Raw genomic sequence first — 53,872 nt, 5'->3', positions numbered from 1 at the left:
TGCTGTGCGCCGATCCTCGACGGTGCCCCCGCCCCGAGCGCGGAGCGGCTCATGCGCTCGCGCTACTCCGCCTTCGCGCTCGGCGACGAGGCGCACCTCGCCCGGTCGTGGCATCCCCGTACCCGTCCGGATCACATCGACGTCGACGACGGCACGGTGTGGACCGGACTGATCATCGAGGACGCGGCGGAGGACGGGGATGCCGCGGTGGTGGCCTTCCGCGCGCGCTGGCGGCAGGCCGGCCGGGACGGAGAGCTGGTCGAACGGAGCCGCTTCGTGCGGCGGGGCGGGCGGTGGGTGTACGTCGACGGCGATGTGGCGTGACGGCGTCACGCGGGGCGTCAACCCCGCGTGGGCGTGTCGGTGCTGCTGAATAGGGTCGATTCCGGATCCTCGGCGAAAGGACACGCATGATCCCCGACGCGCAACGCGACCTGCTCGAGAACCCGAACTACGGCAGTCTCGGCACCGTCCGTCCGGACGGGACGGTGCAGGTGAACCCGATGTGGTTCGCCTACGACGGTGAACACCTGCTGTTCACGCACACCGTGACGCGCCAGAAGTACCGCAACCTGCAGCGCAATCCGTCGATGAGCCTCATGGTCTTCGACCCCGAGCGCCCGTACCGCTACATCGAGGTGCGCGGTCGCCTCATCGAGGTGGAGCCCGACCCCGAGGGCGCGTTCTACGTCTTCCTCGGCATGCGCTACGGCAACGCGCAGCAGGAGGCGCCGCCCGATCGCGCCGACCGCGTGATCTTGAAAATGTCGATCGACAACGTAGGAGGACAGTGACATGGAACGCATCGTGATCATCGGAGGGCACGGGAAGGTGGCCTTGCACCTGGCACGGCTGCTCGCCGACCGCGGCGACGAGGCCACCTCCGTCATCCGCAATCCCGACCAGGCCGGCGACATCGAACAGGCGGGCGGGACGCCCCTCGTGCTCGACGTGGAGAATGCCGACACCGACGAGATGGCCGCAGCCTTCGAGGGCGCCGACGCGATCGTGTGGTCCGCCGGGGCCGGCGGCGGCAGCGCCGAGCGCACCTACGCCGTCGATCGCGACGCCGCGCAGCGCGCGGTCGACGCCGCGGCGAAGGTGGGCGTGCGACGCTTCGTGATGGTGTCGTGGATCGGTTCGACGCCCGATCACGGGATCGACCCCGACGACTCGTTCTACGCCTACGCCGACGCGAAGCTCGCGGCCGACGACCACCTGCGGGCGAGCGAGCTGGACTGGACCATCCTCGGCCCGGGCACGCTCACCCTCGACCCGCCGACGGGACGCATCACCACCGCACCGCAGGGCAAGGGCGAGGTCTCGCGCGCCGACGTCGCGGCCGTGGCCGCCGCCGTGCTCGTGCAGCCGGCGACCATCGGGCGCTTCATCCGCTTCGGCGCCGGGGACACGCTCATCGCCGAGGCCATCGTCGCCGAGCACGCGGGGAGCGACGCATGACCGCCGTCGCCGACCGCGCGCAGACCCTCGTCGGGCTGCACGCCGCCCCCGAGATCCTCCGCGTCGTCAACGTCTGGGACGTCGTGTCGGCGCGGGCCGTCGCGGCGCTTCCCGAGACGAAGGCGCTCGCGACAGCGGGTCATTCGATCGCCGCGACCTTCGGCTACGAGGACGGCGAGAACATCCCCGTCGAGCTCATGCTCGACATGGTCGGACGCATCGTCGCCGCCGTCGACGTGCCTGTCAGCGCGGACCTCGACGCCGGCTTCGGCGATCCGGGCGAGACGACGCGCCGAGCGATCGGCGTCGGCGTCGTGGGCGCCAACGTCGAGGACCGGGTGAAGCCGCTCGCCGAGGCCGTCGCCGCCGTCGAAGCGGTGATCGCCGCCGGTGAGGCGGAGGGCGTCCCCTTCGCGCTCAACGCCCGCACCGACGTGTTCCTGAAGGGTGCGGATCGGTCGCTCGACGACAAGATCGCGGATGCCGTCGAGCGCGGCCGCGCGTTCCTCGCGGCGGGTGCCACCTCGGTGTTCGTGCCCGGGAAGCTCGATGCCGACACGACCCGGCGCCTGGTCGAGGGTCTCGGGGAGCGGAAGCTGAGCGTCATCGGCGTCCCGGGCAACCTCACGGCCGCCGAGTACGAGGCGCTGGGGGTCTCCCGCATCTCGTACGGCCCGCAGACCCAACGCGTCGCGCTGACGGCGCTCCAGGATCTCGCGATCGACCTCTACGCCGACGGCGTCATTCCGTCGACGGTCCGCGAACTGAACTGACCGCCGCACCGGAGTCCGGGATGCCGCGTCGGCGGTGTTCCGGACTCCGTCGCGTCGTGGTCGGCATCCGCGGGGCGACCGCCGATGTCAGACCTCGTCGTCGTCCTCGTCGACGACGATGACCCCGTCGGGCACCGGGTCGTTCAGCAGCGGCTCGGCCGCGAGGGTGAGGTCGATGGTCGCCCGGAGCAGCCCGCCCAGGGTCTCGGAGCGCAGGAGCTCCATCTGGTCGAGTTCACCCAGCGGCGCGATCGCGGCGACCTGCCAGGCGCGGGGGAGCGGCTCCTCCGACAGCTCGACCTCGGGATCCCAGCGCGTGCCACCGTACTGCTGGGCGCGGCCGAGCACGCGCCGCACGATGCGCTCGGCCTCCTCGAGCAGCGGCATCAGTGCGTCGTTCCACTCGAGGTCGGGGAGGGCGCGGACGTCGGCGCGCGGATAGGGCGCGTCGTCGAGCCACTCGACGATCTCGAAGCGCTCGGTCCCGCGCGCCACGATCTGCATCTGCCCCGCCTGCGGGACGACGTGACTGAGCTGCGCCATGGTGCCGAGGGCGAAACGCTGGTCGCCGCCGCCGGTCTCGGAGCCGCGCTCGATGAGCACCACGCCGAAGGCGGGGTCGGTCTCGTCGAGCAGGCGCCCCAGCATGACGAGATAGCGCTCCTCGAAGATCCGCAGCGCGAGGGGCGTGTGCGGGAAGAGGACGGCTCCGAGGGGGAACATCGCGGTACCCATGGCCCCAGTCAACCAGCGCCGGGGGACGACGGGGTCGCGACGGCGCCGATCCTCAGGGGGCTTGCGGAGAGGACAGGGATGCCGTCCGGCTCAGTCCTCGGTCTCACGGAGCGTCTCGTGGACGCGGTGCAGATCCATCAGGAGCGATCCCGTGAGCACCCAGTGCAGGGTCGAGGGCGTCTGGATCTGCAGGGGGCGGGTGAGCGCGGGCTCGGTGTCGACCGCCCGCTCGGGCCCCGCGTCGAGGGCGAACGCCAACCGCACGTCGTGCGCGGCCCGGTGCAACTGCTCCGCGATCGCGCGCACCGCCGGCTCGTCGACGATGGAGCTCTCGTAACCGTCGTAGACGGCACGCGTCATGCCGACGGTCTGCGTCACCACCGGGGTGAAGCGATCCAGCAGCGCACCCATCTGCGCGAGCTCAGCGCGGTGCCGGTTGCTGCGGGGGTTCAAGGCCAGCGAGTCGGCTCCCTCGCGGATCGCATCGGCGGCGGCATCCCGGACGGGGCGCAGCAACCGCGCCTCGAGCAGGAGCCCCTCGAGGGATGCCGGGGTCTGCGGCCTCTCGAGGGCGTCGGCGAGGCGCTCGAGGGCCGCGGCCAGCTCGCGTCCGAGGACGTCGACCTTCTCGCGGGCCGCGGGCACGAGCACGGGCGGGACGAGGACGGTGTTGACGACGATGCCGATGGCAGCGCCGATGAGGGTCTCGAGGACGCGGTCGAGGGCGTAGTTCGGGGTCGCGGTGCCGAGGGCGAGCACGAGGAGGGCGCTGATCGCGATCTGGTTCGTCGCGCCCGGCGAGATCCGGGCGGCCCAGGCGACGGCCAGCGCCACCCCCGCCGAGAGGAGCGCCACCCACGGCTGCGACCCGAAGGCGAGGCCGAGGAGGGCGGCGATGAGGACGCCGACGATGACGCCGACGCTGCGTTCGACGGCGCGGGTGAACGACTGGTTGATGCTCGGCTGGACGACGAGGAGCGCCGCGATCGCGGCGAAGATCGGGGGCGGACCCTGCACGAGCCAGCCCGCCAGGAGCCACGCCGCCACGATGGCGAGCGCGGACTTCGCCACCTGGAGCAGGGGGACACGACGCGGCGCGCGGACGGTGAGACTGCCGCGCACCGTGCGCAGGTCGGGGATGCGCACGGGTCAGTCCTTCCGCGCCACGATGTCGTCGGCGTTGTCGGCGACCCACTCCATGAGGGGGATCACGCGCGTCATGAGATCGCGTCCGCGCGGTGTGAGGGCGTACTCGACGCGGGGCGGGACCTCGGGGTAGGCCGTGCGTTGCACGAGTCCGTCGCCCTCGAGCGTCTTGAGGGTGCTGGCCAGCATCTTCTCGCTGATCCCGGAGATGTTGCGGCGGAGGACGCCCCAGCGCTGCGTGCCGTCGGACAGCGCCAGCAGCACGAGGATGCCCCACTTGCCCATCACGTGATCGAGCACGGTGCGGGTGGGGCAGCCGTCGGTGAAGATCTCGGGGTTGCGGCCGCGCAGATCGGCAAGACTGACGCTCATGTGAGTACCTAACCAGAAAGTGGGTACCTGCATTCCGGAATGCGGGCGGGCGGCCGCCGTTGCACGAGGCGTACCGATCGAAAGGACACTCCCATGACTCTCCTCGTCACCGCCGCCTCCGGACACCTCGGCCGTCTCGTCGTCGACGCTCTCCTCGAGCGCGGCGTCGCGGCATCCGACATCGTCGCCGGCGTCCGCACGCCCGCGAAGGTGGACGACCTCGCCGCGCGCGGGGTCGGCGTCGTCGAGCTCGACTACTCCCGCCCCGGGACCCTCGCCGCAGCCTTCGCGGGCGTCGACCGCGTGCTGCTGATCTCCGGGACCGACGCCGACCGCGTGACCGGGCACCGCAATGTCATCGACGCGGCGCGCGCGGCCGGCGTGGAGCGCCTCGTCTACACCAGCGCCCCGCGCGTCGACCAGGTCGACTACGCGCTCGGCGCCGATCACAAGGCCACCGAGGAGGCGATCGCCGCGTCGGGCCTGTCGGCGACCGTCCTGCGTCACAACTGGTACACCGAGAACTACCTGGATGCCGTGGCCCGCGGGGCCGACACCGGCGAGATCGTCGCGGCCGTCGGGGATGCGCGTGTCGCCAGCGCGAGCCGTCGCGACTATGCGGCGGCGGCGGCGATCGCCCTGACCACCGACGAGCTCGCCGGACGCACCCTCGAGGTCGGCGGAGATGTGGCGTGGACCTACGACGACCTCGCCGCGGCCGCGGGCGAGGTGCTCGGCCGTCCGGTGACGTACACGGCGGTGACGCTCGAGCAGCTGGAGGCCGGCCTGCAGGCGGCGGGCCTGGATGCCGGGACGGCGGCGTTCGTCGCGGGGATCGACGACGCCATCGCGCGCGGTGCGCTCTCGCAGACCGACGGCACGCTGTCGGAGCTGATCGGTCGCCCGACAACCCCGCTGGTCGACGGACTCCGCGAGGGCCTCGCCGCCCGCTGACCCCTCGTCCCTCGCATGAGTCGCCGGGATTCGTCGCTTCTGCGCCTGTGGAGGCGACGATCCTCGGCGACTCACGCGTTCTCGAGGGCGGTCAGGCGGCGCTGGCGCATGGCCAGGAAGAGCGGGAACGTGAAGGCGAACGCGGTCACGCCGGAGAGCACGATGTACAGCCACGCGAAGCGCATGCCGAGCCGCCGCGCCTCGACGATCACGAAAACGCTCCCGGTGATCGCCACGACGAGCAGGTCGATCGTGATCGACGACACCGCGGGTCCGCTCGTGACGAGATCCCCGATGAAGTCGCGCATCTGCACGATGGCGAAGGCGTTGAAGGTCCAGGTGCCGACCAGGCCGGCGACGGACAGGACGAGGAACGCGACCGCGGTCGGCGACCAGTGGCGTCGGATTTCGCTCATGCCGCGATCCTGCCCCAGCGCCGGTGTCGGCGGAGGGGGCTAGCGTCGAGGCATGGATGCCGACACCGCACGGCGCGTGCTGGAGGAACGGGAGCGGGAGATCGCTCACCGCCTCTCCCGCCTGCACGACGACGAGGAGAGTCTTCGTCACGACCGCGCCGACGCAACAGCCGACGACGAGCACGACCCCGAGGGATCGACGCTGTCGGGGGAGTGGGCCCAGGTCGACGCGCTGCGTCGCGGAGCCGAGGCCGAACGCGCCGAGATCCGCGCTGCGCGCGAGCGCGTGGCATCCGGGACCTTCGGGGTGTGCGAGCGGTGCGGCCGGCCCATCGCGGACGCCCGCCTGGAGGCGCGGCCGTTCGCGCGGCGGTGCATCGACTGCGCGCGGTAGTCGCGCGGCGCGACGGGCGGACGGGGGCGCCTAGGCTCGACGTGTGGAACCCCTGCTGATCGTGCTGCTGTTCGCCAACGCCGTCTTCAACGCCGTCGTCTGGCCGCGCTTCTACCCGCGCATCGCGAAGGACCCCCGGGCGCGGGATGCCGCGGGCAAGCCGACGGCGTTCCTCATCGTGCACACCGTGCTCATCGCGGTCGCCCTCGTGCTCGCCCTCGCGTCCGTGCTCGCCGCCATCGCCGCGATCGTGAGCTGACCGGGCCCCGGTCGAGGCCTTTCGGTAGACTGGTCGCGCGGGTTCGCCCGCCGCACCTCGTGCATCTACCTACCGGACCGGCAAGGCGGCACTGCCCCACGCCCCGGAGATCCTCATGCACCACCCCGCCCCCGTCGTCGACCGACCGTTGATCCACCACACCGGATTCTGGTACTTCCCGGTCGCGTTCGTCGCTCGTCTGCCGTTCGCGATGATGACCGTCGGCGTCCTCGCCATCGTCGTCGCCCTGCGCGGCTCCGTGGCGCTCGGCGGGCTCACCTCCGCCGCCGTCGGCCTCGGCGTCGTCGTCGCGGGCCCCGTGCTCGGCGACCTCGCCGACCGTCACGGCCAGCGGCGCGTGCTCGTCCCGGTGGGGGTGGCCAACGGCATCCTGCTCGCGCTCTTCCCGCTCGTGGTGGCATCGGCCCCCGGTGAGGCGCTGCTGCTCATCGTCGCGACGGCGATCGGTCTCACCGGCCCGCAGACCGCCGCGATGTCGCGGAGCCGCGTGATGGCCCTCATCGGCGACCGGGTGCGCCCCGAGCGCCGTGAGCGCACCTTCTCGCGTGCGATGGCGTACGAGTCGGCCGCAGACGAGACCGCCTTCGTCATCGGCCCCTTCGTCGTCGGCGTCCTCGCCGCGCTCGTCGCCCCCTGGGCGCCCATCATCGGCGCCGCGGTGCTGAGCTTCGTCTTCGTCACCGCGTTCGCGCTGCACCCGACCGGACGGGCCGTGCCCGAACGGTCGGAGCGCGAGGAGATGGCGCCCTTCCGTGACGTGCTGCACCCCCGCATGCTCGTGCTGATCGCGGCCGTCTTCGGCGTCGGACTGTTCTTCGGTTCGACGCTGACCTCGCTGACCGCGTTCATGGAGGCCCAGGGCGCACCCGAGGCGGGGGCGCTGCTCTACGGCGTGATGGGCGTCGGCTCGGCCGTCCTGGCCCTGGCCGTCGCGGCCCTGCCCGCGCGCTTTGCGCTGCGCTGGCGCCTGGTGCTGTTCGCGGCTATCCTCACCGCGTCCGCGGGGGCGTACACGGTCGGCGGATCCGTGGTCACCGTCACGATCGTGCTGTGCCTCATGGGCATCGGCGTCGGGCCCTCGCTCGTGACGCTGTTCAGCCTCGCCGGTCACCGCGCCCCGCGCGGACGAACCGCCTCGACCATGACCCTGCTCGCCTCCGCGCTGACCCTCGCCCAAGCGGTGTCGTCGGCGGTGACCGGCGCGATCGCCGAGGATGTCTCGGTGGCCACGGCGATGCTTCTTCCCGCGGGCGCGGCGCTGCTCGTGCTCGCCATGGCGGCGGTCAATGCGTCGTCTGCGCCGCGGTGGGACGCCGCCCCGCTCACCGTGTGAGCCCGCGTCCGCCCGGACCTCACGCCGGGAGCGGGTAGCGACGGCGCAGGATCAGCCTCTGCGCGAGCGTCCACACGGTGGTCACCGCGAGATAGAGGCCGGCGGCCAGAGGCACGAACACCGCCACGACGGCCGTGGTGAACTGCAGCGCGCCGACCATCGCGCCCGTCCAGGCTGGCGCGGAGGGGTCGACCGCAGGCCGGAGCAGGCGTCGGGTGAGCTCGGCGACCCCGGCGATCACGACGACGATCCCGCCGATCACGGCGGCGGTGGCGGCATCCACCGTTCCCGTCGAGAGGGCGGAGACCAGGCTGCGTCCGAGGGGGACACCCCAGAGGTCGTGCGCGAGGAGGAGGTTCGCGTGTCCGCCGACGACGGGATGCAGGAACACCGCGTACAGCAGCCCCACCACCGGAGCCTGCGCGAGCAGGGGCAGGCAGCCGCCGAAGGGGGAGGCGCCTTCGTCGCGGTAGAGCTGCATCGTCTCGCTCTGCAGACGTTCCGGGTTCTTCCGCCACCGCTCCTGCAGGGCGCGCAGCTGCGGGGCGAGGCGCGCGCGTGTCTGCTCGGCACGCGCCTGCGACACGCCCACGGGGATGAGGAGCATCCGCACGATCACGGTCACGGCGACGACCGCGAGGGCGGCGGCGGCGCCCGGCACGAGCGGGTCGAAGACGGCGGCGAGCGCGAGCAGAGCGCGGGTGGTCATGTCGAGGAGGAAAGCGAGGGGAGGAAGGGCGAAGAGGTCCACGGGGCGTCCAATCGGTGCGTCGATCACGGCGGGGATCGGTCGCGGGGCGCGGTCGACGGCAGGAGCCGGGCGGGCGCGGGCGACCGGCGTCGCAGTTCGCAGAGAACGCCGGAGAATGCCGCGGGACGCGGCAAGGCGGTCGGGATCAGGCGACGCGGATCGTGCGGCCCGGCGCGCGCGGGCGCGGGTGGCCGGCGGCATCGGGATCGCTCTGGGCGATCGGTGCCGAGGGATCGGCGGGCCGGGGACTCGGCGGCGCCGTGGCGGCCAGGAGCGCCGGGAGGACGACGAGCACGATCACGGCGGTGACGACGACCGCCGCGGCCAGGACGACCGCCAGCAGCGGTGTCCCCCCTCCGGGTGTCACGGCCAGCTCGGCGGAGGCGAGCACGAGGTTGAGCACGGCGATCATCGATGCGATCACACGCTCACCCCCGGGAGTCTCGTGGTCCCACGGTAGCAGTGGGCAGCTCGCTACGCTGTCGCCATGACCACCCTCGTCCTCACCATCGTCGGCGACGATCGCGCCGGGCTCGTGTCCTCCGTCGCCGACATCGTCGACGCCCACGGCGGCAACTGGGAGAACAGCGAGCTCGCCGAGCTGGCGGGAGCTTTCGCCGGCATCGTCGAGGTCTCGATCGCCGCCGACGGCGCCGCCGCCCTGCGCGCCGCACTCGAGGGGCTGGCCGGAACGCTCGCCGTCACGGTGCACGCCGGAGCTGCTGCCGCCGCCGCTGCCGCTGCCGCGCGCACGGTGACGTTCGACGTGGTCGGAAACGACCGCCCCGGTATCGTGCGCGAGCTGTCGACCGCACTCAGCGCGCAGGGCGCGAGTATCGAACGCATGTCGACGCAGACGACGGATGCCGCGATGGCCGGCGGACGACTGTTCGAGGCCTCGATCACGGCGACGCTCGCTGCGACCGTCGTCGTCGACGACCTGGTGGCGGAGTTGGAGAGGTTGGCGACGGAGATCCAGGTCGACGTCACCCTGTCCGACGAAGCCTGACCTCTCGGTCCGGCATCCCGGTGGCGCGTGCGTTCCGGACGTCGGGTGCCAGGACCGGGGCGCCGACGCGAAGCGACCGGGTGGGGCTCAGAGCGGTCGCGTCGCGGTCCGTCGTCCCCGTCCGATGAGGCGCGCGATCCCGCGCCACCCGAGCAGGAACAGCGCGAGCGTGACGGCCGCGACGATGACGAACGCCACCGCGACGCCCTGACCGCTGACGGCACGCAGCACCATGCCGAGGATCACCGTGACGGCCCAGACGGGCAGCCCCGTGCGGACGAGCGCGACCGGGCCGCGCCACGCCCGTGACACCAGCCAGCCGACGAGGAGGGCGACGAGGAAGGGCCAGGCCGTCGTCGCGAGCCCCGAACCGAACGGCCCGAGCACGTCGCCGTCATGGGTCGCCCGCCCGATGGCGGCGAAGACGGTCACGAGGACGGCGTCCACGAGGAGAGCGAGGGCGGCGGGGGAGCGGCGGGTCGATGGCACGCCTCCATTCTCGCCCTCTCGCGGGCCCGCCTATCGCCGACGTATCGACTCCCGCAGACGCCGGGGCAACACGCCGCGCGATGGGCTGGTGATTCGTCGACCCGGAGGTTCTCATGACAGATCGCCGCGCACCGCTGCTCACCCCCGCCCGCGTGCTGGGCGCCACGGGGGTCTTGGCCGTGACGGCCGCGCTCACGCTCGCGCCGCGCTCGATCGCGTGGCCGGCGCGCTCCCTCGCCCTCGATGTGCTCGATCGGCTCCCGCCGGTGTGGACCGAGGTGCTGTTCGGCTGGGGTGTCGATGTGGCCGTGAACATCGGATTCTTCATCCCCCTCGGTGCGGCGGTCGCGCTGCTGCTCCCGCTGCGGTGGGCGCCGGCATCCGTGGTCCTGGGGGCGGCGGTGTCGGCCACGATCGAGATCGCGCAGACCGTCATCCCCGGGCGTGTGCCGGACCCGAGCGATGTCGTGGCCAACACCGCCGGAGCACTGATCGGAACGGTCGTGGTCGTCGGGGGCAGGCTGCTCGCACGTCGATGACGCGCGCGCCGCTCGCGCCGCGATCAGCGCGGCAGACGAAGCCGCGCGTAAAGGCCCCCGCCCTCGCGCGGCCAGAGTTCGAGCACTCCGTCATGCGCGCGCGCGACCGAGGCGACGATCGCGAGGCCCAGCCCCGTCCCGTCCCCACGCCCGCGCGTCCGGCCGGCGCCGCGCACGAACGGCTCCGGGAGCGTGGCGACGAGGGCGTCCGTGAGCGGAGCCCCGGTGTTGGCGACGTCCACGAACACCTCGGCGGCATCGCTGTGCACGCCCACGCGCACCCAGCCGCCCGGGACGTTGTGCACGACGGCGTTGCGCACGAGGTTGGTCACCGCTTGGGCGAGGAGCGTCTCGTCGCCATGGGCCGTCACCTCCGAGGCGGTCTGCGCCGTCAGCGCGACACCGGCGTCGTGAGCGCTTGACTGCGCCTCGACGACGGCCGCCCGGACGACGGAGCCGACATCGACGGAGCCGCGCGGCAGAGGCGTCGTGCTGCCGGCGCGCGACAGCAGGAGCAGCGCTTCGGTGAGTCGGATCGCACGTTCGTTGGTGGTGTCGAGCCGGTCGAGGAGCGTGTCGATGTCGACCCCGGCCGGATCGGCACGCGCCACCTCCAGCATGGTGCGCATCGTCGCGTGCGGCGTGCGCAGCTCGTGCGACGCGTTCGCGGCGAACCGCTTCTGCTCGCGGAGGGTCTCGCCGACACGTTCGAGCATCGCGTCGAAGGTGTCGGCCAGATCGGTGAGCTCGTCGCGTCGGCCGGGCTGGGCGACGCGCCGTTCCAGATCGCCGCCCTGCACGGCGCGGGCGGTGTCGGTGATGCGGGTGAGAGGCCGCAGCATGATGCCCGACACGACCCACCCGCCGCCGAGGCCGACGACCGCGAGGCCCGCCACCGTGTACCAGGCGTATCGCACGAACGCCTCCGTCAAGTCTCCGCGCGCGGGGGTGAACGCGCCGCTGTCGGAGAAGAGGTTCCCCTCCGGCAGGAAGCGCAGCACGAGGAACCCGAGCGCGAAGACGGCGACACCGACGATCACGACGAACGCGGCGTAGCTCAACGTGAGCTTGACGCGCACCGACAGGCCGGGTGCGCGCTCATCCATCGAGCGGACCCATGCGGTAGCCGACGCCCGGAACCGTCTGGATGAGCCAGGGCTCGCCGAGGCGCTTGCGGAGCGTGGAGATGGTGATGCGCACGGCGTTCGTGAACGGGTCGGCGTTCTCGTCCCACGCGCGCTCCAGCAGCGCCTCGGCGCTGACGACCCCGCCCCTCGCGGTCATCAGCACCTCCAGCACCGCGAACTGCTTCCGCGTCAGCGAGACGTATCGACCGTCGCGGTAGACCTCGCGGCGGAACGGGTCGAGGCGGATGCCGTCCTGGTCGAGCACCGGTGGGGCGGAGGCCGCAGGGCGCCGGGCGAGAGCCCGGAGGCGCAGGACGAGCTCGCGCAGCACGAAGGGTTTGGTCAGGTAGTCGTCGGCGCCGCTCTCGAACCCCGACGCCTTGTCGTCGAGGCGGTCGGCCGCGGTCAGCATCAGGACGCGGGGCGCGGTTGCACGGGCAGCCAGGTCCCGCGCGATCTCGTCGCCGTTCGGGCCCGGGATGTCGCGGTCGAGCACCACGACGTCGTACGCGGTGTAGCCGAGCAGTTCGAGAGCGGTGTCGCCGTCGCCGGCGATATCGGCGGCGATCGCCTCGAGCCGGAGGCCGTCACGGATCGCCTCGGCGAGGAAGGGTTCGTCCTCGACGATCAGCACGCGCATCCCGTCATCGTAGGCGGGCGGGGATATCGCCGACGTATGCGTCGGTAGCGTGGACGCATGCCGACGCGACTTCTGCTCCTCGCCGACACGCACGTGCCGAAGAGGGCCCGAGCTCTCCCCACGGCGGTGCGGCGGATGGCATCCCGGGCCGATCTCATCGTGCACGCCGGCGACTGGGTCGAGGAGAGCGTGCTCGACGATCTGTCGGCGATCGGACCCGTGCTGGGGGTCTGGGGCAACAACGACGGGGACGGCCTGCGGACGCGTCTGCCCGAGGTGGCCCGTGCCGAGATCGACGGGGTGCGCCTCGCCGTGGTGCACGAGACGGGCGCCGCCGCGGGGCGGGAGAAGCGCATGGATGCCGCCTACCCCGACACGGACGTGCTCGTGTTCGGGCACAGCCATATCCCGTGGGACTCGCTGACCCCCGCGGGACTGCGGCTGCTCAACCCCGGCTCGCCCACCGATCGGCGCCGCCAACCGGCGTGCACGGTCATGACGGCGACGCTGTCGGACGGCGCCGTCCGCGACGTGCTCCTGCACGAGGTCTCGCGCGACTGATCGTGACCGGTCCGGACGGGACTATCGCCGTCGTATGCCCGGCGGCATACGCTCCGGCAACGGTCGTCGCGATCGACTCGTGGCATGCGTTCGTCCCGGTCTCCACGCCCCGTCCGTCGTCGCCTCCTCGTGCTGCTCGTCGGCGCCGGCGGGGCGATCGTCGTGCTCATCGCCGCCCTCGTCGTCCTGTCGACGGTGACCGCGTCGTCGTTCGTCGCGGGGATCAGCGCTGCGGTTCCGTTCCCGCCGACCGAGGCCGACGGCATGATCCCGGATGCCGAGCCGTTGACGCCGGCCGATGACGGGCATCCGGCACTGGGACGCCTCGACGCCGAGCTGCTCGAGGCGTTGCGGGCCGCGGCGGAGGTGGCCGACGACGACGGGATCTCGTTCGACATCACCAGCGGATGGCGAAGTGAGGCCTATCAGCGCTGGCTCCTGCAAGAGGCGATCCGCACCTACGGCAGCGAGGAGGTGGCTCGCGAATTCGTCGCGACTCCCGAGCAGTCCAGCCACGTGACCGGGCACGCCGTCGACATCGGATCGCTGGACGCCCAGCTGTGGATCATCGAGCACGGCCGCGAATGGGGCCTCTGCCAGACCTATGCGAACGAGAGGTGGCATTTCGAACGGGCGACGACGGACGGCGGCGAGTGTCCTCCGCCGCTCGCGGATGCGCGCGGGTGACGGCGCCCGCCCGAAGGTGCACCCGGGTGCGTCGAGGGGTGGCGTTCTCACCGCCCTCGCTCACCGGGCGCTCGAACAAGCTCGGCCGCGGATCACGACGGCGCCGCGCCCCGGAGGGCACGGCGCCGTCGTTCGACGGGGATTACTCCGCGTTGAGGTGGCGCGCCGCCGAGGTCATCGGGCACTCGAACGGGTCGCGGGCAGCGAGGCCCACCCGGTTGAGGTACCGGATGACGATCCCGTAGGACTGGAACAGCGTCGTCTCGACGTAGGGCACGTCCATCGTCGCGCAGTGCTCGCGCACGATGACGCGGGCGCGGCTGAGGTGCGGGCGCGGCATGTTCGGGAACAGGTGGTGCTCGATCTGGTAGTTGAGCCCGCCCATGAGCCACGTGGCCCACCAGCCGCCCGAGACATTGCGCGAGGTGCGCACCTGCTTGCTGAAGAAGTCGAGCTTCGCGCCGGGCTCGATGACCGGCATCCCCTTGTGGTTGGGCGCGAAGGACGCGCCCATGTAGATGCCGAAAACGGCGACCGAGACGCCGAAGAACGCGAATGCGAGGCCCACCGGCAGGAAGACGAAGATCGGGGCGATGAAGATCGTGTGGCGCAGGGCGAGCAGGCCGAGCTCCTTCCAACGGTCCTTGTTCTCGCCGCGCGAGAGCAGGTGACGGAGCGCCAGGACGTAGAGGTTGATGCCCTCGAAGGCCAGCAGCGGGAAGAAGAGATAGCCCTGGCGCTGCGTGATCCAGCGCTGCACGCCGCGCGCCTTGGCGGCGTCGACGTCGAGGAACGAGATCGTGTCGATCTCGATGTCGGGGTCTTTGCCGACGCGGTTCGGGTTGGCGTGATGCCGGGTGTGCTTCGATGCCCACCACGAGCGGCTCATGCCGACGATGCCGTTGCCGATGAAGAGGCCGAGGCGGTCGTTGGCGGGGCCGGAGGCGAAGATCTGCCGGTGGGCCGCCTCGTGCGCGAGGAAGGCGACCTGCGTGAACAGGATGCCGAGGACCGCGGCGATGATCAGTTGGAACCAGCTGTCGCCGAGGAGGATGAAGCCGGTGATGCACCCGGCGAACCCGAGCACGATCGCCACGGCGACACCCGCGTAGAACCGCGGGGTGCGTACGAGCAGCCCGCTCTCGCGGACCACCTGCGACAGCTCCGTGTAGGCCTTGGTGATCGGGGGGAATTCCTTGGTTCCGGAATAGGTCTGACGTACGGGGCCGAGGCGGGACTCGGCGACGGGGGTAGCGATCTGCTGCTCCTCGGGTGTGCGTTCTGCGGAGGTCGGGCCGACGGCTTCCCGACCCGAGGTTCACATTACGGGTCGCCGTATAAAGGCCCCGGAATACATCCACATGTGCAGGAGCCTCACGGGAAACGGAAACATCCGCGCGTGCGAGCGCCCCCGCGACGGCCGGGCCGCCGCCGCCCGGGAACGACGAAAGCCGGGGCGTCGCGTCGGCGACGCGCCCGGCTCTCGTGCAGAGGAGCGGAGCTCAGAGGGGGCGGATGTTCGCCGCCTGCATGCCCTTGGGGCCCTGCTCAGCGTCGAACTCGACCTTCTGGGCCTCGGCGAGCTCCTTGAAGCCGTTGCCCTGGATCGCGCTGAAGTGCGCGAACAGGTCGGCCGAGCCGTCATCGGGAGCGATGAAGCCGTAGCCCTTTTCGGAGTTGAACCATTTCACGGTGCCAGTGGCCATCGTGTTCTTCCTTTATTCATGTTGGGCCGCAGATGCGACCGTGGGTGCCGCTCCGACGCGTGCGGAGCGGACGGGGACGCCGCGGCACCGAATCGGTGACACGGACGCGGTGCCCGTCGACCGCGGCCTGAGCCGCGACGACGGACGCGTGGACGCCGAGGTTCTCGCCGAGCGGACCTTGGGCTTCGTAGCCCGAGGTGGCCGCGCCGACGAAACCGGCGTAGTCGGATCCGGCCGTCGCGACGTAGACGTCGAGATCGGCCTGGCGCCACGACAGTGGCGAAGGGTGAAGCAAAGACACAAGAACTTTCCGCGAGTGCGACGCGAGGACCGAGGCCGTCGAGCGAGGCACGCGATGGGTGAGGGAGGGAATGCTGTCGGAAACGGCTCGGCGCCGTGCGCCCGGCATCTCAGCGATGAGGCGGGCGTCGATGAAGCAAGTCCCAGAACGAATACCTCCACGCTAGCACGGATGCCCGAACGCCGCCCGGGAACTTTCGACGGCCGGCGCGGTGCGCTGGACTGGGCGCATGGCATCCACCGATCCGGCCGCGTCCGACGACGAGCGCTGGCTGGTCATCGACGGCAGGCGGTGGCGTCGGACGGACCCGTTGCTTCCGGAGGATCTCGCCACGGCCCTGCGCTCCCACCTGGGGAGGGCGCGTGCGGCGGTGCGCGTGGCGAAACGCGACGGGGATGATGACGCCACGGCCGACGCCCGGTCTCGCGTGGGGCTGGCCAAGGCCGGGTTGGGCGAACGAGGGCCGAAGTGGTGGGACGACGAGGTCGCGGCGCGGCTGTCGCGGGCGCGCGAGGCGCTGGCCGAGCTCGACCGCCTCGCCCCTCCGAGAGCAGACGGTGCGCCCGCCGTCAACACGTAGCGCGTCGAGGATCGAACCGCTGGGCTGGGACCTCCACGATCGAGGGAGAGTCATGTCATCCACTGTTTCCGAGCTGGACAAGCTCAACGAACTGCTGAAGAAGTTCCGCTTCGCCATGGTCACCACGCGGGCCGAGAACGGCGACCTGCACGCTCACCCCCTCACCGTGCAGGAGACCGAGTCCGACGGAGACCTCTGGTTCATCGTCGGGACGCACGCCTCCGCCGTCGAGCACGTGCGTCGGGACCCGAAGGTGGGGTTGTCGTTCAGCACCGACGGCACGTGGCTGTCGCTTGCGGGGGAGGCCGAGGTCGTCGACGACCTCGCCAAGCTCAAGGAGCTGTGGTCGACGAGCGTCGAGGCGTGGTTCCCGGACGGCCCCGAGGCGCCGGGCGTGACGCTGCTGAAGGTCTCGACCTTGACGGGGGAGTACTGGGGCAGCGCGGGTGGGCGCATCGCGACGGCGATCGCGCTCGTGACGTCGAAGGTGACGGGTGATCGCCCGCGAGGCGGCGAGAACGAGACGTTCGACCTGACCGACTGACGACCCGACCGGGGCGGTGCCGATCCACCGGCACCGCCCCGACCCGCGGGTGCGGGGAGAGGCGGCCTCAGCCGCCGGAGGGGTTGTCGACGGGGGTGTCGTCGTCGTCGGTCGTGGGAACCGACGGTGCGTCGGCGGTCTCGAGCTCGTCGGGCTCGTCGGCGGTGTCGGGGGTGCGTTCGGCGAAGGTGTCCATGACGGCACCCGACCACTCGTCCGATCCAGGCGCACGGGCCTTGCGCGCAACGGTTCGTCGTGAGAGCGCAAGCCCCCGAGTCGGGCCCCGGCGCTTTGCGACGATGACGGCATGTCACGACCCGAAGTGCGCTCCAAGCCCTGCGCGTATTGCGGCCGCCCGTTCAGCGACCGCAAGCGCTGGAGCGGACGCGATCAGTGGGACCAGGTGCTGTACTGCTCGCGCGGATGCCGGTCGAAGGCCGCAGCTCAGAGGCGCAGCGCATGAAGGCCGCGCTGATCCTGGCGACCCAGCAGTTCGCCGAGCACCCCGCGTACGTCGACGACGAGGTCGAGGAGTTCTTCTTCATCGAGTCGGCACCGCGGTTCGCGAAGCTGCCGTACCACCGGCACAAGATCGTGCTGCTGGTGTCGGCCATGCGGCACACGGCGGCGCGGCTGGAGGCCGAGGGCCGGACCGTGCGGCGCATCACCCTCGACGACGACCTGACGTTCAAGGCGGGCCTCGAACGCCTGCTGAAGAAGCACCACGTGTCGCGGTTGACCTGGATGAGCGACCCGAACCGTCCCGTCGACGAGCGCATCGCGCGGATCTGCGCCGACCACGACGTCGACACGGACGTGCTCTCGGACGGGCTCTTCCTCACGCCCGAGGAGGACGTGGACGGCTGGTTCGCGGAACACCCCACGCCGCTCATGGAGGACTTCTACCACTGGCAGCGCCGGCGCACCGGCATCCTGATGGACGGCGGCAAGCCCGCGGGGCGTCGCTGGAACTTCGATGCCGAGAACCGTAAGGCCCTGCCGAAGAAGGGCGTCGAGATCCCGCCCCTGCCGCAGCTCGCGCACGACGAGATCACGCGCGGGGTGATCGCGGAGGTCGATGAGCTGTTCCCCGGGCACCCGGGCGCGGCGGAGGAGTTCTGGCTCCCGGTGACCCCAGAGGACTCCCGCGACTGGCTCGACGTCTTCGTCGCGGAGCGCTTGCACGACTTCGGCCGCTACGAGGACGCGATGAAGGCCGACGAGCCGTTCCTCTTCCACGCGATCATCTCGCCGATGCTGAACATCGGGCTTCTGACCGTCGAGGAGGTGGTCGCCGCAGCCACCCGCACGGACGCCCCGCTGGCATCCGTCGAGGGGTTCGTCCGCCAGGTGATCGGATGGCGCGAGTACATGCGCGGCATGTACCGGGCACACCCGAAGCTCGAGCACGTGAACGCGCTGCAGCTCGAGCAGCGGATCCAGAAGTACTGGTATTCGGGGGAGCGGATGCCGAAGGACCTGCCGATCCCGGTGCGCACGGTGCTGGAGCGCGTGCACCGGTGGGGGTACGCGCACCACATCGAGCGGCTGATGGTGCTCGGCAACTGGTTCCTCCTGCAGGGCTACGCGCCGCGGCAGGTGAACGCGTGGTTCCTCGCGCTGTTCGTCGACGCGTACGACTGGGTGATGGTGCCCAACGTCATGGGCATGAGCCAGTTCGCCGACGGCGGGTTCGTCGCCACCAAGCCCTACGTCTCGGGCGGGGCGTATCTGCAGAAGATGGGCTCGTGGTGGCCGTCGGCGCAGGATGCCAAGGACTCGGCGTTCACCGAGGCGTACTGGGAGTTCCTCGAGCGGCACGAGGACGTGCTGGCCGGCAACCACCGGCTGGGGCTCGCGCTGGCGCAGATGAGGAAGCGGCGCGACGCGAAGGAGTAGCGATGGGTGCCGGTCCTCGACGGTCTCGCGGAGCCGAGGTGCCTGAGCCTGTCGACGTCACCGGGTGCCGTGTGGGCCCGGTCCCTTCGACAGGCTCAGGGGCCTCTGCGGCGGCCCGGGTCCTTCGGCGGGCTCAGGACCGGGGTGGTCGCTGAGCCCGCCGTCGCGACCGCGCGGTCAGCTCTTGAGCTTGTTCAGCGACGAGCCCTTGTGCGCCGCGGTCGAGCCCGACTTCTCCGACTTCACGATGTAGGCCGGGTCGTCCTCGGACGCCGTGAACTTCTGGCCGTCGTGCTGGAAGTCCTTCGTCTTCTTCTCCACGACCTCGCCCTGCGTCTTGCCCTGCGGGGTGTCCCAGCTGACGCGATCGCCCTTCGACAGATCCTTCGACATGTCATGTCCCTTCGGTTCGTGTGGGGCCATGGTTTCGAGGCCGCGGGGACGTCCGCGGGGGATTGACAGCCCCCGGACAGTAGGTGCTTCGCGCGCGAAGCGCAACACCCCCTCGATGTCGGAGGGGGTGCGTAGCGTCGGCGTGGGCCTTTCGTTTCGCGGCCCACGACGTGAGGAGAGCCATGACCGAGCCGACCACCACGAACGGCGGCGCACCCGTCGCCAGTGACGAGCATTCGCAGAGCGTCGGAGCCGACGGCTCGATCGCGCTGACCGACCACTACCTGATCGAGAAGCTCGCGCAGTTCAATCGCGAGCGCGTCCCCGAGCGCGTCGTGCACGCAAAGGGCGGCGGAGCGTTCGGCACCTTCCGCACGACCGGCGACGTCTCGGCCTACACCCGGGCCGCGTTGTTCCAGCCCGGCGTCGAGACCGAGATGCTGGCGCGCTTCTCGTCGGTCGCCGGCGAGCAGGGCAGCCCCGACACGTGGCGCGACCCCCGCGGGTTCTCGCTGAAGTTCTACACGACCGAGGGCAATTACGACCTCGTCGGCAACAACACCCCCGTCTTCTTCGTCAAGGACGGCATCAAGTTCCCCGACTTCATCCGGTCGCAGAAGCGCCTCCCCGGCAGCCACCTGCGCGACAACACCATGCAGTGGGATTTCTGGACGCTCTCACCCGAGAGCGCCCACCAGGTCACGTGGCTCATGGGCGACCGCGGCATCCCGGCGTCCTGGCGGCACATGAACGGCTACGGCTCGCACACCTACCAGTGGATCAATGCCGACGGCGAACGGTTCTGGGTCAAGTACCACTTCCACACCGACCTCGGCCACAAGACGCTCACGCAAGACGAGGCGGATCAGATCGCGGGCCAGGACGCCGACTTCCACATCCGCGACCTGTACGCGGCGATCGAGCGGGGCGAGTTCCCCACGTGGACGCTGAAGGTGCAGATCATGCCCTACGAGGATGCCAAGACCTACCGCTTCAACCCGTTCGACCTGACCAAGGTGTGGCCGCACAGCGACTACCCCGAGATCGAGGTCGGCACGATGGAGCTGAACCGCAACCCGGGCAACTACTTCGCCGAGATCGAGCAGGCGGCCTTCGAGCCGTCGAACTTCGTGCCCGGCATCGACGGCAGCCCCGACAAGATGCTGCAGGCGCGCATCTTCAGCTACGCCGACGCGCACCGCTACCGCGTCGGCACCAACTACCAGCAGCTGCCGGTGAACCGTCCGCACGCCGAGGTGCACTCGTACTCGAAGGAGGGCGCGATGCGCTACGAGTACAACCCGCCCGAGGTGCCCGTCTACGCGCCGAACTCGGTGGGCGGACCCGCGGCCGACCCGCGACGCGCCGGCGACGGCGGCTGGCACAGCGACGGCGAACTCGTGCGGTCGGCGGCGACGCTGCACCCCGAGGACGACGACTGGGGTCAGGCGGGTGCCCTCGTGCGCGAGGTCATGTCGGCCGAGGATCGCGACCGTCTCGTCGAGACGATCGTCGGGCACGTCGGGGGAGTGACCCGGAAGGACGTCCGCGATCGTGCCGTGCAGTACTGGAAGAACGTGGATGCCGAGACCGGATCGCGCGTCGAGGCGGGCCTCCCGCCGCTCAAGGACTCGACCGCTCCCGGCGAGCAGCTGAGCGAGCCGAACCCCGACGGCGACCTCGTGGGAACGGACGTCGCCGGCACCATCTGAGTCGGCCATCTGAGTCGGCACCATCTGAGTCCGCACGGACGCGAACGCGCCGGTCCCCGTGGGGGCCGGCGCGTTCGCGTCCGTGCGGTCCCGCCGGGGCGGGGCGTCAGAGAGCGGCGCGATCCGTGCGCGTGAGGCGCCAGCGGGAGGCCAGCACTCCGGCGATCAGCGCTCCCGCGCCCCCCGCGATCATGTCGCCGATGGTGTCGTCGTACGTGACGAAGATGGCGTCGGTGATGAAGCGGTAGCCGAACCACTCGACCATCTCCCACACGGCGCTGAGCGCGAGCCCCGCCGTCGTGGCGACGAGGATCGGCGTTCGGCGTCGGCCGGTCGGCTCGATCACCCGAGCGTCGTCGAGCAGCACGAGCGCGACGGCGGCCAACACTCCCGTGCACACGGTGTGGACGATCAGATCCCACCCCGTCCACGCGCGGTACAGGTCGATGACGTTGCTGCCGGCCGCGATGAACACGGTGATGCACGTGACGAGGTCGAGTCCGGAGCGCAGGCCGATCATGCGCGAGAGCATCATCGCCGGCAGTGACATCGACAGCACGGCGAAGTCCGTGAACGGCAGGGCGAACAGCGAGACGATCACGATCACGATCGCCGCCGCGCGCACCGCGTCGGCGAGCCAGTCGGTGACGCTGCGCGGCGGGCGCTTGAGGTTGGCGTACATCGCCGAGAGCAACGGCATCCGCTGCTCTTCGGACGGCGCGCGGTGAGCGGTCACCGTGGGCTCCCGACGGGGATGCGCACCACGGCCTGCACGGGGAGGTGGTCGCTCGGCCACTGCGTCCCGGTGGGGCGGGGGTCGATGCCCACGGCGCGCACCCCGACCTCGGGGGTGGCCAGCAGCGCGTCGATGCGCCGAGCGCCGACCCGCGGGGTCGCGTAGTTGTTGAACGTGCCCCACTCGGCCGATCGCCGCGCGGGGGCGTACGACCAGGTGTCGACGAGCAGTGCGTCGGCGAACATGCCGGCGAGCTCGCCCGAGCGCACGTGCGCGTTCACGTCGGCGGTGAACAGCAGCGGTCCCGCCTCGGCGGCGACCAGATCGTGCAGCCAGGTGGCCGACCGCCGCCGCGCGCGCCGCGAGAAGGCGTCGAAGTGCGTGTTGACGAAGGTGAAGCCCGCGCCGGTGGCGAGGTCGCGCAGGTGCGCGATCACGGCGATACGTGGGATCGTGTTGCCCCACCCGGTCGATCCGGGCACCTCGGGGGTGTCGGAGAGGGCGACCTGGCGCCAATCCTCCACCCCGATGCGGTCGCGGTCGTAGAACAGGGGAGTGCCCTCGCCGCCGCGGTCCTTGCCGCGCCCGAGACCGAGGCGCCCGTAGCTCGAGCCCAGGGAGTCCTGCACCCACTGCGCCTGGTCGGGCATCGCCTCCTGCGAGCCGAGGAGGTGCGGACGGTTCGCGCCGAGGAACGTGCGCAACCGTTGCTTGCGCATCGGCCAGCGGTCGGCGGGCGGCCAGGTGATGCGGTCGAAGCGTCGGCGGATGTTGAAGCTCATCACGTGCAGGTCGGGAGCCTCGACGTCGGGGAACAGGATGCCGGCCATCAGCGCGCCCCCTCGCTGAGGGGGCGCACGGCACGCCGGCGGGCCACACGCACCCACCGGGCGACCGGGAAGTCCCGCGGCCAGTGCGCGAACACCGTGCCCGCGCCGCGGCGGAAGCACCGCGCGAACCGCCCCGGCTCGACGGTCCGCGATGACACGCGCATGTGGTGCCCCGGGACGTGGCGGATGCGGTGCCGCTCGCCGAGGTGGTAGGCCAGGTCGAGGTCGTCGTGCAGCTCGGGGTCGAGGTGCACCTCGGCACGCACGTCCTCCCACGCCCGCCGCCGGAACGCCATGTTCGACCCCCAGAGGGGCGTGTGACCGAGGGCGGGGACGGCGAAGGCGGTGTAGGTGCCGAGGAAGGCCCGGGCCATCGCCACGCGCCCGGCCGCCGGGCCGTCATGGAACACGGCACCGCCGGTGACGGCATCCACGTCCGTGTCCTTCAGCGCCTCGACCATGCTCGCAACCCAGGTCGCCGCGGGGATGCTGTCGGCGTCGAGCCGGAGGATGAGGTCGCCCCGCGCGGCGTCGTAGCCCGCGGCCGCAGCGGCAGGGATGCCGCGCTCGCCGCAGAAGACCACGCGCGTCCCCGCGCCGCGCGCGACGGCGGCGCTGTCGTCGCGGGAGTCGTTGTCGACGACGACGATCTCGTCGGGGGCGAGGGTCTGCGCGGCGAGCGCTCCCAGGCACCGCCGAAGGTGCGCGGAATCGTCGCGGACGGGGATGACCACGGAGACGGTCACGGTCGACGGCACGGGGCCAAGGGGCACGCTTCCTCCCGGGGACGAGTCCTCCCACGCTAGGCGATCGACGAGGGGCGTTTCCCGGCTTGACGCCGGCGTCGTACGATGACACGCGCACGTGCGCGCTTTCGTAGGGTGGAGGTCATGGCATCCGCATCCACCCTGAACGTGTCGGCGTACCTGTTCACGCCGCTCGACGACCCGGCAGCCCTCCGGGACGCACTGCGCGAGCAGGCCGGGGCGCGGGGGCTGCGCGGGACGATCCTGCTGGCCGAGGAGGGGATCAACCTCTTCCTGGCGGGGTCCGCCGACGAGGTGCGCGGTTTCGTCGACGATCTCCGGACCGATGCGCGTTTCGCGGCCCTGCAGACGAAGGAGAGCTGGTCGGACGCCGTGCCCTTCGGCGCACTGCGGGTGAAGGTGAAGCGCGAGATCATCCGCATGGATCGCCCCGAGGTGCGTCCGCAGGACGGCCGGGCACCCGCCGTGAGCCCGGAGACCCTGCGCCGGTGGCTCGACCGTGGCAGCGACGACGACGGTCGCGAGGTGGTGCTCGTCGACACGCGCAACGCTTTCGAGGTCGACTACGGCACCTTCGCCGGGGCGCTGGACTGGCGCATCGACCGGTTCACCCAGTTCCCGGCTGCCGCGAGCGCGCACCGCGACGAGCTCGTCGGCAAGACGGTCGTGAGCTTCTGCACCGGCGGCATCCGCTGCGAGAAGGCGGCGCTGTACCTGCGGGACGAGGGCGTCGAGGCGTACCAGCTCGACGGCGGCATCCTCGGGTGGTTCGACGCGCAGGGCGCGGCGCACTGGAGCGGCGACTGCTTCGTGTTCGACGAGCGCGAGGCGCTCGACCCCGCGCTCGCCGCGCGGGTGGGGGCCTGACGTGATCTGGGACCAGCACGCGTGCGCCGAGCTCGTCGAGACCGCCGACCTGACCGAGCTGCACCGCTATCGCGGCGGCGGGGGCGGCCTGGTGTCGCTGAACGTCGGCTTCGCCCCGCACGGCCCCGAGGTCGCGGCAAGCGTCCTTCACTCCTTCCGTGCGCAGGTCGAGGCGATCGAGGGGCTCGCGCTGGCGGCGTCCGTCGAGGACGTCGACCGCATCGCCGCCGCCGGGGACACCGCGGTGGTGTTCGACCTCGAAGACGTCGCCCCCCTCGGCGGAGACCTCGGCGCGGTGGCCGCTCTCACGGCCCTGGGTGTGCGCACCCTCGGGCCGGTCTACAACCACGCCAACGCCGCTGGCGGCGGGTGCCTCGACGCGGTCGACGACGGCCTCACCGCGTGGGGTCGCGATCTCGTCGCCGAGATGAACGCTCGCGGCATGGTGCCCGACGGCTCGCACGTGGGGGCGCGCACCACCTTCGACATGTGCGCGGTGTCGACCCGACCGGTCGTCTTCAGCCACTCCAACCTGCGCGCCGTGTGGGATCACCCGCGCAACATCACCGACGATCAGGCCCGCGCCGTCGCCGACACCGGGGGAGTGGTGGGCGTGACCGGCGTCGGCATCTTCCTCGGGCCCAACACCCCGACGCTCGAGGCGATGGTGCGCCACATCGAGCACGCCGTCGGAGTCGTCGGCATCGCGCACGTGGGCGTGAGCACGGACTTCTCCTTCGACTGGGAGACCTTCCGCGACGTGCTGGCGACGAGCCCCGAGCTCTACGACGCCAGCTACACCGCGTGGGGACCGGTCGAATGGATGCCGCCGGAGACCTTCGTTCAGCTCGGCGGCGCCCTCGCGACGCGGGGCTGGGCCGACGCCGACATCGCCGCGGTGCTCGGCGGGAACTTCCGCCGCGTCGCCCTCGAGAGCTGGGAGGCTCACGCATGACCGCATTCCCCGACGACGCCGTGCTGCGCCGTGCCCGACCCGGTGACGAGGACGGCATCCTCGCCTGCATCCAGGCCCTCGCCGACTACGAGAAGGAGCCGGATGCCGTCGAGAACACCGCGGCGATGATCACCGCGACGCTGTTCGGCGACGAGCCGCGCGCGTTCGCGTTCGTGGTGGCCGGCCCCGACGACGATATTCGCGCGATCGCGATCTGGTTCCTCACCTACTCCACGTGGACGGGCACGCACGGCATCTGGCTCGAGGACCTCTACGTGCACGAGCAGTACCGCTCGCACGGCTACGGGGTCGCTCTGCTCTCGGCGCTCGCCGAGGAGTGCGTGCGGCGCGGGTATTCGCGCCTGGAATGGACGGTGCTGGACTGGAACGAGCCGGCCATCGGCTTCTACCGTGCCCTCGGAGCCGAGGCGCTGGAGGAGTGGACGACGCGCCGGGTGACCGGCGAAGCGCTGCAGGCGCTGGCTCAGCGGGGATGACGCAGCGCCCACGTCGAACCGCGCCCCGTCTGACCGGTGCCACGCCGGTTCACCGCCCGAGGTCGGCCCGTACCGCCTCCGCGGCCCGCTGACCCGACACGAGCGCCCCCTGGATCGACGCCGTGTCGCGGTGATCCCCGGCGACGTAACGGCCGTCGCCGAGCCGCACGGGACGCCGCCGTCGCAGCGGTGGATCCTGCACGGGGAGGGCTCGGGCGATGTCGTCGCGACGCAGCAGGCGCCAGGGGCGGGTGTCGGCATCCCAGATCTCGGCGAGCTGGCGACGGATGCCGCTCTCCGACGCGTCCGAGGGCAACACGCACGTCGCCTGGATGAGGTGCTGCCCCCGCGGCGCGTAGGTCGGGGCGGTGTTCGTCATCACCGCGGTGTTCACCACCGGGCCGCGACGACGGCCGTCGACCCGGAGCGCGCCGTCGTCCGTCGGTGCCTCGTCGGCGGCGAACCACCACGTCTGCAGGCCCCGCGGCGCGGCGAGCGACACGTCCAAGGCCGGGTCGAGACCGGTGGCGAGGATCACGGCGCGGGCGGTCACGGCATCCTGACCCTCGATGCCCACATGCCAGCCGTGCGCTCGCCGCCGGGTCGAGACCACGCGGTGCGACAGGCGGATGCCGGCTCCCGCTCGCCGGGCGGCGTCGGCGAGCTGCGCGGGGAGGGCGCCGATGCCCGCGGCGGGAACGCCCGGGCGCCCGAGCGCGAAGCTGCGGATGAGCAGGCGGACGAACGCGTCGGAGGTCTCCTGTCGGTCGTCGGCGAGCACGCCGGCCAGGAAGGGTTCGAGCACGGCCTCCCGCAGGGGTCCGCGCAGGCCCGCCCGGTCCCACGCCTCGGCGAGAGCGCGGTCGTCGCCGGTCTTCGCCGCCCGGGCGGTCAGGACGGTCGGACCCGCCCACCGAGCCAGGGCGAGGACATCCGTCGGCCGCACGAGTCCGCTCGCCAGCGTCTCGGCCAGCGACGACGGATGCCGCAGCGGGTGCGCGAGCCGCGCCACCCGGTCGTCGAGTCGCACGCCGACCGCCACGGGAAAGCGCCGCAGCGCCAGCGCGTCGACGTCGACCCAGCGTCGGATCGCGGGATAGGCCGGGTTCAGCACATGGAAGCCGAGATCGAGGCGGAATCCGTCGACGACGTCGGTGCGCTCCCGCCCTCCCACGGCGTCCCCGGCCTCGAGGACGACGACGTCGCGTCCGGCCTCCGCGAGGCGGGTCGCCGCGCGCAGCCCCGCGAGGCCCGCACCGACCACGATGACGTCGTACTCGCTCATGCCGAGAGCCTACGAAGCGCCGTCGTCCCGGCCGTCGGGCTTGCGCGCGTGGCGCCGGATCCTCGAGTGTCCGGAACACGCCGCATCGCGCGAGGGCGTCCGGCGTGTCCGGGACGCTCGACGGCCTGCAGGTCATCGCGGGGGACGCGAAAGGGCCCGGATGCCGTGGCAACCGGGCCCTCTCGATTCGTTACGCGGAGGCTTCCTCACGCTTGGGCAGCACCCAGCCGGGGCGCACGAAGTGGCACGTGTAGCCGTTCGGGATGCGGATCAGGTAGTCCTGGTGCTCGGGCTCGGCCTCCCAGAAGGGCGCCTCCGGCTCGATCGTGGTGACGACCTTCGCCGGCCAGATCCCCGATGCGTCGACATCGGCGATCGTGTCGCGCGCGACCTTCTCCTGCTCGGACGAGAGCGGGAAGATCGCCGAGCGGTAGCTCGTGCCGATGTCGTTGCCCTGGCGGTTCAGGGTCGACGGGTCGTGGATCTGGAAGAAGAACGCCAGGATGTCGCGGTACGTGGTCTTCGCGGGGTCGAAGACGATCTCGACCGCCTCGGCGTGGCCGGGGTGGTTGCGATAGGTCGCGTGGTCGTTCTGCCCGCCGGTGTAGCCGACGCGCGTGTCGAGAACGCCCGGCTGGCGACGGATGAGGTCTTCGACGCCCCAGAAGCAGCCGCCCGCGAGGACGGCGGTCTCGGTGCCGGGGCGGCGGGTGATCTCGCCGGTGTCGGAAGGTCCGCTGGTCATGCTGGTGCTCCTTTTGCGGTCACGGGTGAAGAGGGTGAAGAGGTTCATGAGGCCCGGCTCTCGCGGAACAAGGGGAGGTAGGCGCCGTAGCCCTGCGCCTCGAGCTCCGCGACGGGGACGAAGCGCAGAGCGGCCGAGTTCATGCAGTATCTCAGGCCGCCGGCCTGGCGCGGGCCGTCGTCGAAGACGTGTCCGAGGTGGCTGTCCGCCCCGGCCGAGCGCACCTCGGTGCGCGTCATCCACAGCGTCCGATCGGTCTTCTCCACGACGGCGACGTCGTCGATGGGCTTGGTGAAGCTCGGCCAGCCCGAGCCGCTCTCGAACTTGTCGGTCGAGGAGAACAGGGGCTGCCCCGACACGACGTCGACGTAGATGCCGTCCTCGTGGTTGTCCCAGTACTCGTTGCGGAACGGCGGTTCGGTCGCGTCGTCCTGCGTGACGGCGAACTGGCGGTCGGTGAGGCGGCTCAGCGCCTCCGACGTCTTCCGGTACTCCGTGCTCACGGTTCGTGTCCCTTCGTCATGGCGACCGGTGTCGGCCGTCACAGAAGAGAACGTCGACCGTGCCGGATTTGGTCCCGCCGGGCTGGGAGCGGCCTGTGAGTTCTGTGACGGACTCCGGATGCCGGGGGCAAGCCCCGCCGTCGACGTCGAGGCCGCCGTTAGCGTGGCTGCATCACGACCCAGGAGGCACCCATGACCCGCACCATCGTCATCACCGGCGCGAGCGACGGCATCGGCGCCGCCTCCGCGAAGCAGCTCGCGCAGCTCGGCGAGGAGGTCGTGGTGGTGGGGCGCAATCCCGACAAGACCGCGCGCGTCGCGCGGACGCTCGGCGTGGACTCGTTCGTCGCCGACTTCAGCGATCTGGCCCAGGTGCGCGAGCTCGCGGCATCCCTCCTCGAGCGGTACCCGCGCATCGACGTGCTCGCCAACAACGCCGGGGGCGTGTTCGGCGAGCGCACGCTCACCACGGACGGATACGAGACGACGTTCCAGGTGAACCACCTCGCGCCGTTCCTGCTGACGAACCTGCTGCTCGAGCGCCTCATCGACTCCGACGCCTCGGTGATCCAGACCTCCAGCGCCGCGGCGAAGCTCTTCCCGCGCTTCGACATCGACGACCTGCAGGGCGCTCGCCGCTACTCCTCCACGAACGCCTACGGCAATGCCAAGCTCGCGAACGTCCTGTTCACCAAGGAGCTGAACCGCCGGTTCGGCGACCAGGGCCTGTCGGCGGTGGCCTTCCACCCCGGGGTGATCGCGTCGAACTTCGGGGCCTCCAGCAATGGCCCGTGGAAGTTCCTGTACGGCGGCCCGTTGGCGCAGCGCCTGATGACCTCGACGTCGGTGGGCGGGGCGCGATTGACCTGGCTCGCACTCGGCAAGCCCGGCGTCGATTGGGAGCCGGGCGGCTTCTACGCGAACAACAAGCCCGCGAAGACCAACAAGCTCGCCGACGACCCCGCCGTCGCGAAGCAGCTGTGGGAGCGCAGCGCGGCGCTCGCGGACCTCGCCGGCTGACGCGAGAACCCGGGCCAGAGTGCCGGGGTGATCGGGAAGCGGAAGCCTGCGTGGGCACCCGCTTGCTACGGTGAGTCGGTCGAGGAGGCGGGAGATGGCCACGGAGAGGAAAGCGGTGGGTCCCTGCGCCATGTGGCCCGAGGACAGCGCCTTCATCAGGGAAGTACTGGATCGCATCGGCGACAAGTGGACCGTCCTGGTGCTCAGCACCCTCGGTGAACGGACGCTGCGCTACTCCGACCTGATGGCGAGCATCCCGGGCGTCTCGCAGCGCATGCTGACGGTCACCCTGAAGGCGCTCGAGCGCGACGGGCTCGTGGAGCGACGGGCGTACGCGGAAGTCCCGCCGAGGGTCGAGTATCGGGTGACCCCTCTGGGCAGGTCTTTGCAGCAAGCCGTCCTGCAACTCTCGCAGTGGGCGGTGGAGAACCACGCGACGGTGGCGGCGAACAGAGCCCTGCACGAGCGGATCGGTGTGGGCCGAGCCGGCTCTCGCGCCGAGACGTCAGCCTCCGTCGGCTGAGGCGGCGGCGGGGCCACGCCGGTTTCGCACGCGCACCTGCGCCTTCGTCGGGCACGCGGAAGTGCCTTTTGTGAACGATCTTCCACAGTCGGATGATGTTGCTACGCACTACAAGTGAGGTAAGCGACATGACTGATGACAACCCGTCTGAGACGTCCCGACCCGTCGTGATCGAGGTCTGGAGCGACCTGGGGTGCCCCTGGTGCTACGTCGGCAAGCACCGGCTCCAGGAGGCGATCGCCGGGCGCGCCGACGGAGACCGATTCGAGCTGCGTCTGCGCTCCTTCGAGCTGAACCCGGGTGCCCCGACGACCCCTGAGACGATCGAGAGCGCTTTCATCCGCTCGCACGGCGGCGACGCGCAGATCGTCGTCCAGGCGGAGCGGCGCATCCAGGCTCTCGCACAGAGCGAGGGACTGCCGTTCTCGGTCGACCGATTGAACGCGAACACCTCCGACTTCCACCGCGTCTTCCAGTTCGCGCAGGACCAGGGCGTCGGTCTCGAGTTCTTCTCACTCGTGCAAGACCGGTTCTTCGCGGGCGACCTCAACCCGTTCACCGCGGATTCTCTCTCGGCGGCCGGCGCCGAGGTGGGCCTCTCCGCAGACCGGGTCCGCGAGGTGCTCGCCGGAGACGAGTACGCCGATGCGGTCCGGGAAGACAACGAGGAGGGCCGGCGTCTGGGCGTGCAGGGTGTGCCGTTCACGGTCTTCGACCGTCGACTGGCCGCGTCCGGGGCCCAGTCCGTGAATGGCTACGCGCAGGCGCTCGCCCAGACCATCGCCTCCGCCCCTTCAGAACCGACGCCGCCGACGGAAACGGAACGCCCATGACCACCCTCCTCGTTCTCGGCGGCAGCGGACGCACCGGCGTCCATGTCCTGTCCCAGGCAGTCGAACGCGGTCATCGCGTTCGCGCGCTCGTTCGCAACCCCGACGTCCTCGTGGCACCCGATGGCGTCGAGCTCGTCGCCGGAACCCCCGCTCGCATCGACGACATCCGCCGCGCCGCGGAAGGCGTCGACGCGGTGGTCAGCGCGTTGAACAACTCGCGCGCCAGCGACAACCCCTGGGCCACACCCGTCAGCCCGCCCGCGTTCATGACCGACGCGACCCGCGACACCCTCACGGTCATGACGGAGAACGGCATCCGCCGGATCGCCGTCGCCTCCACGCAAGGCGCCGGCGACTCCTGGCCCGCGCTGAACCCCCTGATGAAGGGGCTCATCAAGACTTCCGGAATCCGCCACGGGTACACCGATCACCATGGCGTCGATGCGGTGGTCCGCGCGTCCGACGTGGAATGGGTGATGGCCCGCTCGGTCGCCCTCTCCGACGCGCCCTCCCGCGGAGCCGCGCGCGCCGCGCTCGTGGGCACGGAGAAGCCGGGGTTCAGCATCAGCCGCGCCGACGTCGCCCGCTTCCTCCTCGACTCCCTCGAAGACGACACCTGGCTCCGACAGGCGCCGCTGATCTGGAACGACCGCTGATCCCGCTCTCCTCGGCGCTGCTTCTCCGCCCGGCCGTCCCCGTCGCGCCTCGGGTGGGAGCCTCCCGCGCGCTTCTCTCACGACAGCGCCCGCCGCGCTTCGGCGCCGGGTACTGACGCTGAACCTACGTAATCCCTATGCATCCGCCCACCCGCCCGCTTTCTTGGAGCCGTCTGGGGAGCGCGCGGGCACGCTGAGCGCATGACCGCAGCACCCGTCCTCACCGCCCCGCCCGCAGCCATGCCCACGCGCCGCGCGGTGCGGCCGCGCACGAGCAACCGGGCCGCCTGGAACCTCGCAGCCGTCACGGTCGTGTGGGCGACGAGCCTGATCGTGGTGGCGGTGTGGGTCGCCGGCGGCGAGGTCCAGGCGCTGCTCGCGGGGGGAGGCGACACCCTCAACGCCCTCGGCCGGGCAGCGGGCCTGGCATCCGCCAACCTCCTCTTCTACCAGGTGCTGCTCATGGCGCGCGTGCCGCTGTTCGAGCGCGGCTTCGGTCGTGACGGGATTACCCGCATGCACCGGATCGTCGGCTTCTGGTCGTTCGCTCTTTTCGCCGCGCACATCGCCCTGCAGATCCTCGGGTACGCGGTCTCGGCGGGGCTCAACCCGCTGGTGCAGGCGTGGGAGTTCGTGTGGGACTACCCGGGCATGCTGTTGGCGACCGCGGGCACCGGCCTGCTGCTGCTCGTTGTGGTCACCTCGGTGCGCAGGGCCCGCCGTCGTCTGCGGTACGAGTCGTGGCATCTGCTGCATCTCTACGGCTACCTCGGGGTCGGCCTCGCGATCCCGCACATGCTGTGGACGGGCGCCGACTTCACCGCCAACCCCGCCGCGACCGTGTACTGGTGGACGATGTGGGCTCTCACGGCCGCCGCGGTGATCGTGTTCCGGCTCGGGATGCCGTTGACCCGGTCGCTCCGTCACGGCATCCGGGTGAGCGCCGTCGAACGCGACGGCGACCGCGGGGTGTCGGTGCGCCTGACGGGCCGCCGGCTCGGGGCGTTGAACGCCCGGGGTGGGCAGGTCTTCGTCTGGCGCTTCCTCGACGGATCCGGCTGGACGCGCGGGCACCCCTTCTCACTCGCCGCGGCCCCCGACGGCCGCGAGCTCGTGATCTCCGCCCGCCTGGTGGGCGACGGCACGCGCCGGCTCGCCGCCCTGCGTCCCGGCACGCGCGTGCTGATCGAGGGGCCCTACGGCACGCTCACGACCGACGAGCGGCGCGGGCGCGAGCTGCTGATGATCGGCGCCGGGGCGGGCGTCGCCCCGCTCGTCGCCCTGCTCCAGGAGGCCCGCTGGACCCCCGGCGAGGCGACGCTGCTCGTGCGCGACCACACCGCGGGCGACGCGCTCCGCGTCGACGCGATCCAGCGCCTCGAGCGGGAGCGGGGCCTGCGGCACGCGGCGCTGCCCGGCCCGCGCGCGGCCACCGCCTCGCCGTGGCTCCCGCAGTCGCACGCTGCGTGGGCGGGTGCCGATCTCGTGCGGTACGTGGCTCCTCGTCCCGCCGACACCGACGTCTATCTCTGCGGCCCCCGTCCCTGGATGGACGCCGTTCGCATCGACCTCCGCCGTGCCGGCGTCCCGTCGGCTCAGATCCATCTCGAAGCCTTCACCGTCTGAGGAGGACCCGATGAAACGAATCGTCTACGCCGTCATGGCCACGGTGACGGGCCTCGTGCTGCTCTTCAGCTACCGCACCTCGGTCGCCCCGGATTCCGCCGGCGCGCTGTCAGACGTCGCTCCCGTGTCCACGGGAACGACGGCGGCCGCCCCCGCCCCGACCCCGTCCGCGTCGTCGTCGTCGTCGAGCTCCTCGGCATCCGGGTCCTCGTCGTCCGGCGCGGCCGGCCAGACCACCTCCCGCGGACTCCGCGACGGCACGTACACCGGCTCGTCCGCGAACACCCGGTACGGACCGGTGCAGGTGCAGATCACGGTGTCGGGCGGCTCGATCACCGACGTGCAGGTGCCCGAGTACCCCTCGTCGAACGGACGCGACCAGCAGATCAACTCGCGCGCGCTGCCCACCTTGATGCAGGAGACGATCCAGGCGCAGAGCGCGCAGGTCGACATGGTCTCCGGTGCCACGTATACGAGCACCGGGTACCGCACCTCGCTGCAGTCCGCCCTCGACCAGGCCCGATCGTGACGGCGCCGGCGTTCACGGTGACCAAGCCCGTGATGGGGACCGTCGCCTCGCTGACGGTCAAGGGCGCCCGCACCGTCGCCGTCGAGACGGCGATCGCCGCGGCCCTCGCCCGCCTGCGCGACGACGAGCGCGTGTTCTCGACCTACCGCGTGGACTCCGACGTCTCGCGCCTGCGCGACGAGGGCCTCGAACTCGGCGAGCTCGATGCGCGGGTCGCCGAGGTCGCGGTGCGATGCCGCGATCTGCGCCTCGCGTCGGGCGGTCGTTTCGACGCGCACTGGCAGGGCTGGTTCGATCCGACCGGGTATGTGAAGGGGTGGTCGGTGGATGCCGCGGCCGCGGCGTTCGACGAACTGCTCGCGGACGGGGTCGTCGAAGCGGTCGGCCTCAACGTCGGGGGAGACATGCGTCTGCGCACGGCCCCGGGGAGCGACCACGCGTGGACGGTCGGAATCGCCCACCCCGTGCACGCGGGCGTCCTGCTCGCGACGGTCGAGATCGTCGACGGGGCCGTCGCGACCTCGGGCACCGCCGAGCGCGGCGCCCACCTCGTCGATCCGCGCACCGGCGATCGCCGCGCGGGCCCGGTCAGCGCGACGGTGCTGGCGGACGACCTCGCCACCGCCGACGCGTGGGCGACGGTCGCGGCGATCGCCGGCGTCGACGACTTCGCATGGATGCCGGCGGCACCCGTGGCATCCGGGGTGGTGTGGGAGCACGGTGACGTCAGACGCTTCGCGGGCGGCGTCGAGGTGACGGCGTTCCGCTCCGCCGTGGTGGGCTGACCGCGCTTCTCAGCGGGCGCGCGGCAGACGCAGCGCGAACACCGTGCCCGCCGGTGACGTGCTTTCCACCTCGATCCGTCCGCCGGCGCGCGTCGCGGCCTCGCGCACCAGCGAGAGCCCGAGACCGAAGCCGCGACGCCGGCCCGACTCGGCGCCGCGCGCGAAGCGTTCGAAGATGCGGGGGAGGTCGGCATCCGCGATCCCGTGCCCCTCGTCGGCCACCCGGATCACGACGTCGTCCCCCTCGTCGCGGGCCGTGACCGTCACCGTCCCGGCGGCGGGCGTGTGACCGACGGCGTTGTCGAGCAGCGCGGTGCACATGCGCACCACCGTGACCGCGGGGACGGCGACGAGGACATCGGCGAGGGCGCCGGTGCGCACATTCACCCCCGCGTCGTCGGCGAGCGCGTCGAGGCCGGCGACGGCCGCGCGCACGCTGTCCGCGGTCGAGGAGGTGCCGGTCTGGGCCGCCCCTTCGGCGGTGAGCAGCATGTCGGTGAGCACGTCGTCGAGCACCTGCGCGTCACGACGCAGCTGCGCGACCGGCTCGTCGGCGGGTTCGGCGCGCTGCAGGCGCCGCTGGACGATCTGGATACGACTGGTCAACGCCGTGAGCGGGGTGCGCAACTCGTGACTCGCGTCCGACACGAAGGCGCGCTGGCGGCGGAGCGCGTCGTCGAGCGGACCCACCGACCAGCGCGCGGCGGCCCAGCCCACGAGCCCGAGCACCACGACCCCCACCAGTCCGAGCCCGATGACCCACGGCAGCACGTCGTCGAGATCGACGACGAAGCGGTCGCCGCCGGGGGGCCCGAACCCCGGGCGGTGCCCACCCCCCTCCTCGCGCGCGCCCGACACGAGCACCCAGACCAGGATGCCGACGCCCCCCGCGATGGCGACGACGGAGGCCCCGGCCACGAGCGCCCCGACGCGCAGGGCGGCGCGTCGGACGACCCGACGGTCGTCCTCGGCGCTCACCGAGCGGCCCCCGCGCGGTAGCCGCGTCCGCGCACCGTCTCGATGACCTCCGTGGCGGTCTTGCGGCGCACGTAATGGACGTAGGTGTCGACGGTGGTCACCGCATCGGGCGAACGGAACACGGCGCCCGCGATCTCCTCGCGCGAGAAGACGTGATCGGGGCTGCGGCTGAGCAGGTCGAGGACGGCGTTCTCGGTCGCCGTCAGGGCCACGCGCGCCCCGCTCGGGCCGTAGGCGACGCCGGTGTCGGGGAGGTAGGTCCAGTCGGACACCTCTCGCCGACGTCCCTCCGTCCGGAAGGCGCGAAGGAGTGCGCGGAGCCGCGCGAGCAGTTCGTCGAAGTCGAAGGGCTTGAGCAGGTAGTCGTTCGCGCCGGCATCCAGGCCGTCCACCCGGTCGGACACCGCGCCCAGGGCCGTCAGCATGAGCACCGGCGTCGTGATGTGCGCGGCGCGCAGGGAGCGCACGATCTCGGCCCCGTCGCAGCCGGGAAGGCGCCGGTCGAGCACGACGACGTCGAAACGGTCGCGCAGCGCGCGCTCGCGGCCGGCGAGCCCGTCGCTCTCATGGGTGACGTCGTAGACCTCGCGCAGCACCTCGAGCGTCATGGCCGCGATCTCGGCGTCGTCCTCGACGTAGAGCAGCCGCGCGCGCGGCGCGGGAGCAGCCGTGGTCACCGCGCCCCGGCCACGGGCGGGTGCACGGTCCATCCGAAGCGCTCGAGCGCCGCGTGCAGTCGGCGTGCCTGCGCCCACGCGATCGCGCCCGAGGTGTCGGAGTAGACGTCGATCGCGAACGGCGGCGGGTCGGCGAACTTGGGGATCTCGACCTCGGCCCACGCGTGCGGGGCGAGCCACACGCGCGGCCGTGCGGTACCGGCATCCTCGACGTTCCCGTCCGCCGCGAAGGCGATGGCGTCGAGGGCGTCGATCTTGGTGATCGGCATGTTCACGACGAGTGTCACGGCGTGCAGCTGCGGCGTCATCACGGTCCTCCCGACCTTCATCCTGACACGCCGTCGCGGGCGGCGGGCCGGTGGATGGCAGGCGTCGATCGACGCAAAGCAGGCTCATAGGAATGCGCAGGGCCCGCGCAGGGTGCCCCGCGCATCCTCGATCCGACGACACACCCACCGAGAGCCGGGAGGCGACCGTGAGCAGGATCCCCGAGACCCAGATGACCCCCGAGGGCCCGACCTACGAGGGGCGGTTGCTCGACCGGGCCGACGAGCCCGTCGTCGACCAGGGAGCGCCGTTCGACATCCGCACGCTCGTCTCCCGGCGCGGCATCCTGGGGCTGGTCGTGCTGGGCGCGGGGGCGGCGACCCTCGCCGCGTGCACGCCGGCGGCGACCGGGTCCACGGCGACGACCGCGACACCCACGGCGACGCCGACGGCGACCACGACCCCGTCGGCGACCCCTACGCCCTCCGCATCCGCGACGACGACCGCTGCGGCTCTGCCCGCGGGAGAGATCCCCGACGAGACCGCCGGGCCCTACCCCGGCGACGGCTCGAACGGCGTCGATGTGCTCGAGCAGTCCGGGATCGTGCGCAGCGATCTGCGCTCCAGCCTCGACGGCGGAGCCACGGCCACCGGCGTCCCCATGACGCTGAACCTCACGATCTTCGACACCGCGGGCGGCGATGTGCCCTTCGCCGGAGCCGCCGTGTACGTCTGGCACTGCGACACCGAGGGGAACTACTCGATGTACTCCTCCGGCATCGAGAACGAGACCTATCTCCGCGGGGTGCAGGTGGTCGGTGACGACGGCGTCGTCTCTTTCACCTCGATCTTCCCCGGCTGCTACGACGGTCGCTGGCCCCACATCCACTTCGAGGTGTATCCGAACGTGGATGCCATCACCGATTCATCCAACGCCATCGCCACCTCGCAGGTCGCCCTGCCGCAGGCCACCTGCGAGACGGTCTACGCCGACACCGCCACGTACCCGTCCTCGGCGTCCAACCTCTCCCGCGTCTCGCTCGACAGCGACAACGTCTTCGGCGACGACGGGGGAGTGCTCGAGCTCGCCACGACCTCGGGCGACAACGCGACCGGCTGGACCGTCTCGCTCGGCGTCCGCGTCGACACCACCACCACCCCGACCGCGGGCGCCATGCCCGGCGGCCGCTGACCCGGAAGGACCCTCCCATGCTGCAGAACCTCACCGGCTGGCACGCCCTCATCGTGCTCGCCGTCATCGTGCTCGTCTTCGGCGCTGCGAAGCTGCCGGCCCTCGCCCGCAGCCTCGGGCAGTCCGTGCGCATCCTCAAGACCGAGGTCGGCGACTCCGGGGCCGACACCGGTGCCGTCCCGGCCGACCGGACCGACGACCGTATCCCGCTGACCACGGCCGTGCCCGTCACCTCCCCGCCGAGCACGACATGACCACCGTCGCCGCCCCCACCGCTGCGGCGCCTCGACCCGAGGCGCCGCGGTCGGCCCCCATGCCCGTCGCCGCCCACCTCGACGAGGCCACCCGCCGCGCGATGCGGGCGGCGCTCGCCGTCGCGATCGGGGCCCTCGTCGGCTGGTTCCTCTACGACCCCCTGATGGAGCTGCTCCGTGCCCCGATCGCGCAGATCGCCGCCGAGCGTGACGCGAGCCTCAACTTCGACAGCGTCACGGGGGCGTTCGACCTGCGCCTGCGGTCCGCGCTGGTGACGGGCGTCGTGCTCGCCAGCCCCGTCTGGCTGTACCAGGTGTTCGCGTTCGTGCTGCCGGGGCTCACCCGTCGCGAGCGGCGCTACGTGCTCGGATCGGTCGGAGCCGCGGTGCCGCTGTTCGCGGCCGGGTGCGCCACGGGGGTGCTGCTGTTCCCGCACATGGTGTCGGTGCTCACGGGATTCGCCGCGAGCGAGGACTCCACGATCCTCGACGCCGGCGCCTACGTCGACTTCGTCCTGAAGATCATGGTCGCCACCGGCGTCGCCTTCGTGCTGCCCGTCGTGCTGGTGGTACTGAACCTCGCCGGCCTCCTGTCCGCCGTCACCCTGGTCCGCAGCTGGCGGTACGCCCTGGTCGCGATCGTGCTGTTCAGCGCGATGGCCACGCCATCCGCCGACGTGCTGTCGATGTTCCTCGTCGCCGTCCCGATGTCCGCGCTGTACGCGACCGCGCTGCTCATCGCCGCCCTGCACGACCGGAGGCTCGCCCGCGGGACGGCCTCCACGAGGCAAGAGGAACCGACGTGTTCGGTCTGACGTTCGAGAAGCTCCTGCTCGTGGGCCTCATCGCCGCGGTCGTCCTGGGCCCGCAGCGCCTCCCCGTCGTCGTCGGCCGCGCGGCGGCCCTGGTGAGGGACCTGCGTCGAACGGTGGATGCCGCCCGGGTGCGCGCGGCCGAGGAGATCGGCGTCCCCGTCGACGCCCCGCAGTGGCGCGCCCTGGATCCGCGTCGGTACGACCCCCGCCGCATCGTCGCCGAGGCGCTCGCGGCGCCGTCGGTCGAAGGGATGAATGCCACGGCGGCGACGAGGAGAAAGATCGAGGAGCAGGCGACGGTACGCCCTCCGACGAACACCTCGCCGGGGGAGGTCGGTGTCGCCTCCGACGGCGCCGCGCCGACTCCCGCGCCCGAAGCGCCCGCCCACGGGATGCGCCGTATCCGCGGGGGGACCACGGCGCACCCTCGGTGGATGGTCGTCCCCGTGGATGCGCCCCTCGAGGACCCGGACACGAGTGCGAACGGCGGCGTGCCGACCGTCCCGTTGACGCCGCCGACAGGCTGGACGGGCGCGGACGCGATGGACACTGGACCGCGGCCCCCCGCTCTGCTCTACTGAGCCCGGAACCGGTCGCGCGACGATGCGCGGGCCGGCGGGGGAGAGACGATGAGCGAACCGCAGCCCGGCTGGTATCCGGACCCTACCGACCAGCGGCGATGGCGCTGGTGGGATGGCGTCGTCTGGACGGACCAGGTCGGCGAGGGAGGGCGGCAGCAGACGTCGCCCCTCGCCGCCGCGCCGAGGAAGCGCCGCGTCCCGACCTGGGTCTGGGTCCTGGTCGTCGTTCTGGCCTTCCCCGTCCTCCTCGCGCTGTGGCCGCTCCTGGGAGTCGCGGCCCTGGCGGTCGTCGTGACCGGGGTGGTCGCGATCGCTACCCGGTCTCGGACGTGGCTGCGCTTCGGCTCGACAGGAGCGGCGGTCGCCGCCATCGTCGTGGCGGCCTTCGTCGTCGCGGGGACGGGAGGTCTGGCAGTCGTCGCCCTGACGTCCGCCCCGATGACGGTCACTGTCGCGGAACCCGCCCCGCTTCTTCAGCCGGTCGATGAACCGCGCTCGTCCTCGGCACCGATCGCAGAGCCGACGTCCTCCGTCCCTCCGGCGCAGGCCTCCGCAACCCCCCGAGCGACTGCGAAGCCGACTCCGACTCCGACGCCGACTCCGACCCCGAAGCCGACACCGACTCCGGTGACGCGCGTCTCCGAGGTGGCGGTGGCATCCGCGATCCCTTTCGGCCGGACGTCGGTCGAGGACAACGGTCTGCCGCGTGGGCAATCGCGCATCGACGTCGCCGGTGCGGATGGCGAGAAGGTGTCGGTCTTCCGGGTGACGACGGTGGACGGAGTCGAGACCTCCCGCTCCCTCCTGCGGGAGTCCGTGACCCGGGAGGCGGTCACCGAGGTCTCCGTCGTCGGCACCTACGACCCGCCCCCGCCCGCCGCCGAGCTGCCCGGGTCCGACGGATGCCACCCGAGCTATGCGGACGCCTGTGTGCCGATCGACTCCGACGTCGACTGCGCGGGAGGGAAGGGCAACGGCCCGTCGTACTTCGACGGGATCGCTCGCGTGGTCGGGCCGGACGTGTACGACCTCGACCGCGACGGAGACGGCTGGGCCTGTAACGGCTGAGGGGGGAGTCACGCTCGGTAGCCTCGACGTATGCCCTCGCCCCGCGCCCAGCTCGAAGACCTCCTCGCGCGTGGCCTCGGCGACATCTCCCCGGCTCTGCGCGCGTCGCCGGTCGAGGGGGAGGCCCGGGCCGCCGCCGTGCTCATCCTGTTCGGGGTGCTCGACGGCATCCCGAGCAGACGTCGGGCCGCTCACGTGCCGAGCGACCTGGACGTGCTCCTCCTCGCCCGTGCGAGCACCCTTCGTGCCCACCCGGGCCAGGTCGCCTTCCCCGGAGGCCGCGTCGACCCGGACGACGAGGATGCCGTGAGCGCGGCGCTGCGCGAAGCGCGCGAGGAGACCGGACTCGACCCGGCGGGCGTGCAGGTGCTGGGCACGCTTGCGCCCGTCCCTCTGGCGTTCTCCCAGCACGAGGTGACCCCGGTGCTCGCCTGGTGGGCGCGGCCGACTCCCGTGCACGCGGTCGATCGGGCGGAATCCGCCGCGGTCTTCCGTGCTCCCGTCGCCGATCTCCTCGACCCGGCGCGGCGGGGCTCGACGGTGATCCGTCGTGACGGGCGGGAATGGCGCGGCCCCGCATTCGCCGTCGACACCGCGGGGGGCCCGCAGATCGTGTGGGGGTTCACCGCGATGCTGCTGGACGGGCTGTTCGACCGTCTCGGATGGACCGAGACCTGGGATGCCGGGCGCGAGATCGCGCTGCCGACCGTGAGCCTCACCCCTCCTCCCCACCCCGCCGCGTCGTAGCGCCTTCCCCTGCATTCGTCATCCTCGCTGTGCGGGGCCGCGCGGGTCGCTAGCGTGGGATCCGTGACTGCGCCTATCGACCCCACCACCACCGCCGCCTGGTCCCGCCTCTCCGCCCTGCGCGACGAGTTCCAGCCCGACCTGCGCGGCTGGTTCGCCGCCGACGACGACCGGGCCCGTACCCTGTCGCGCACGATGGGTGATCTGCACGTCGACCTGTCGAAGAACCTCGTCACCGCCGAGGTGCTCGACGCCCTCCTGTCGCTGGCCGACGAGACCGGCGTGCGCGAGCGCTTCGCCGACATGCTGCGCGGGGCGCACCTCAACACCAGCGAAGACCGCGCCGTGCTGCACACGGCCCTCCGCCGCCCTGCAGGGGCCGAGCCCGCCCTGGTCGTCGACGGCCAGCAGGTCGACCACGACGTGCACGAGGTGCTCGACCGCCTCGGCGCCTTCGCCGACCGCGTCCGCTCGGGCCAGTGGCGCGGCGTCACCGGCAAGAAGGTCACGCACGTGGTCAACATCGGCATCGGTGGCAGCGACCTCGGCCCGGTCATGGTCTACGAGGCCCTGCTTCCGTACGCCGACGCCGGCATCCACGCCCGATTCGTGTCCAACATCGACCCCACCGACATCGCCCAGAAGACCGCCGACCTCAACCCCGAGACGACGCTGTTCATCGTGGCGAGCAAGACGTTCACCACCCTCGAGACGCTCACCAACGCGCGCCTGGCGCGCGACTGGCTCTGGGAGACGCTCGCGGCGGCCGGCGCGATCGACGACACGGATACCGCCCGCACCGACGCCGTGGCGCACCACTTCGTCGCGGTGTCCACCGCTCTCGACAAGGTCGCCGCCTTCGGCATCGACCCCGCCAACGCCTTCGGATTCTGGGACTGGGTGGGCGGACGCTACTCCGTCGATTCGGCCATCGGTCTGTCGCTCGCGATCGCCCTCGGCCCCGACACCTTCCGCGAGCTCCTCGCGGGGTTCCACCTCGTCGACGAGCACGTGGCATCCACGCCCCTCGCCGAGAACGTGCCGGTCCTCATGGGTCTGCTCAACGTCTGGTACACCAACTTCCTCGGCGCGCAGTCGCACGCCGTGCTTCCCTACGCGCAGCAGCTCCACCGCTTCGCGGCGTACCTGCAGCAGCTCACGATGGAGTCGAACGGCAAGTCCGTGCGCTGGGACGGCTCGCCGGTCACCACCGACACCGGCGAGGTGTTCTGGGGTGAGCCGGGTACCAATGGTCAGCACGCGTTCTATCAGTTGATCCACCAGGGAACGCGTCTGATCCCCGCCGACTTCATCGCCTTCGTCAACCCGGCGTACCCCCTCGCCGACGACGGACGCGACGTGCACGGGCTGTTCCTCGCGAACTTCCTGGCCCAGACCAAGGCCTTGGCCTTCGGCAAGACGGCCGAGGAGGTCGAGGCCGAGGGCACCACCGGTGCGCTCGTGGCCGCACGCACCTTCCCGGGCAACCGGCCCACGACCTCGATCTTCGCCCCCGCCCTGACGCCCTCCGTGCTGGGGCAGCTGATCGCGCTGTACGAGCACATCGTCTTCACGCAGGGCACGATCTGGGGCATCAATTCGTTCGACCAGTGGGGCGTCGAGCTCGGCAAGCAGCTCGCCCTGCAGATCGCACCGGCGATCGAGGGCGACGACGACGCCCTCGCCGCACAGGACGCATCGACGCGCTCGCTGCTCGACTACTACCGCGTCCACCGCAGCTGACGCGCGCCCGGCGCGGCCGTGCGGGCCCGCGCCCGGCCGACGGCAGCGGTTCGCTCCGCTACAGCGGGCCGTTCGGGAAGTTTTTCGCGACTTTTCCGGCGGCCCGCTGGCGGATTGATGCAGGCCCATCGGCGGCGTCGCGCCTCTTCGCGCTCGGCGGCTGGAGGCTTTCAGAGATACACCTGATCAGAGGCAGGAAGCGGGCACCGGCGCGCCTCCGCTCCACCGGGGTTCATCGCGCTGCGTCCGCGGGCACCGTCGGCGCATCGGGAGAACCCGCGCTCCCACGGTCCATTCAGGTAACGAAGAGATAACGCTCAGAACCGGCCCCCACACTCGGGGACTTGTGTCGACCCGACGACACGAGCCCGCGCTCGATCCCGACGAGCGTGCCCCCGACGAAAGTTCCTTCTTTGCTGCGTTCCGATTTGAAGCTCGTCCACGTCAACCGCGCCCGTCGCACCCTCGTCACCGCCGCCACCTGCGCCGGTCTGGCTCTCGGCCTCGTCGCCACGACCGGACTCGCGGTCGCCGCTCCCGTGTCGCTGCCGGATGCTTCGGCCGCATCCTTCGCGTCGCCCGGTTCCGCTCTGCCGGTCTCGTCGGCCCCGACGCTGGATGCCGTGACCGTCGGCGCCGACACGGCTCTCGGCGACGCGCAGGCGGCCCTGACCGACGCCGACGCCGTGCAGGCCGACGTCGCCGCAACCGGTCTGCCCCTGTCGATCGGTGACGCCACCGTCGACACCGCAGCGCTCAGCGACGCCGTCGACCGCCTCGGTTCCCGCGACCTCCTCCCCGTGCTCCTCGTGCCCGCGCTCAGTCAGAACGCCCAGACCGAGGCCGACCGTGTCACCGCGCGAGTCGCCGAGGTGCGCACGAGCCTCGACCAGGCCAAGGCCGAGAAGGCCGCCGCCGACGCGGCTGCCGAGGCGCAGCGCCAGGCCGAAGCCGCTGCCGCCGCGGAGGCGCAGCGGCAGCAGGAGGCCGCCGAGGCCCTCGCCCGCGTGAACACGCCGGACGGCGCCAAGGCGTACGCCGCGCAGCTCGCCGCGGAGAAGTACGGGTGGGGGAGCGACCAGTTCTCGTGCCTGGCGTCGTTGTGGACCAAGGAGTCGGGCTGGAACTACCAGGCCTACAACAACGACGGTGGGGCCACCGGTATCCCGCAGGCCCTGCCGGGGAGCAAGATGGCGAGCTTCGGCGCCGATTGGCAGACCAATGCGGCGACGCAGATCGCGTGGGGGCTCGATTACATCTCGCGCGGCTACGGCACTCCCTGCAGCGCGTGGAGCCACTCGCAGGCCGTGAACTGGTACTGAGAATTCCCCGCACGACCGCCCGCGAGGCCACTCAGCGATATATCGTTATGTATCGCTGACTCAGATCGGGTCCGCGCGAAGGAGGTCGTCATGAGTGGTTCATTCCTGGGAGACGCGTTCGGCGGACGCGGCGGCAACAACACCCCCGGGTGGCCGATGTCCAACATCCTCGAGGGTCTCGAGCAGCTGCGGACGCAGTTCGAGCAGAAGACCAGCTCGTCGCCGCGCATGAACAAGGGCGACGTGCGCTCCGCGGTGCTGTCGTTGCTGCTCGAGCAGCCGATGCACGGCTACCAGATCATCCGCGAGATCGAGGACCGCAGCGGCGGATCGTGGAAGCCGAGCCCCGGCTCGGTGTACCCCACCCTGCAGCTGCTCACCGACGAGGGCCTCGTGCAGTCCGAGGAGTCGAACGGGCGCAAGACCTACTCGCTCACGCCCGAGGGCCGCGCGGCCGCGGGAGACGAGACGACCGAGCGCACCGCGCCCTGGGAGTCCGCGACCTCGCGCGACAGCGGTCGCATGACGGCGCTGCCCAAGGCGGGCGTCGAGCTCGCCCAGGCAGCGGCGCAGGTCGCGCGCACGGGCGACAAGGAGCAGGTCGCGCAAGCGGTCGAGATCCTCGACGAGGCCCGTCGTAAGCTCTACTCCATCCTCGCCCAGGGCTGAGGCTTGCCCGAGCTCGACGCGTGCGGGGCGCACGTCGGCATCCAGGAGGATCGATGACCGACGACGCCCTCATGAAGGCCCGCTACCGCCGCATCACGCGGTTCGCTGCGCGCTATCTCGTCCAGGCGTGGTGGTACGAGCTGTTCCTGCCGCGGTTCGGCCTCGGGTGGATCTCCGCCCGGGGCCGCACCCGTCGGCTCCAGCGCATCGCGCAGCGCTTCCACGTGCTCGCGGTCGACCTCGGCGGCCTCATGATCAAGGTCGGCCAGTTCATGTCGTCGCGCCTCGACGTCCTGCCCCCCGAGATCACGAAGGAGCTCGAGGGGCTGCAAGACGAGGTGCCCGCGGTCCCGTTCGCGCAGATGCGCGCTCGCGCCGAAGCAGAACTCGGGATGCCGCTGGAGCGCGCCTTCACCTCGGTCGACGAGCGTCCCCTCGCGGCGGCGTCGCTCGGTCAGGCCCATCGTGCTGTCCTGACCGACTCCCTCGCGGACGAGACCGGCCTGCGAGCCGTGGTCCTGAAGATCCAGCGGCCCGGGATCGACCGCATCGTCGACGTCGACCTGCGTGCCCTGCGCAAGGTCGGCGTGTGGCTCAGCAAAGTCTCCCTCGTGCGGGACCGCGTCGACATGCCCTCGCTCGTCGAGGAGTTCGCGGTGACGAGCCTCGAGGAGATCGACTACCTGCACGAGGCGGCCAACTCCGAGCGCTTCGCCGCGGATTTCGGTGGCGAAGAGGGGGTGGCGGTGCCGGAGGTCGTGTGGGAGCGCACGACGCGGCGCGTCCTCACCCTGCAGGACGTCACCGCCATCAAGATCAACGACGTCGATGCGCTCCGCGCCGCGGGGATCGACCCCGTCGAGGTCGCCGCCCGCTTCGCCGCCGTCATGTTCGACCAGCTCTTCGACGACGGTTTCTTCCACGCCGACCCCCACCCGGGCAACGTGTTCGTCACCCCGACCGGGGGTACGACCGCCGCCGGCACACCGGCCTGGCGCTTCACCTTCATCGATTTCGGGATGATGGGGGAGGTGCCCCCGGGTCTGCGCCGCGGCCTTCGTCGCGTGCTCATCGCCGCGGCCTCGCGCGACGGCAAGGGGCTGGTCGACGGCATCCGCGACGTCGGCGTGCTGCTGCCCTCCGCCGACACCGTGCAGCTCGAGCGCGCGATGACGCAGCTGTTCTCGCGGTTCGGCGGCATGGGCTTCGCCGAACTGCAGGAGGTCGACCCCCGGGAGTTCCGCGCTTTCGCGCTTGAGTTCGGCGATGTCGTGCGCGCGCTGCCCTTCCAGCTCCCCGAGAATTTCCTGCTGATCGTGCGCGCCATGTCGCTCACTAGCGGCATGTGCAGCGCCCTCGACCCCGCCTTCAACATCTGGGACGCCGTCGAGCCCTACGCCCAGCGCCTGATCCGCGAGGAGAGCGGGAACACCGTGCAGGCGTTCGTGCGCGAGGTGGGAGCGGTCGCCGGAGTCACCGCGCGTCTCCCGCGCCGTGTCGACAACCTCATCGAGCGTTTCGAGGACGGGTCGGTGTCGGTGCAGACGCCCCGCATCGAACGTCGTGTGCGCGAGCTCGAACGCATGGTGCGCCGGGTGGTGTCGGCCGTGCTGTTCACCGGCCTGCTGATCGGCGGCATCCTGTTGCAGGCCGAGCAGGCCGTGTTCGGCACGCTCCTGATGATCGCCTCGATCGCCCCGCTCTCGCACTCGCTGCTCGCCGGCGTCATCGCCCGTCGCAACGGCCTGTGAGCCGGGCGGTCATCGACCGTCGACGATCGACATGAATCCGGCGAAGGCGAAGACCAGCGGAACCAGGTAGAGCGCGCCGCGGAAGACGAACCAGGCGATCCGCGCCACGACGGGGCCGAGTCCCGTCTGCGGGGTCCGGGCCTGCAGTCTCCGACCGTCCGCGGCGATGAGCGGATGCGGCGGGCGCCATGCGTCGGCATCTCGCGTGCGGGCGACGCGCTCCACGGCCCCCTGGCCACGCACGCGCTCGTCGACGTAGCTTTCGGCGTGCGCGGCGATCCGCGGGACGACGTGGCGGAGCACGGCATCCACCCGTTCCCAGTCCGCGGCGGTCGTGTAGTCGGCGTCGGCCCCGCGGAAGAAGACGAGGCGGTCGTCGCGCATCTCGACATCGAACCCGGGGGAGTGGTCCACCAGTGCCGCCATCACGTCCGGCGTCAGCACATAGAGCGCATCGGGTCCGTACCCCGACGGGGCGTAGGTGTGGAACGAGCGGTCGAAGTCCCCCTCAAGTCGCAGACGCTGGCCGCGGTCGATGGATGCCGGCAGCTCACCGCCGCGACCGTTCGTCCGGGAATCGAGGACGAGGTGGGGCACGGCCGAGGCGAGGCGCACACTCACGTACTGCCAGGCCCGGGCACGGGACGCGCGGGCGCGCACGGTCCCGAACTCGGTGTCGCGGCTGGCGAAACGCGGATGTTCGCGCACACCCACGCTGTGGTCCGTGACGAGCGACGAGAACGTGGCGGCCGCGCTCGGGCGGGGGAAGAAGCCGTTCGCGAGGGCGGTGAGGTCCCGCCGCGCATGGCGCAGTCGCGTGCGCGTCGCGACCGGCCGCTGCGCCCAGCGCCAGAGCAAGAACGTCCCGACGAGCCATACCGCGAGCACGCCGAGCACCACGACGAAGGCGACGACGTCGTTCCCGGTGACCCGGCCGTCCTGCACGCCGTCCACCTGCACGCCGATGCTGACGAGCGCGATCGAGGCGAACCACAGCACGAGGGCGTTGTTGACATGCAGCAGCACCTGACGGCGCGTCGGCACCCACGACGGACGAGGGCGGTCGCCCGCGACCGCGAGCGCGGCGGCGACCTCCTCGGCGGGCGCGTCCAGCCAGCGAAGATCCACGCGTCGTCCTTTCCGGGGGTGTCGGTCCGCCGGTGAGCGCCGGACGCCTCCCTAGACTGGCGCGGTGTCGACCGAACCGCGCCGTCCTCTGTCGGCGTGGCGCTTCGACGGTACGCTGCGCGCCTACCAGGCGGACGCCCTCGACCGTGTGGACGTGGATTCCGGCGGGCCCGTCCATCTGGTCGCCCCTCCCGGAGCCGGGAAGACGCTTCTGGGGCTTCTTCTCGCCGCACGTCGCGGTCGCCCCGCGGTGGTGTTCGCGCCCACCACGGCCATCCGCGCCCAGTGGGTCGCGGCCGCCCGGGGACTCGCCCACGACGAGGCGACCGTCTCCGACGACCCGTTCCGGCCCGCCGACCTCACTGCCCTGACGTATCAGGCGGTGAGCGTGCTCGACACCGCCCAGCCGTTCACCGCCCTCGCCCGCGCGCGGTGGGCCGACGAACTCGTCGGCGACGAGCGCACGCCCGATCAGGCGCACGACTGGCTCGACGCCCTGAACGAGAAGAATCCCGCGGCGTACCGGCGTGGCATCCGCTCCCGGTCACGGTCCGTGCGGCGCACGCTCGCCCGGCAGGATGCCGCCGCCCTCACGTCGGCGCTGCACCCGCGCGCCCGTGACCTCATGGACCGCCTCGTCGAGGCCGGTGTCGAGACGATCGTGCTCGACGAGTGCCACCACCTCCTCGACCACTGGGCTCTCGTCGTGGCGGCTCTCGTCGCCCGGATCCGCGCGGAGGGCCGGGAGCCGCTCGTGGTGGGCCTGACGGCGACGCTGCCGTCCCCCGACGACGCGAACGAGTACGACAACTACGTGTCCCTCCTCGGAGAGGTCGACCTCGAGGTGCCCGTGCCCGCGGTCGTGCGCGAGGGCGATCTCGCTCCCTATCGCGAGCTGGTGCACGCGGTCGAGCCGACCGACGAGGAACTCGCCTTCCTCTCCGCGCACGCCGCGGCCCTCGACGAGGCGCTGCGCACGACGTTCGCGGTCGGAGCGGGACGCGAATACCTCCGCGACGCGCTGCAGCCGCCCGCCGCTGCCACCGCCCCCATCGCCGATCCGCTCGCTCCGCCGTCGGCACCGCGTGATGTCCGCACCTCGACGTCCGTGGGCGCCGACCTCGCTCGGATCGACCGGGGCCTGGCCGAGGCGTTCTCGGCGGACTTCGCGCGAGCCGAAGCCGCCGCGGCGATGTTCTCGGAGATCGCCCCCGACGATCCCCTGGTGGCGAGGCTCCCCGCGGTGGCCCGTCGGGCACCCACCACCGACGAGACCGTGCGTCTGCTCGGCCGCTACGCCCTCGATCGGGTGCTTCCCGACCCCGATCGTCAGGCCGACTGGAGACGTCTGCGCCGCCTTCTCGCCGATTTCGGTTACGCCCTCACCGACCGCGGCGTGCGGCGCACCCGCGACCCCATCGACACCGTGCTGGCCTCGTCTCTCGCCAAGGATCGCGGCGCCTGCGACATCCTCGCCGTCGAGCGTGCGCAGCTCGGCGACCGTCTGCGCGCCCTCGTCGTGACCGACTTCGTCACGCACGGGAACGTGCACGGCGGCCTGCTCGGGTCCGCCGGAGCGGTGCGCACCTTCTCCGTCCTCTCGACGGATGCCGCCACCGCCGCGTTGCGGGCGGTCCTCATCACGTCCTCGACCGTGCGCGTCTCCACCCGCCACGCGCCCGTCATCCTTCCCGCCCTCACCCGCGAGCTCGGCGCCGAGCTCGAGACCATCGCCTGCGCCGACGACCCGTCCGCTGTCGAGGTGCGCGGGACGACGGGAACCGGGGTCACCGGCGCGGCGTCGCGCCTGCTCGCCGCGGGAGAGATCGAGGTGGTGGTGGGAACGCGCGGACTCTTCGGCGAAGGCTGGGACTGCCCCGCGGTCAACACGCTCGTCGACCTCACCGCGGTGGCGACGGCGTCCGCGACGCAGCAGCTGCGCGGACGCACCTTGCGCCTCGACCCGCAGTGGCCGGAAAAAGTGGCCCACAACTGGACCATCACCGCGATCCTGCCGCCCACGTCCTCTCTTTCCGCGCAACCGGATGCCGCCCGCCTCCGTCGCAAGCACGCCCGTCTCTGGGGTCTCGACGCCGATCGTCCCGGCTCCGTCGTGCGCGGTCTCGGTGCGGCGCTCGATCGCGATCGTCGCGTGGCTCTCGACGCCGTCCTCGCGAAGGACCCCGGCTCGTCCGTTCGTGCCGTCGATGCCCTCGTCGGCGTCCCTCCACGCGCCGACACCCGCGCCGCGTGGCGCGTCGGCACCCCCTACGCGGACACGGAGGAGGCCGCTGTGGTCGTCGAACGCCCGCATCGCGCTCCGGCCTTCTCGACCTCCGTCGACGCCACTCGCGTGCTGGGCCGCTGGCTCGGAGGCTCCGTGGCGCTGCCGGCCGCCGTCGTCGTGCTGGCGTTCTTCCTGCCGACGGCGGTGGGTGCTCCGCTCGCCGCGGTCGCGGCCGTGACGGGGGTGCTCCTGTCCGTCTCGTTCGGCCGTGCCTGGCGTCGCACGCGACGGCAGAGCCGCGACGCCCCGGCCACCCTCACGCGCATCGCGAGGGTGGTGTGGACCGCGCTGTCCGAGAGCGGCAGGGTCGCCGCCCGCCCCACCTCGCCGACGGTCGAGGTCACGGGTGCAGGCGGCGACGGGATCCGCGTCGAGGTCCGGATGCCGCAGGCCGGACTCGATGATCAGCGCACCTTCGCCCACGCCGTCGAGCAGCTGTGCGGACCCGTCCGCTCGCCCCGTTTCGTTCTGGAGATCGACCGCGGGGAAGGGTCGTGGTGGGTGCGCCGGGTCCTGGAGCACGCGGGCCGGGGCCGAGCGCGCCAGTTCCTCTCGGTCCCGGATGCCATCGGCCGCCGTCGCGACGACGCCGTGCGGTTCCACGGTGCCTGGCAGGTGCACGTCGGACCGGCGGTGCTTCACGAGTTCTCCGGCCCCGAGAACCTCGCGCTGATGAGCGAAGCGCGCCGCGCCGGAGGGTTCTCCGGCGCGACGCGCTCGATGTGGCAATGGCGGTGACCGGTTCGCGAGCCGGTCACCGCTCAGCTCAGTACCAGCCGACCGACTGCGAGTGGCCCCAGGCGCCGCACGGGCTGCCGTAGCGACCCGAGATGTAGCCGAGACCCCACGCGATCTGCGTACCCGCGTTGGAGGCCCAGTCGGCACCGGCGGACGACATCTTGCTTCCGGGCAGAGCCTGGGGGATGCCGAAGGCGCCGCTGCCGGAGTTGTAGGCCTGGTAGTTCCAGCCCGACTCCTTGTTCCACAGCGAGACGAGGCACGAGAACTGGTCGTCGCCCCAGCCGTAGCCGGCGAGCATGCCGCGCGCGGTCGCCTGAGCACCGCCCGGGCTGTTGTCGCCCGAGCCGCCGCCGGACGCCGGGGGAGTCCACGACGAGCCGCCGCCGCTGCTCCCACTGCCGGAGCCGCCGGAGCCGCTGCCGCTGTTCGAGGCGGCCTCCTCGGCCGCGGCCTTCTCTGCGGCGGCCTTCGCCGCAGCAGCCGCCTCGGCCTCCTGGCGGGCCTTCTCGGCGGCCTCCTCTTCGGCCTTCTTCGCCACGGCGGCGTCGAGGCCGCCGCGCAGCTCGGCGACGCGCTGGTCGACGGCGGTGGTCGCCGCTGTCACGTCGTCGGAGAGGTTCGGAAGGAAGGTGTCGGGAAGAGCGGATGCCGCCTCGAGACGCTCGGTCGCCTTCTCGAGCGCAGCGGTGTCGACGTCGGCGGGCTGGCCGATGTCCAGGCCCGACGCGGCGATGTCGTTCTGCACCGACGTGACGGCCTGCATCGAGGCGGTCGCGGCGGTGGTCGCGGCGCGTGCCTCCTGGGCTTCCGGTCCTCGGGCGGCGGAGAGAGCGGTGGGGGTGGTGGTCGATGCGAGCGAGAAAGTCGCGGTCGACAGATCGGCCGGAGAGGCCGTGGCGGCGGGCACCGTGCCGGTGAGGGCCGCGGCCGCGACGACGCCGAGCACCAGAGCGCCCGCGGTCGTCACAGGACGACGGCGGGAGCGGCGGGCGGCTTGGCGACGGGAGCGACGATTGGTGAGGGACGTCGAATCAGAGCGCATAGAACCGGTTTCACGTGAGGGAGGGCGGTGCGGGTGTCACCGTCCGACCCGCGTTCGGCGGGCACGAAACCGGGAGCCTGGCACGCCAATCTGGACGGCACCTGGGCGCAAACCCTCCGATGCCCCCGCGAAAAGCGCCGATCCGAGGCGAATCGCCGATGTGCTTCCCCTCCGCCGGGTCGTCACGCGGCGCTCCGGAAGCCTCGACGGGCGACGTCGAATACGTGCGGCGCCGAGGCCGTCTCCGCGGTGGCGGGAGCGTGCGCTAGACTGGAGTGTCACTCGTGGGGCTTCACCCGATTCGTCGGGCGGGCCCGTGACATCGCACGAACAAATCCGCTTCGCTTCGACTCGTGGCATGCGTTCGCCCTCGGGCGTGCGGATGCCGACGGCCCCGGTCCGCCGGACCGACGGGCGCAGGAGTCGGAGCCCGACACCCACCCAACTAGGACAACCCACTACATGACTACCGCAACGACCGCTCCCGCTACCAAGCAGGTCGCGATCAACGACATCGGCTCGGCCGAAGACTTCCTGGCCGCTGTCGAGAAGACGCTCAAGTTCTTCAACGACGGCGACCTCATCGAGGGCACCGTGGTCAAGATCGACCGCGACGAGGTCCTCCTCGACGTCGGATACAAGACCGAAGGCGTCATCCCCTCCCGCGAGCTCTCGATCAAGCACGACGTCGACCCCAACGAGGTCGTCAACGTCGGCGACCACGTCGAGGCCCTCGTCCTCCAGAAGGAGGACAAGGAAGGCCGCCTCATCCTGTCCAAGAAGCGCGCGCAGTACGAGCGCGCGTGGGGCGACGTCGAGAAGATCAAGGAGAACGACGGTGTCGTCACCGGTTCCGTGATCGAGGTCGTCAAGGGTGGTCTCATCGTCGACATCGGCCTCCGCGGCTTCCTCCCGGCGTCGCTCATCGAGCTGCGTCGCGTCCGCGACCTGACGCCGTACCTCGGCCAGGAGATCGAGGCCAAGATCCTCGAGCTCGACAAGAACCGCAACAACGTCGTGCTCTCGCGCCGCGCCCTGCTCGAGCAGACGCAGTCCGAGTCGCGCACCACGTTCCTCAACAACCTGCACAAGGGCCAGGTCCGCAAGGGCACGGTCTCGTCGATCGTCAACTTCGGTGCGTTCGTCGACCTCGGCGGCGTCGACGGTCTCGTCCACGTCTCCGAGCTCTCCTGGAAGCACATCGAGCACGCCTCCGAGGTCGTCGAGGTGGGCCAGGAGGTCACCGTCGAGATCCTTGAGGTCGACCTCGACCGTGAGCGCGTGTCGCTCTCGCTCAAGGCGACGCAGGAAGACCCGTGGCAGGTGTTCGCCCGTACCCACGCGATCGGTCAGATCGCGCCGGGCAAGGTCACCAAGCTCGTTCCGTTCGGTGCGTTCGTCCGCGTGGCCGACGGCATCGAGGGCCTCGTGCACATCTCCGAGCTGTCGGGCAAGCACGTCGAGCTCGCCGAGCAGGTCGTGTCGGTCGGCGAAGAGGTCTTCGTCAAGATCATCGACATCGACCTCGAGCGTCGCCGCATCTCGCTGTCGCTCAAGCAGGCCAACGAGTCGGTCGACCCCAACGGCACCGAGTTCGACCCCGCGCTGTACGGCATGGCCACCGAGTACGACGAGCGCGGCGAGTACAAGTACCCCGAGGGCTTCGACCCCGAGTCGGGTGCCTGGCTCGAGGGCTTCGACGCTCAGCGCGAGCAGTGGGAGCAGGAGTACGCCGCTGCCCAGGGTCGCTGGGAGGCCCACAAGGCCGCTGTCGCGAAGGCCATCGAGGCCGAGGCGGCCAACCCGACGGACTCCGGTTCGTTCGGTGGGTCCTTCTCGTCGGAGTCGCCCGCCCAGGGCACCCTCGCCGACGACGAGTCGCTGGCTGCGCTTCGCGAGAAGCTCTCCGGTCGCTGATCCGTCCCGCATCGAAGGCCGGTACCCCTCTGGGGTGCCGGCCTTCGGTCGTTGCGGGGACCTTCCCGGGCCGTCCGCAAGCCCCGGGCCCGATGGTCCCGCCGACGGCAGGATGGGGTCATGGCTTCTCGACTTCCGCTCTTGATCACCCTCGCCGGCGTCGCCGTGCTCTTCCTCGCGATCCTGTTCGTCTTCGCTCTCGTCATCGGCGCGATGTTCTTCGGCGGCATCGAGTTCACCGGCGGTTCGATGGATGCCGCCGCGGGCGCGCCGGCCGTCCTGCATCTCGCTGCGTGATCGCGGGACACCCTCGATCCCGTTCGGACCGAAGTCCCGGCGTATCTCAAGGTTTTTCCTGATGATCGAGGGAAAAAGCGGCAACGACACGCCCGGGGCGGGGTGTCGATTCGACGGCGTGGTCGATCCGGCGTAACTTATTACTTGTTCGCCCCACAGGGGAGAGCGGAGCGGCCGAAAGGCCCCGCGTCCTCTCAAGCGGTGAACATCCCAAATCCTCCACCGGATGGTGTAGGGTTTGGTTCTGGCCTGCGAGCCGGCACCCGAGGTTGACCTCTTCGTGAGGTCCCACTGTGGTTTCGGAGTTCGGGTCAGTGAAGGTAGTGAACTGCCTCACGGGTAGGTCTAGGTGACTGTTTCTGTGGGTGCGTCCGTTCCTTGAGAACTCAACAGCGTGCACTTGTCAAATGCCAATTTATTCCTCGTTGATCTTCGGA

General features: G+C 71.5%; 65 protein-coding genes (1 of these 65 cut by a window edge). 40 read left to right on the top strand and 25 right to left on the bottom strand.

Features of this window, described 5'->3' with window-relative positions; genetic code table 11:
• The 4 genes from RWH45_RS00325 to RWH45_RS00310 all read left to right on the top strand — a co-directional run.
• Positions 1-324: the 3' portion of a YchJ family protein gene (locus tag RWH45_RS00325; RefSeq protein ID WP_315992955.1), read on the top strand. It extends 75 nt beyond the left edge of the window; the window shows 324 of its 399 coding nt (coding positions 76-399); its start codon lies beyond the left edge, outside the window; it ends in the stop codon at positions 322-324.
• Positions 325-410: 86 nt separating this feature from the next.
• Positions 411-794, top strand: a complete 384-nt coding sequence (locus RWH45_RS00320) for a PPOX class F420-dependent oxidoreductase (protein ID WP_315992954.1) — start codon at positions 411-413, stop codon at positions 792-794.
• A 1-nt stretch (position 795) separates the two neighbouring features.
• Complete coding sequence (locus RWH45_RS00315) at positions 796-1,461, top strand: SDR family oxidoreductase (protein WP_315992953.1); 666 nt, start codon at positions 796-798, stop codon at positions 1,459-1,461.
• Positions 1,458-2,234, top strand: a complete 777-nt coding sequence (locus RWH45_RS00310) for an isocitrate lyase/PEP mutase family protein (protein ID WP_315992952.1) — start codon at positions 1,458-1,460, stop codon at positions 2,232-2,234. Before RWH45_RS00315 ends, RWH45_RS00310 begins: the two co-directional genes overlap by 4 nt.
• Positions 2,235-2,321: 87 nt before the next feature.
• Here RWH45_RS00310 and RWH45_RS00305 read toward each other — a convergent pair whose 3' ends face one another.
• The 3 genes from RWH45_RS00305 to RWH45_RS00295 all read right to left on the bottom strand — a co-directional run bounded on the left by RWH45_RS00305 (position 2,322) and on the right by RWH45_RS00295 (position 4,487).
• Positions 2,322-2,969 carry an LON peptidase substrate-binding domain-containing protein gene (locus RWH45_RS00305; RefSeq protein WP_315992951.1) on the bottom strand — a complete coding sequence of 216 codons (648 nt, stop codon included), beginning with the start codon at positions 2,967-2,969 and terminating at the stop codon, positions 2,322-2,324.
• A 90-nt stretch (positions 2,970-3,059) separates the two neighbouring features.
• The gene (locus RWH45_RS00300; RefSeq protein WP_315992950.1) at positions 3,060-4,115 is read right to left on the bottom strand and encodes an FUSC family protein; all 1,056 of its coding nucleotides are present in this window, start codon (positions 4,113-4,115) and stop codon (positions 3,060-3,062) included.
• Between the two features lie 3 nt (positions 4,116-4,118).
• Positions 4,119-4,487 carry a winged helix-turn-helix transcriptional regulator gene (locus RWH45_RS00295; protein WP_315992949.1) on the bottom strand — a complete coding sequence of 123 codons (369 nt, stop codon included), beginning with the start codon at positions 4,485-4,487 and terminating at the stop codon, positions 4,119-4,121.
• Positions 4,488-4,580: 93 nt separating this feature from the next.
• Between RWH45_RS00295 and RWH45_RS00290 the strand changes: the two genes are divergently transcribed.
• A complete protein-coding gene (locus RWH45_RS00290) occupies positions 4,581-5,441 on the top strand; it encodes an SDR family oxidoreductase (RefSeq protein WP_315992948.1) in 861 nt (286 codons plus the stop codon).
• Between the two features lie 71 nt (positions 5,442-5,512).
• Here the strand turns inward: RWH45_RS00290 and RWH45_RS00285 are convergent, their stop codons facing one another.
• Complete coding sequence (locus RWH45_RS00285) at positions 5,513-5,857, bottom strand: DUF2834 domain-containing protein (protein WP_315992947.1); 345 nt, start codon at positions 5,855-5,857, stop codon at positions 5,513-5,515.
• 52 nt (positions 5,858-5,909) lie between these two features.
• Here RWH45_RS00285 and RWH45_RS00280 point away from each other — a divergent pair, with 52 nt between their 5' ends.
• The 3 genes from RWH45_RS00280 (at position 5,910) to RWH45_RS00270 (ending at position 7,864) form a co-directional block, all read left to right on the top strand.
• Positions 5,910-6,251: a TraR/DksA family transcriptional regulator gene (locus RWH45_RS00280; protein WP_315992946.1), complete on the top strand. Its 342-nt coding sequence runs from the start codon at positions 5,910-5,912 to the stop codon at positions 6,249-6,251.
• A gap of 43 nt (positions 6,252-6,294) precedes the next feature.
• Positions 6,295-6,510 (top strand): SCO4848 family membrane protein, encoded by a 216-nt coding sequence (locus RWH45_RS00275; protein ID WP_315992945.1) that lies wholly within the window; start codon positions 6,295-6,297, stop codon positions 6,508-6,510.
• 115 nt (positions 6,511-6,625) lie between these two features.
• Positions 6,626-7,864 (top strand): MFS transporter, encoded by a 1,239-nt coding sequence (locus RWH45_RS00270; RefSeq protein ID WP_315992944.1) that lies wholly within the window; start codon positions 6,626-6,628, stop codon positions 7,862-7,864.
• Positions 7,865-7,883: 19 nt separating this feature from the next.
• Here the strand turns inward: RWH45_RS00270 and RWH45_RS00265 are convergent, their stop codons facing one another.
• Complete coding sequence (locus RWH45_RS00265) at positions 7,884-8,642, bottom strand: YidC/Oxa1 family membrane protein insertase (protein WP_315992943.1); 759 nt, start codon at positions 8,640-8,642, stop codon at positions 7,884-7,886.
• A 118-nt stretch (positions 8,643-8,760) separates the two neighbouring features.
• Positions 8,761-9,039, bottom strand: coding sequence for a DUF6412 domain-containing protein (locus RWH45_RS00260; protein ID WP_315992942.1), 279 nt, complete (start codon positions 9,037-9,039; stop codon positions 8,761-8,763).
• A gap of 63 nt (positions 9,040-9,102) precedes the next feature.
• On the opposite strand from RWH45_RS00260, the gene RWH45_RS00255 reads away from it, so the two are divergent.
• Positions 9,103-9,624 (top strand): glycine cleavage system transcriptional repressor, encoded by a 522-nt coding sequence (locus tag RWH45_RS00255; RefSeq protein ID WP_315992941.1) that lies wholly within the window; start codon positions 9,103-9,105, stop codon positions 9,622-9,624.
• A gap of 87 nt (positions 9,625-9,711) precedes the next feature.
• Here the strand turns inward: RWH45_RS00255 and RWH45_RS00250 are convergent, their stop codons facing one another.
• Positions 9,712-10,113 carry a DUF3054 domain-containing protein gene (locus RWH45_RS00250; protein ID WP_315992940.1) on the bottom strand — a complete coding sequence of 134 codons (402 nt, stop codon included), beginning with the start codon at positions 10,111-10,113 and terminating at the stop codon, positions 9,712-9,714.
• A gap of 113 nt (positions 10,114-10,226) precedes the next feature.
• On the opposite strand from RWH45_RS00250, the gene RWH45_RS00245 reads away from it, so the two are divergent.
• Positions 10,227-10,652, top strand: a complete 426-nt coding sequence (locus tag RWH45_RS00245; protein ID WP_315992939.1) for a VanZ family protein — start codon at positions 10,227-10,229, stop codon at positions 10,650-10,652.
• Positions 10,653-10,675: 23 nt separating this feature from the next.
• Here the strand turns inward: RWH45_RS00245 and RWH45_RS00240 are convergent, their stop codons facing one another.
• Complete coding sequence (locus tag RWH45_RS00240; RefSeq protein WP_315992938.1) at positions 10,676-11,758, bottom strand: sensor histidine kinase; 1,083 nt, start codon at positions 11,756-11,758, stop codon at positions 10,676-10,678.
• A complete protein-coding gene (locus RWH45_RS00235) occupies positions 11,751-12,419 on the bottom strand; it encodes a response regulator transcription factor (RefSeq protein WP_315992937.1) in 669 nt (222 codons plus the stop codon). Before RWH45_RS00235 ends, RWH45_RS00240 begins: the two co-directional genes overlap by 8 nt.
• 57 nt (positions 12,420-12,476) lie before the next feature.
• Between RWH45_RS00235 and RWH45_RS00230 the strand changes: the two genes are divergently transcribed.
• Both RWH45_RS00230 and RWH45_RS00225 read left to right on the top strand, forming a co-directional pair.
• A complete protein-coding gene (locus RWH45_RS00230; protein WP_315992936.1) occupies positions 12,477-12,980 on the top strand; it encodes a metallophosphoesterase family protein in 504 nt (167 codons plus the stop codon).
• 84 nt (positions 12,981-13,064) lie between these two features.
• Positions 13,065-13,667 (top strand): M15 family metallopeptidase, encoded by a 603-nt coding sequence (locus tag RWH45_RS00225; protein ID WP_315992935.1) that lies wholly within the window; start codon positions 13,065-13,067, stop codon positions 13,665-13,667.
• Positions 13,668-13,809: 142 nt separating this feature from the next.
• On the opposite strand, the gene RWH45_RS00220 is transcribed toward RWH45_RS00225, so the two are convergent.
• From RWH45_RS00220 to RWH45_RS00210, 3 genes are all read right to left on the bottom strand, one after another.
• The gene (locus RWH45_RS00220; RefSeq protein ID WP_315994568.1) at positions 13,810-14,925 is read right to left on the bottom strand and encodes a fatty acid desaturase family protein; all 1,116 of its coding nucleotides are present in this window, start codon (positions 14,923-14,925) and stop codon (positions 13,810-13,812) included.
• Between the two features lie 244 nt (positions 14,926-15,169).
• Positions 15,170-15,373: a cold-shock protein gene (locus tag RWH45_RS00215; protein WP_094733682.1), complete on the bottom strand. Its 204-nt coding sequence runs from the start codon at positions 15,371-15,373 to the stop codon at positions 15,170-15,172.
• Between the two features lie 16 nt (positions 15,374-15,389).
• A complete protein-coding gene (locus RWH45_RS00210) occupies positions 15,390-15,674 on the bottom strand; it encodes a hypothetical protein (protein ID WP_315992934.1) in 285 nt (94 codons plus the stop codon).
• A gap of 229 nt (positions 15,675-15,903) precedes the next feature.
• Between RWH45_RS00210 and RWH45_RS00205 the strand changes: the two genes are divergently transcribed.
• Together RWH45_RS00205 and RWH45_RS00200 are read left to right on the top strand one after the other, a co-directional pair.
• On the top strand, positions 15,904-16,254 hold the full coding sequence (locus RWH45_RS00205; protein WP_315992933.1) for a biopolymer transporter Tol: 351 nt from the start codon (positions 15,904-15,906) through the stop codon (positions 16,252-16,254).
• A gap of 52 nt (positions 16,255-16,306) precedes the next feature.
• Positions 16,307-16,798: a pyridoxamine 5'-phosphate oxidase family protein gene (locus tag RWH45_RS00200; RefSeq protein WP_315992932.1), complete on the top strand. Its 492-nt coding sequence runs from the start codon at positions 16,307-16,309 to the stop codon at positions 16,796-16,798.
• Between the two features lie 67 nt (positions 16,799-16,865).
• Here RWH45_RS00200 and RWH45_RS00195 read toward each other — a convergent pair whose 3' ends face one another.
• Positions 16,866-16,994 (bottom strand): hypothetical protein, encoded by a 129-nt coding sequence (locus RWH45_RS00195; RefSeq protein ID WP_315992931.1) that lies wholly within the window; start codon positions 16,992-16,994, stop codon positions 16,866-16,868.
• A gap of 111 nt (positions 16,995-17,105) precedes the next feature.
• Between RWH45_RS00195 and RWH45_RS00190 the strand changes: the two genes are divergently transcribed.
• Entirely contained in the window at positions 17,106-17,261 is a 156-nt protein-coding gene (locus tag RWH45_RS00190; protein WP_315992930.1) for a DUF2256 domain-containing protein, read from the top strand.
• Entirely contained in the window at positions 17,258-18,697 is a 1,440-nt protein-coding gene (locus tag RWH45_RS00185) for a cryptochrome/photolyase family protein (RefSeq protein WP_315992929.1), read from the top strand. The genes RWH45_RS00190 and RWH45_RS00185 overlap by 4 nt, the downstream gene beginning before the upstream one ends.
• Positions 18,698-18,874: 177 nt before the next feature.
• On the opposite strand, the gene RWH45_RS00180 is transcribed toward RWH45_RS00185, so the two are convergent.
• Entirely contained in the window at positions 18,875-19,090 is a 216-nt protein-coding gene (locus tag RWH45_RS00180; protein WP_315992928.1) for a hypervirulence associated TUDOR domain-containing protein, read from the bottom strand.
• 182 nt (positions 19,091-19,272) lie between these two features.
• Between RWH45_RS00180 and RWH45_RS00175 the strand changes: the two genes are divergently transcribed.
• Positions 19,273-20,802, top strand: coding sequence for a catalase (locus RWH45_RS00175; protein WP_315992927.1), 1,530 nt, complete (start codon positions 19,273-19,275; stop codon positions 20,800-20,802).
• Positions 20,803-20,908: 106 nt separating this feature from the next.
• Here RWH45_RS00175 and RWH45_RS00170 read toward each other — a convergent pair whose 3' ends face one another.
• Genes RWH45_RS00170 through RWH45_RS00160 form a run of 3 tightly spaced genes read right to left on the bottom strand, consistent with a single transcriptional unit; the run spans position 20,909 to position 23,141 of the window.
• The gene (locus tag RWH45_RS00170; protein ID WP_315992926.1) at positions 20,909-21,538 is read right to left on the bottom strand and encodes a DUF2238 domain-containing protein; all 630 of its coding nucleotides are present in this window, start codon (positions 21,536-21,538) and stop codon (positions 20,909-20,911) included.
• Positions 21,535-22,368, bottom strand: a complete 834-nt coding sequence (locus RWH45_RS00165) for an endonuclease/exonuclease/phosphatase family protein (protein WP_315992925.1) — start codon at positions 22,366-22,368, stop codon at positions 21,535-21,537. Before RWH45_RS00165 ends, RWH45_RS00170 begins: the two co-directional genes overlap by 4 nt.
• Positions 22,368-23,141 carry a glycosyltransferase family 2 protein gene (locus RWH45_RS00160; RefSeq protein WP_315992924.1) on the bottom strand — a complete coding sequence of 258 codons (774 nt, stop codon included), beginning with the start codon at positions 23,139-23,141 and terminating at the stop codon, positions 22,368-22,370. The genes RWH45_RS00165 and RWH45_RS00160 overlap by 1 nt, the downstream gene beginning before the upstream one ends.
• A gap of 117 nt (positions 23,142-23,258) precedes the next feature.
• Here RWH45_RS00160 and RWH45_RS00155 point away from each other — a divergent pair, with 117 nt between their 5' ends.
• Genes RWH45_RS00155 through RWH45_RS00145 form a run of 3 tightly spaced genes read left to right on the top strand, consistent with a single transcriptional unit; the run spans position 23,259 to position 25,454 of the window.
• Positions 23,259-24,002 carry a sulfurtransferase gene (locus tag RWH45_RS00155; protein ID WP_315992923.1) on the top strand — a complete coding sequence of 248 codons (744 nt, stop codon included), beginning with the start codon at positions 23,259-23,261 and terminating at the stop codon, positions 24,000-24,002.
• A 1-nt stretch (position 24,003) separates the two neighbouring features.
• Complete coding sequence (locus RWH45_RS00150; protein ID WP_315992922.1) at positions 24,004-24,957, top strand: dipeptidase; 954 nt, start codon at positions 24,004-24,006, stop codon at positions 24,955-24,957.
• Entirely contained in the window at positions 24,954-25,454 is a 501-nt protein-coding gene (locus RWH45_RS00145) for a GNAT family N-acetyltransferase (RefSeq protein ID WP_315992921.1), read from the top strand. The genes RWH45_RS00150 and RWH45_RS00145 overlap by 4 nt, the downstream gene beginning before the upstream one ends.
• Before the next feature lie 49 nt (positions 25,455-25,503).
• On the opposite strand, the gene RWH45_RS00140 is transcribed toward RWH45_RS00145, so the two are convergent.
• The 3 genes from RWH45_RS00140 to msrB form a co-directional block, all read right to left on the bottom strand.
• Positions 25,504-26,739: an NAD(P)/FAD-dependent oxidoreductase gene (locus RWH45_RS00140; protein ID WP_315992920.1), complete on the bottom strand. Its 1,236-nt coding sequence runs from the start codon at positions 26,737-26,739 to the stop codon at positions 25,504-25,506.
• A 190-nt stretch (positions 26,740-26,929) separates the two neighbouring features.
• On the bottom strand, positions 26,930-27,484 hold the full coding sequence (msrA, locus tag RWH45_RS00135) for a peptide-methionine (S)-S-oxide reductase MsrA (protein ID WP_315992919.1): 555 nt from the start codon (positions 27,482-27,484) through the stop codon (positions 26,930-26,932).
• Between the two features lie 44 nt (positions 27,485-27,528).
• Entirely contained in the window at positions 27,529-27,987 is a 459-nt protein-coding gene (msrB, locus tag RWH45_RS00130; RefSeq protein ID WP_315992918.1) for a peptide-methionine (R)-S-oxide reductase MsrB, read from the bottom strand.
• 192 nt (positions 27,988-28,179) lie between these two features.
• Between msrB and RWH45_RS00125 the strand changes: the two genes are divergently transcribed.
• The 7 genes from RWH45_RS00125 (at position 28,180) to RWH45_RS00095 (ending at position 33,959) form a co-directional block, all read left to right on the top strand.
• Positions 28,180-29,007: an SDR family NAD(P)-dependent oxidoreductase gene (locus tag RWH45_RS00125; RefSeq protein WP_315992917.1), complete on the top strand. Its 828-nt coding sequence runs from the start codon at positions 28,180-28,182 to the stop codon at positions 29,005-29,007.
• A gap of 94 nt (positions 29,008-29,101) precedes the next feature.
• A complete protein-coding gene (locus RWH45_RS00120; protein WP_315992916.1) occupies positions 29,102-29,530 on the top strand; it encodes a winged helix-turn-helix transcriptional regulator in 429 nt (142 codons plus the stop codon).
• A gap of 128 nt (positions 29,531-29,658) precedes the next feature.
• Positions 29,659-30,363, top strand: a complete 705-nt coding sequence (locus RWH45_RS00115; protein ID WP_315992915.1) for a DsbA family oxidoreductase — start codon at positions 29,659-29,661, stop codon at positions 30,361-30,363.
• Positions 30,360-31,019, top strand: coding sequence for an NAD(P)-dependent oxidoreductase (locus RWH45_RS00110; RefSeq protein WP_315992914.1), 660 nt, complete (start codon positions 30,360-30,362; stop codon positions 31,017-31,019). Before RWH45_RS00115 ends, RWH45_RS00110 begins: the two co-directional genes overlap by 4 nt.
• Positions 31,020-31,220: 201 nt before the next feature.
• Positions 31,221-32,645 (top strand): ferredoxin reductase family protein, encoded by a 1,425-nt coding sequence (locus RWH45_RS00105; RefSeq protein WP_315992913.1) that lies wholly within the window; start codon positions 31,221-31,223, stop codon positions 32,643-32,645.
• 10 nt (positions 32,646-32,655) lie between these two features.
• Positions 32,656-33,174, top strand: coding sequence for an FMN-binding protein (locus tag RWH45_RS00100; RefSeq protein ID WP_315992912.1), 519 nt, complete (start codon positions 32,656-32,658; stop codon positions 33,172-33,174).
• Entirely contained in the window at positions 33,171-33,959 is a 789-nt protein-coding gene (locus RWH45_RS00095) for an FAD:protein FMN transferase (protein ID WP_315992911.1), read from the top strand. Before RWH45_RS00100 ends, RWH45_RS00095 begins: the two co-directional genes overlap by 4 nt.
• Positions 33,960-33,968: 9 nt before the next feature.
• Here the strand turns inward: RWH45_RS00095 and RWH45_RS00090 are convergent, their stop codons facing one another.
• Genes RWH45_RS00090 through RWH45_RS00080 form a run of 3 tightly spaced genes read right to left on the bottom strand, consistent with a single transcriptional unit; the run spans position 33,969 to position 35,922 of the window.
• A complete protein-coding gene (locus RWH45_RS00090; protein WP_315992910.1) occupies positions 33,969-34,937 on the bottom strand; it encodes a sensor histidine kinase in 969 nt (322 codons plus the stop codon).
• Positions 34,934-35,647 (bottom strand): response regulator transcription factor, encoded by a 714-nt coding sequence (locus tag RWH45_RS00085; protein WP_315992909.1) that lies wholly within the window; start codon positions 35,645-35,647, stop codon positions 34,934-34,936. The genes RWH45_RS00090 and RWH45_RS00085 overlap by 4 nt, the downstream gene beginning before the upstream one ends.
• Positions 35,611-35,922: a hypothetical protein gene (locus tag RWH45_RS00080; RefSeq protein ID WP_315992908.1), complete on the bottom strand. Its 312-nt coding sequence runs from the start codon at positions 35,920-35,922 to the stop codon at positions 35,611-35,613. Before RWH45_RS00080 ends, RWH45_RS00085 begins: the two co-directional genes overlap by 37 nt.
• A 167-nt stretch (positions 35,923-36,089) precedes the next feature.
• On the opposite strand from RWH45_RS00080, the gene RWH45_RS00075 reads away from it, so the two are divergent.
• From RWH45_RS00075 to RWH45_RS00030, 10 genes are all read left to right on the top strand, one after another.
• Positions 36,090-37,073 carry a dioxygenase family protein gene (locus tag RWH45_RS00075; RefSeq protein WP_315992907.1) on the top strand — a complete coding sequence of 328 codons (984 nt, stop codon included), beginning with the start codon at positions 36,090-36,092 and terminating at the stop codon, positions 37,071-37,073.
• A gap of 17 nt (positions 37,074-37,090) precedes the next feature.
• On the top strand, positions 37,091-37,327 hold the full coding sequence (locus RWH45_RS00070; protein WP_315992906.1) for a twin-arginine translocase TatA/TatE family subunit: 237 nt from the start codon (positions 37,091-37,093) through the stop codon (positions 37,325-37,327).
• On the top strand, positions 37,324-38,142 hold the full coding sequence (gene tatC, locus RWH45_RS00065) for a twin-arginine translocase subunit TatC (protein ID WP_315992905.1): 819 nt from the start codon (positions 37,324-37,326) through the stop codon (positions 38,140-38,142). The genes RWH45_RS00070 and tatC overlap by 4 nt, the downstream gene beginning before the upstream one ends.
• Entirely contained in the window at positions 38,130-38,723 is a 594-nt protein-coding gene (locus RWH45_RS00060) for a Sec-independent protein translocase subunit TatA/TatB (RefSeq protein ID WP_315992904.1), read from the top strand. The genes tatC and RWH45_RS00060 overlap by 13 nt, the downstream gene beginning before the upstream one ends.
• Before the next feature lie 48 nt (positions 38,724-38,771).
• On the top strand, positions 38,772-39,791 hold the full coding sequence (locus tag RWH45_RS00055) for a G5 domain-containing protein (protein ID WP_315992903.1): 1,020 nt from the start codon (positions 38,772-38,774) through the stop codon (positions 39,789-39,791).
• A gap of 30 nt (positions 39,792-39,821) precedes the next feature.
• Positions 39,822-40,538 carry an NUDIX hydrolase gene (locus tag RWH45_RS00050; RefSeq protein WP_315992902.1) on the top strand — a complete coding sequence of 239 codons (717 nt, stop codon included), beginning with the start codon at positions 39,822-39,824 and terminating at the stop codon, positions 40,536-40,538.
• A 63-nt stretch (positions 40,539-40,601) separates the two neighbouring features.
• The gene (gene pgi / locus RWH45_RS00045) at positions 40,602-42,281 is read left to right on the top strand and encodes a glucose-6-phosphate isomerase (RefSeq protein ID WP_315992901.1); all 1,680 of its coding nucleotides are present in this window, start codon (positions 40,602-40,604) and stop codon (positions 42,279-42,281) included.
• 413 nt (positions 42,282-42,694) lie between these two features.
• A complete protein-coding gene (locus RWH45_RS00040; RefSeq protein ID WP_315992900.1) occupies positions 42,695-43,603 on the top strand; it encodes an aggregation-promoting factor C-terminal-like domain-containing protein in 909 nt (302 codons plus the stop codon).
• A gap of 90 nt (positions 43,604-43,693) precedes the next feature.
• Positions 43,694-44,272, top strand: coding sequence for a PadR family transcriptional regulator (locus tag RWH45_RS00035; RefSeq protein ID WP_315992899.1), 579 nt, complete (start codon positions 43,694-43,696; stop codon positions 44,270-44,272).
• Positions 44,273-44,325: 53 nt separating this feature from the next.
• Positions 44,326-46,023, top strand: coding sequence for an ABC1 kinase family protein (locus tag RWH45_RS00030; protein ID WP_315992898.1), 1,698 nt, complete (start codon positions 44,326-44,328; stop codon positions 46,021-46,023).
• 9 nt (positions 46,024-46,032) lie between these two features.
• Here RWH45_RS00030 and RWH45_RS00025 read toward each other — a convergent pair whose 3' ends face one another.
• The gene (locus RWH45_RS00025) at positions 46,033-47,151 is read right to left on the bottom strand and encodes a hypothetical protein (RefSeq protein WP_315992897.1); all 1,119 of its coding nucleotides are present in this window, start codon (positions 47,149-47,151) and stop codon (positions 46,033-46,035) included.
• A gap of 64 nt (positions 47,152-47,215) precedes the next feature.
• Here RWH45_RS00025 and RWH45_RS00020 point away from each other — a divergent pair, with 64 nt between their 5' ends.
• Entirely contained in the window at positions 47,216-50,176 is a 2,961-nt protein-coding gene (locus RWH45_RS00020) for a DEAD/DEAH box helicase family protein (RefSeq protein ID WP_315992896.1), read from the top strand.
• 28 nt (positions 50,177-50,204) lie between these two features.
• Here the strand turns inward: RWH45_RS00020 and RWH45_RS00015 are convergent, their stop codons facing one another.
• On the bottom strand, positions 50,205-51,146 hold the full coding sequence (locus RWH45_RS00015) for an aggregation-promoting factor C-terminal-like domain-containing protein (RefSeq protein WP_315992895.1): 942 nt from the start codon (positions 51,144-51,146) through the stop codon (positions 50,205-50,207).
• A 537-nt stretch (positions 51,147-51,683) separates the two neighbouring features.
• Here RWH45_RS00015 and rpsA point away from each other — a divergent pair.
• Together rpsA and RWH45_RS00005 are read left to right on the top strand one after the other, a co-directional pair.
• Positions 51,684-53,138 carry a 30S ribosomal protein S1 gene (gene rpsA, locus RWH45_RS00010; RefSeq protein WP_315992894.1) on the top strand — a complete coding sequence of 485 codons (1,455 nt, stop codon included), beginning with the start codon at positions 51,684-51,686 and terminating at the stop codon, positions 53,136-53,138.
• 120 nt (positions 53,139-53,258) lie between these two features.
• Positions 53,259-53,435 (top strand): hypothetical protein, encoded by a 177-nt coding sequence (locus RWH45_RS00005; RefSeq protein ID WP_315992893.1) that lies wholly within the window; start codon positions 53,259-53,261, stop codon positions 53,433-53,435.
• Positions 53,436-53,872: the final 437 nt, after the last annotated feature.

The organism is Microbacterium galbum, from assembly GCF_032464915.1.
GTDB classification, from domain to species: Bacteria; Actinomycetota; Actinomycetes; order Actinomycetales; family Microbacteriaceae; genus Microbacterium; species Microbacterium galbum.
This window is presented reverse-complemented; position numbering and strand designations above follow the sequence as displayed.

Bases quoted from the DNA above. Each gene is read 5' to 3' on its own strand.
- RWH45_RS00320 (WP_315992954.1), top strand. From the start codon at position 411: ATGATCCCCGACGCGCAACGCGACCTGCTCGAGAACCCGAACTACGGC.
- RWH45_RS00315 (WP_315992953.1), top strand. From the start codon at position 796: ATGGAACGCATCGTGATCATCGGAGGGCACGGGAAGGTGGCCTTGCAC.
- RWH45_RS00310 (WP_315992952.1), top strand. From the start codon at position 1,458: ATGACCGCCGTCGCCGACCGCGCGCAGACCCTCGTCGGGCTGCACGCC.
- RWH45_RS00305 (WP_315992951.1), bottom strand. From the start codon at position 2,969: ATGGGTACCGCGATGTTCCCCCTCGGAGCCGTCCTCTTCCCGCACACG.
- RWH45_RS00295 (WP_315992949.1), bottom strand. From the start codon at position 4,487: ATGAGCGTCAGTCTTGCCGATCTGCGCGGCCGCAACCCCGAGATCTTC.
- RWH45_RS00290 (WP_315992948.1), top strand. From the start codon at position 4,581: ATGACTCTCCTCGTCACCGCCGCCTCCGGACACCTCGGCCGTCTCGTC.
- RWH45_RS00285 (WP_315992947.1), bottom strand. From the start codon at position 5,857: ATGAGCGAAATCCGACGCCACTGGTCGCCGACCGCGGTCGCGTTCCTC.
- RWH45_RS00280 (WP_315992946.1), top strand. From the start codon at position 5,910: ATGGATGCCGACACCGCACGGCGCGTGCTGGAGGAACGGGAGCGGGAG.
- RWH45_RS00270 (WP_315992944.1), top strand. From the start codon at position 6,626: ATGCACCACCCCGCCCCCGTCGTCGACCGACCGTTGATCCACCACACC.
- RWH45_RS00255 (WP_315992941.1), top strand. From the start codon at position 9,103: ATGACCACCCTCGTCCTCACCATCGTCGGCGACGATCGCGCCGGGCTC.
- RWH45_RS00245 (WP_315992939.1), top strand. From the start codon at position 10,227: ATGACAGATCGCCGCGCACCGCTGCTCACCCCCGCCCGCGTGCTGGGC.
- RWH45_RS00240 (WP_315992938.1), bottom strand. From the start codon at position 11,758: ATGGATGAGCGCGCACCCGGCCTGTCGGTGCGCGTCAAGCTCACGTTG.
- RWH45_RS00235 (WP_315992937.1), bottom strand. From the start codon at position 12,419: ATGCGCGTGCTGATCGTCGAGGACGAACCCTTCCTCGCCGAGGCGATC.
- RWH45_RS00230 (WP_315992936.1), top strand. From the start codon at position 12,477: ATGCCGACGCGACTTCTGCTCCTCGCCGACACGCACGTGCCGAAGAGG.
- RWH45_RS00225 (WP_315992935.1), top strand. From the start codon at position 13,065: ATGCGTTCGTCCCGGTCTCCACGCCCCGTCCGTCGTCGCCTCCTCGTG.
- RWH45_RS00215 (WP_094733682.1), bottom strand. From the start codon at position 15,373: ATGGCCACTGGCACCGTGAAATGGTTCAACTCCGAAAAGGGCTACGGC.
- RWH45_RS00205 (WP_315992933.1), top strand. From the start codon at position 15,904: ATGGCATCCACCGATCCGGCCGCGTCCGACGACGAGCGCTGGCTGGTC.
- RWH45_RS00200 (WP_315992932.1), top strand. From the start codon at position 16,307: ATGTCATCCACTGTTTCCGAGCTGGACAAGCTCAACGAACTGCTGAAG.
- RWH45_RS00195 (WP_315992931.1), bottom strand. From the start codon at position 16,994: ATGGACACCTTCGCCGAACGCACCCCCGACACCGCCGACGAGCCCGAC.
- RWH45_RS00190 (WP_315992930.1), top strand. From the start codon at position 17,106: ATGTCACGACCCGAAGTGCGCTCCAAGCCCTGCGCGTATTGCGGCCGC.
- RWH45_RS00185 (WP_315992929.1), top strand. From the start codon at position 17,258: ATGAAGGCCGCGCTGATCCTGGCGACCCAGCAGTTCGCCGAGCACCCC.
- RWH45_RS00180 (WP_315992928.1), bottom strand. From the start codon at position 19,090: ATGTCGAAGGATCTGTCGAAGGGCGATCGCGTCAGCTGGGACACCCCG.
- RWH45_RS00175 (WP_315992927.1), top strand. From the start codon at position 19,273: ATGACCGAGCCGACCACCACGAACGGCGGCGCACCCGTCGCCAGTGAC.
- RWH45_RS00165 (WP_315992925.1), bottom strand. From the start codon at position 22,368: ATGGCCGGCATCCTGTTCCCCGACGTCGAGGCTCCCGACCTGCACGTG.
- RWH45_RS00155 (WP_315992923.1), top strand. From the start codon at position 23,259: ATGGCATCCGCATCCACCCTGAACGTGTCGGCGTACCTGTTCACGCCG.
- RWH45_RS00145 (WP_315992921.1), top strand. From the start codon at position 24,954: ATGACCGCATTCCCCGACGACGCCGTGCTGCGCCGTGCCCGACCCGGT.
- RWH45_RS00140 (WP_315992920.1), bottom strand. From the start codon at position 26,739: ATGAGCGAGTACGACGTCATCGTGGTCGGTGCGGGCCTCGCGGGGCTG.
- msrA (WP_315992919.1), bottom strand. From the start codon at position 27,484: ATGACCAGCGGACCTTCCGACACCGGCGAGATCACCCGCCGCCCCGGC.
- RWH45_RS00125 (WP_315992917.1), top strand. From the start codon at position 28,180: ATGACCCGCACCATCGTCATCACCGGCGCGAGCGACGGCATCGGCGCC.
- RWH45_RS00120 (WP_315992916.1), top strand. From the start codon at position 29,102: ATGGCCACGGAGAGGAAAGCGGTGGGTCCCTGCGCCATGTGGCCCGAG.
- RWH45_RS00115 (WP_315992915.1), top strand. From the start codon at position 29,659: ATGACTGATGACAACCCGTCTGAGACGTCCCGACCCGTCGTGATCGAG.
- RWH45_RS00110 (WP_315992914.1), top strand. From the start codon at position 30,360: ATGACCACCCTCCTCGTTCTCGGCGGCAGCGGACGCACCGGCGTCCAT.
- RWH45_RS00105 (WP_315992913.1), top strand. From the start codon at position 31,221: ATGACCGCAGCACCCGTCCTCACCGCCCCGCCCGCAGCCATGCCCACG.
- RWH45_RS00100 (WP_315992912.1), top strand. From the start codon at position 32,656: ATGAAACGAATCGTCTACGCCGTCATGGCCACGGTGACGGGCCTCGTG.
- RWH45_RS00085 (WP_315992909.1), bottom strand. From the start codon at position 35,647: ATGGACCGTGCACCCGCCCGTGGCCGGGGCGCGGTGACCACGGCTGCT.
- RWH45_RS00080 (WP_315992908.1), bottom strand. From the start codon at position 35,922: ATGACGCCGCAGCTGCACGCCGTGACACTCGTCGTGAACATGCCGATC.
- RWH45_RS00070 (WP_315992906.1), top strand. From the start codon at position 37,091: ATGCTGCAGAACCTCACCGGCTGGCACGCCCTCATCGTGCTCGCCGTC.
- tatC (WP_315992905.1), top strand. From the start codon at position 37,324: ATGACCACCGTCGCCGCCCCCACCGCTGCGGCGCCTCGACCCGAGGCG.
- RWH45_RS00055 (WP_315992903.1), top strand. From the start codon at position 38,772: ATGAGCGAACCGCAGCCCGGCTGGTATCCGGACCCTACCGACCAGCGG.
- RWH45_RS00050 (WP_315992902.1), top strand. From the start codon at position 39,822: ATGCCCTCGCCCCGCGCCCAGCTCGAAGACCTCCTCGCGCGTGGCCTC.
- RWH45_RS00035 (WP_315992899.1), top strand. From the start codon at position 43,694: ATGAGTGGTTCATTCCTGGGAGACGCGTTCGGCGGACGCGGCGGCAAC.
- RWH45_RS00030 (WP_315992898.1), top strand. From the start codon at position 44,326: ATGACCGACGACGCCCTCATGAAGGCCCGCTACCGCCGCATCACGCGG.
- rpsA (WP_315992894.1), top strand. From the start codon at position 51,684: ATGACTACCGCAACGACCGCTCCCGCTACCAAGCAGGTCGCGATCAAC.
- RWH45_RS00005 (WP_315992893.1), top strand. From the start codon at position 53,259: ATGGCTTCTCGACTTCCGCTCTTGATCACCCTCGCCGGCGTCGCCGTG.